We start from the raw sequence: 56,072 nt of genomic DNA on the forward strand, positions 1-56,072 counted from the left end.
CTCCTCGCTGCCGGTGACCGAGACGCACGTGCCGGGGCACCACCACCACGACCACGTGCACGAGGTCAGCAAGGACAATCTGTACTCGTGACGGTCGCGCTGATGTGGGAGGCCCGGGCCGTCGAGGGGCGCGGCGCGGAGCTGCTGGCCTGGGCGAAGGCGCAGGTCCTGGACCGGGAGCCGGTCAGGCGCGAGACGTTCCGCGCGCCGCAGGACCGGGTCCTCGTCATCACCTGGTGGGACGCCGCGTACGACGCCGCCGTCCCCGAACTGCCCGAGCCCGACGCCGCGTTGGTGACCCGGGCCGTGCACCGCTGGCGGTTCGAGGCGGTGTGACGGCCGCCCCGGCGGGCCGTGGGTAGTCTCCGCGGATGGACATCCGCATCGAGCGCGTCAGCGCCGCGAGCCAGGAGATCGTCGACGCCTTCGGACGGCTGCTGCCGCAGCTGTCCTCGACGGCCGTGCCGCTCGACCGCGCGGCGGTCGACCGGCTGGTGACGGGCGACGCCACGGTCCTGCTCGTCGCGCGGGCGCCCGAGGGCATCGTGGGCACGCTCACCCTGGCGCTGCTGCCGCTGCCCTCCGGACTGCGCGGCCGCGTCGAGGACGTGGTGGTCGACGCCGCCGCGCGCGGCCGGGGCGTCGCCGCCCGGCTCATCGAGGAGGCCGGCCGGATCGCCGCGGAGGCCGGCGCGAGGACGGTGGACCTCACCTCGCGGCCGGAGCGCGCGGCGGCCAACCGGCTCTACGAGCGGCTCGGGTTCCGGGCCAGGGAGTCGACCGTCTATCGGCTCATTCCGGGGGAAACCGGGAGCAGCGGCGCCTGAGAACCGGCTGAGATTTCCGGAACTGTGCGCCAAGTGGTTTACCGGCGTACTAATTCGGACTTACGTTCCCTGCGTGAGTGAGAAGAAACGGTTCCGTGCGCGTGCGGTGAAGGTGGTGGCGATCGCCACCGGCTGCGTCCTCGTGCTCGGCGGGGGAGCGGCCGGCTGGGCGTACTGGCACCTCGACCGCAACATACGCAGCGTCGACATCGACAAGGCCCTCGGCGACGACCGCCCGGCCCGCGCCGACCAGGTCGCCGCGTCGCCCTCGGCGTCCCCGGCGCAGGAGCCCGTCGAGAAGGGCGTCCTGAACCTCCTCGTCCTCGGTTCGGACTCCCGCACCGGCAAGGCGAACAAGGCGCTCGGCGGCGGCGCGGAGGGCGGGGCCCGGTCCGACACGGCGATGGTCGTGCACCTGAACGCGGACCGCACCGAGGCGACCGTCGTGAGCATCCCCCGCGACACCCTCGTCGAGCGCCCGTCGTGCCCGACGGAGTCCGGCGGCACGACCGCGGTCGCGTACAACGTCATGTTCAACAGCGCCTACGCGGTGGGCGGTCCGGTCTGCGCCGTGAAGACCGTCGAGAAGCTCACCGGGGTTCGCATGGACCACTATCTGGAGATCGACTTCGCGGGCTTCGCCGACCTCGTCGACGCGCTCGGCGGCGTGGACGTGACGACGGACGAGGACATCGACGACGACCTCAGCCACCTCGACCTGAAGGCCGGACAGCACCACCTCGACGGCGAACAGGCCCTGGCCTTCGCGCGCACCCGGCACGGCATCGGCGACGGCAGCGACCTGGGCCGCATCAAGCTCCAGCAGGAGCTCGTGAAGTCGCTGGCCGCCGAGGCCTCCGACACCGGCCTGCTCACCGACCCGGCCCGCCTCTACAAGGTCGCCGACGCCGCGACCGGCAGCCTCACCGCGGACACCGGCCTCGACTCGCTCTCCGAACTCTCCGGCCTGGCCAGGAGTCTGGGCGAGCTGCCGGCCGAGGCGGTGAAGACGGTGACGATGCCGGTGGTGCGGGCGCCCTCGGACATCAACCGGGTGGTGGCGGACGAGCCGGAGGCTACGGAGCTGTGGGAGTCGCTGCGCTGAGCTCCACCGTCCGCGTGCCCTCCGTGAAGGCGCCGAACGACTGGGACCAGCTCTCCGCCCGCGGCCAGTGGTACGTCACCCGGCCCTCGCCCGGCTCGTAGTGCGCCGTGTACACGGTGCCGAGCCCGTCGTCGTAGGTGTTCTTGTGCAGCGGCGGCCTGAGCAGGGCCGTCACGTCGGGGCCCGCCGCGCGGATCGTGGCGAGCCGCAGGCCGGTGCGGGTGGCCCGCTCCTGCTCGTCGGGGACCGGGAGGTGCTGGTGGTTGGCGGCGCAGGCGTCCGGTGCCACGGTGAGCTCGATGTCCGGGCCGACGTGGACGGTCACGGCGCGCTCGCGGTCGACCAGGGTGACGTTCTGCGGGATGTTCACGGGGATGCCGGCGAGCCGGGCCACGGCCTCGTCGACGGTGTCGCAGGTCTCCAGGAGGTAGCGCAGCACGATGACGACGGCGAAGCCCGGGCCGTGCACCGGGCGGCCGCCGAAGGTGAGGGACACGGCGAGCCCCGCGTCGTTCATCCCGTCGAGCAGGCCCCAGCCGCCGTCCTGCGTACCGATCACCGGCCGCAGGAAGTGCGAGCGGACGATCGCGCCCTCGACGGCGTCGGGCTCGAAGTCGTAGTTGCGCACGAGGGTGCCGGGGACGCCCAGCTGCGTGCAGCCCGCGAAGAACGGGCGGATCGCCGCGAGGGTGAGGAGGGTGTCGGCGCCCGGCCGGTCCACCTGGCCGGACAGCCGGTCGAGCGCCGGCAGCAGCTCGGGCAGGTGCGTCGCGAACAGCTTCCGGGCGCGCTCGGCGCCCTCCGGGGTGCGCCCCTCCTCGGTGAGCCAGGACAGCGCCTGCGGCCACAGCGGGCCGACCTGCTCGGCCCAGCGGCCGTCGGAGCCGTCACCGATGTCGAGGGCACGGAAGGTCTTGCGCAGCGTCGTCATGGCCGCACCGTAGGTAATTTCGCGGTCAAATGTCCACGGTCGGCGGGGAATCGGGCCGCTCGTACGTCAACAGGTAGCGCCAGTAGAGGAGTTGGCGCACCTCGCTGCCCGGGAGCAGCCGGGCCGCCGCCGCCCTGACCTCGGGCAGCGTCATCTCCGGCTCCCGGACCGGCGGTCCGGGCGGGGGAGCGGTCAGGCCGCGGGCGCGGTCGGCGAGGTGGACGGCGACGCGGGCGACGGCGTTCGCCGGGGAGGCCACGACGTCCCACGGGGTGATGCCCGCGTAGCAGCCGAGGACGAGGAGCCGGCCGCCGGGAGCCAGCGCGTCCCGCAGGCGCGTCACCGTCCCGAACGGCATGTGGTGCAGGCTCGCCAGGCAGGTGATCACGTCGTAGCGGGCCGCCGGGAGCGCGACGCGGGCCGCGTCGCCCAGCCGGTAGCGGGGACCGCCGCCGGACGCCTCCGCCACGGCCAGGGCCCCCGGGTCCGGGTCGAGGGCGTCCACCCGGTAGCCGTGGGCCACCAGGCGGCGGGCGAAGCGGCCGGTCCCGCAGCCGACGTCGAGCGCGGTGCGGCCGTGCCGGGGCAGCCGGCGCAGCAGCAGGGCGTGGTAGTGGTCGTTGTGGTCGAACGGCATGGGCCCCGACCCTTCCAGGGCGTGGATCAGGGCACCGTAAAAAAATTCCGAGAAAGTTCGCCGGCCGTGTCGATCCGGCCGGTGCCCGTTCGACGCAGGGGTGAGAGGCCGGAAGGAACGGCCGCCGTACCGAGGAGATCACCATGCCGCGCTACCTGACGATGGTCCGCATCGACGAGACGAACGCCCCCGCCGAGGGCCCCAGCGAAGGGCTGATGCAGCGCATGGGCGCGCTCATCGAGGAGATGACGAAGGCGGGCGTGCTGCTCGACACGGCCGGGCTCACCCCGACCGCGCAGGGCAAGCGCGTGCGCTACGAGAAGGGCGAGATCACCGTCACCGACGGGCCGTTCACCGAGTCCAAGGAGGTCGTCGGCGGCTACGCGATCCTGCAGACCAAGGACGAGGCCGAGTGCCTGGAGTGGACGAAGCGGTTCCTGCGGGTCCACGAGGAGCACTGGACCGTCACGTCCGAGGTCCGGCAGATCATGGAGGGCTGAACGTCCGGGAGGGGCCTTGGCCCGGCGCCTCCGGCGGTGTCTGATGGTGGGTCGTGACAGAGCGACACGACAGCACGGCCCACGCCATCGAGACGGTCTTCCGCATGGAGGCGCCGCGCATCATCGCGGCCGTCACCCGCGTCGTCCGTGACGTCGGCATAGCGGAGGAGCTGGCCCAGGACGCCCTGGTGGCCGCCCTGGAGCAGTGGCCGGCGGCCGGCGTCCCCGACAACCCGGGCGCCTGGCTCACGGCCACCGCCAAGCGCCGCGCCGTCGACCTGGTGCGCCGCAGGGAGAACTACGCGCGCAAGCTCGAAGAGGTCGGCCGGGCCACGGAGTTCGCGTACGAGGAGCCGGGCACGGCCGCGTACGACCCCGACGACATCGACGACGACCTGCTCCGGCTCGTCTTCCTGAGCTGCCACCCGGTGCTGTCCGCCGAGGCCCGCGTCGCGCTCACCCTGCGCCTGCTCGGCGGCCTGACCACGGCCGAGATCGCCCGCGCGGTGCTCGCCCCGGAGACGACGGTCGCCCAGCGGATCGTCCGCGCCAAACGCACCCTCGCCACGAAGAACGTCGCCTTCGAGGTGCCGTACGGACCGGACCGCGAGGCCCGCCTCGGCTCGGTCCTGGAGGTCATCTACCTGATCTTCAACGAGGGGTACGCGGCCACCGCCGGCGACGACTACCTCAGGCCCGGCCTGTGCGAGGACGCGCTGCGACTGGCCCGCGTCCTCCAGGCGCTGATGCCCAAGGAACCGGAAGTTCACGGCCTGGCCGCCCTGTTGGAGATCCAGTCCTCCCGCGCGTCCGCCCGCACGGCACCGGACGGCTCGCCCGTCCTGCTCAAGGACCAGAACCGGATGCGCTGGAACACGCTGCTGATCCGCCGCGGGTTCGCCGCGCTCGGCCGGGCCGACGCGGTGGCCTCCGGCGCCCCCGGCCCGTACGCCCTGCAGGCCGCGATCGCCGCGTGCCACGCCCAGGCGTACGCGTACGAGGAGACCAACTGGGGCCAGATCGCGACGCTGTACGGACTGCTCGCCGCCCGGGCGCCGTCACCGGTGGTCGAACTGAACAGGGCGGTCGCCGTGTCGATGGCCGAGGGACCTGAGGCGGGCCTCGCCCTCGTCGACGCGCTGGTGGACGAACCCGCGCTGCGCGGCTACCACTTGCTGTCGAGCGTGCGCGGCGACCTGCTGGAGCGGCTCGGCCGTACGGAGGAGGCGCGGGCGGAGTTCGAGCGGGCGGCGGCGCTCACGCGCAACGAGCGGGAGCGGGAGTTCCTGCTGGGCAGGTCAAGCCCCTCGGGCGATTGAGGAGCGGGCTCCGCCCCGGGCCCCGCTCCTCAAGCCCCTCCGGCGATTGAGGAGCGGGGCCCGGGGCGGAGCCCCGCGACGTCAGGCCACGGGGGCGCCCACCAGCATCGTGGGCGCCCCCGCGACCCGGGTCAGGAACACCGTCGCCGACGCCTTCCCGTACGGCTTCGGCATCGCCTTGCGGCGCAGCTCCTCCGGCTCCACCGCGGAGCCGCGCTTCTTCACGGTCAGGACGCCGACCCCGCGCTCCCGCAGCAGCGCCTTCAGCTTCTTGACGTTGAAGGGGAGCCGGTCGGTGATCTCGTAGGCGGTGGCGTACGGGCTGGGCCGCAGCTCGTCCGCGGTGACGTACGCGATGGTCTCGTCGATCAGGCCGCCGCCGACCTCGTCGGCCACCTCGGCGACCAGGTGCGCCCGGATGACCGCGCCGTCCGGCTCGTACAGGTACCGCCCCACGGGCCGCACCGGCGGATCCGGCAGTCCCCGCCCGACCAGCGTCCGCGGCCCCGGCAGCAGCGTGGCGCGCACCCGTCCCGGCTCGGTGCCGAACCACAGCACGGCCTCCTTCACGTCACCGCCGTCCGAGATCCACTCGGCGTCGGCCTCGGCCGCGATCGCCTCGTGCGGGATGCCGGGGGCGATCTTCAGCGCGGCCCGCGGCGCCTTGAGCGCGGCGGTCACGGCCCAGGAGAGCGGCGGGGAGTAGGCCTCGGGGTCGAAGACACGGCCCCGGCCGCCGCGGCGCGCCGGGTCGACGAAGACCGCGTCGTAGGCGGCCGTGTCCACCTCCGTGACGTCGGCCTCCCGCACCTCGATCAGCTCGGCGAGGTCCAGCGCCTGCGCGTTGGCCCGTGCCACCGCGCAGGTCAGCGGGTCGCGGTCGACGGCGAGGACGGAGATGCCCGCGCGGGCCAGCGCGATCGCGTCGCCGCCGATGCCGCAGCACAGGTCGGCGACGGAGCGGACGCCGAGCGCCTTGAAGGACGCGGCGCGGTACGTGGCGACGCCGGTCCTGGTCGCCTGCTCGACGCCGTTCGCCGTGAAGTACATGCGGGCCGCGTCCTGCGCCCCGAACTTCGCCACCGCCCGCTGCCGCAGCCGGGCCTGGGCGAGCGCCGCCGAGACGAGCCCGGCCGGGTGCTCGCGGCGCAGCCGGGTGGCGAGCGCGAGTTCCTGCGCGGGGTCGTGGTCGCGCAGCTCGTCGAGCAGGGCGCGGCCCTCGGGGGACAGCAGGGCGGAGAAGCCGGCGGGATCGGCGGGGTCGGCGGGATCGGAGAAGGCGCTCACCCGGACCATTGTGGGCCAGTCGGTGGATGGTGCGCGCCGCGCGGCGGTGTCGGCCCCTGAACAGGGCTGTGAGCTGCGAGGATCCGGCGCCATGCAACTAGTACGACAAAACGAAGAAACCGCTATGAAGGGGACACGGGGACCGGCCGGACGGCAGGCGGCCGTCCGGGTCGCGGCCGCCGCCCTCGTGGCCGCCGCGCTCGCCACCGGCTGTGCCGCCGGCGGCGACGACGCGGTGAAGCCGGCCTCCGGTCAGCAGCAGGGCCTGAACGCCCCGCCCGCCCGCGCCCTCGACGCGTACGCCACGCAGCTCAAGGCGCAGCAGGCCCAGCGGGTCGCCGCGGCCAGGCGCTGGGGCCTGCCGAAGGTGCCGCTGGCCGCGCCGAGGCCGCCCGTGAAGAAGCCCACGATCAGGGCGCGCAAGGGCTTCGAGGTCGACGGCCAGACGGAGCTCGGCCTGCCGCCGGTCTTCACGACGATCCCCACCAAGGACAAGGTCGTCTTCCTCACCATCGACGACGGGGCCGAGAAGGACCCGCGGTTCCTGAGGATGATGAGCGACCTCAGGATCCCGTACACGGCGTTCCTGACCGATGCCGAGGTCAGACCCCAGTACGACTACTTCAAGAAGATGCAGACCCTGGGCGTCACCCTCAACAACCACACGCTGACCCACCCGTACCTGCCGGGGCTGTCCTACGCGCGGCAGAAGCACGAGATCTGCGGCATGCAGGACCTCATCGAGAAGAAGTACGGCAAGCGGCCCACGCTCTTCAGGCCGCCGTTCGGCAACTACAACCAGGACACCCTGAAGGCCGCGAAGGCCTGCGGCATCAAGTACGCGCCGATCTGGAACGCCGAGGCGTTCGTGGGCCGGATGGACTACCGCGAGTGGGACCGGGACATCCATCCGGGCGACATCGTCCTCACGCACTTCCGGGGACGCGAGGACTGGAAGGGCACGATGCCCGACATGATCCGCACGTTCCTGAAGTACGTCACCGACAAGGGGTACGCGGTGGCCCGCCTGGAGGACTACCTGTGACAACTCCCAGGGCGGGGGCGGCCGTTGCGGTGCGGCGGGCCGGGGCGCGGCTGGTCGGCTGCGCGCTGGCCGCCGCGCTGCTCACCGGGTGCGCGCAGTCCGTCGACCCCATCGAACGGATGGGCAGGAAGGCCGCGCAGAAGGTCCGGCACCATCCGCGGCCGGGAGCCGTCGCGGCACAGACGGCGGGCGCGGCGGGCGCGCCCGCCCCGAACGCCCATCGCCGCTGGGGCCTCGCCGCCCCGCTGGCGCCGGCCCCCGAGCCCCCCGCCCGCGGGGTGCTGCCGCCCCGCGCGCCCGGATCGGTGCCGCCGGTGATCGACCGGGTCCCCACCGAGGACAAGGTCGTCTTCCTGACCTTCGACGACGGCGCCGAGAAGGACCCCCGGTTCGTCGACATGGTCCGCGAACTGCGGCTGCCGATCTCGATGTTCCTCGCCGACTCCGCCGCACGCTCGGGCTACGACCACTTCGGTCAACTCCGCAGGCTGGGCGCGGGGGTGCAGAACCACACCCTCACGCACCCCTTCCTGCCCGGTCTCGGCTACGTCGACCAGCACGCCGAGATCTGCGGCCAGCAGGACCGCCTCAAGGGCCGGTTCGGGACGACTCCCCGGCTGTTCCGCCCGCCCTACGGCAACTACGACGGGAACACCCTGCGGGCGGCCGGCGCGTGCGGCATCGACGCGATCGTGCTGTGGCGCGCCTCGATGCAGATCAACGACCTGCGCTACGCGGAGGGCGCCCGGCTGCGCCCCGGTGACATCGTCCTGGCCCACTTCCGCGGCCCGTCCGAGCTGAAGGGCACCACGCTGACCGAGATGACGTCCCGCATGCTGCGCCGCATCCAGGACCAGGGCTTCACGGTGGCGAGGCTGGAGGACTACCTGTAGCTCCCCGCGCCGGTCAGGCGGCGGGGCAGAGCTCCGCCGGACCGGCCGGGGCGGCGGAGCGCACGGGGCGGACGGCGGGCGCGGGGGCCGCGGCCTGCGTGCGGCTGCGCGCGAAGACGACGAGCCGCAGGACCGCGAACCGGGCGATGCCGGTGAGCGCGGAGGCCGACAGGTAGACGACCTGCTCCAGCACGGCACCGGGCGTCGCGACCAGCTGCTGCAGGACGACCATCGCCAGGCAGGTCACCGCGTACGCGGCCGCCGCGGACCCCGCCGACTGGACGTGCTGGCGCCACGTCGCGTGCCGTCCCGCGCCGAAGGTGAAGCGGGCGTGCAGCTCGGTGGCCAGCAGCGTGGAGACCACGGTGACCAGGGCGTTGGCCAGGGCCCAGGGGATCCAGGAGGCGAGCCCCGCGACGGCGAAGCTGGCGGCGACCCCGACCCCGCCCCCGCAGCCGACGAACCGGGCGAAGGCCGCGACGGGGCCGGGTGCGCTCTGCTCGCTCTGCTGCTTCCGCGTTGTCGCCATGACCCGACCCCCGTCTGTCCGTCCTTGAGTGATGCCATCATGGCACACGTATGGCACCATGCGCGAGCCATTTACGGCACCACTCATGGCGCCGCATGGCGTTACGTGGGAAACGGGTGGCTCAGGGGCGCGAGGAACTGCGCGAGCAATCAGGAGAGAGGTGCACCCGGCACCTGGGGGAAACCCCCGCGGCGCAAGGCCGCATCGGGGCGAAGCCCCGCAAGAAACCCCCGCCACGGCCGGAGGCAATTAGCAGTCCGCTTGACCGAGTGCTAATCGCGGTCATAGTCTCGGCTCTGGCACTCCCCACCGGAGAGTGCCAACAGCGACGGGCAGGTCCGGCACCCGCGACGACGGATCCACCTGGTCGCCACCTCAGACAGTTAACCCCGTGAGATCTCCGAAGGGGGAGGTCGGATCGTGACGACCACCAGCTCCAAGGTTGCCATCAAGCCGCTCGAGGACCGCATTGTGGTCCAGCCGCTCGACGCCGAGCAGACCACCGCCTCTGGCCTGGTCATCCCGGACACCGCCAAGGAGAAGCCCCAGGAGGGCGTCGTCCTGGCCGTGGGCCCGGGCCGCTTCGAGAACGGCGAGCGTCTGCCGCTCGACGTCCAGACCGGCGACATCGTGCTGTACAGCAAGTACGGCGGCACCGAGGTGAAGTACAACGGCGAGGAGTACCTCGTCCTCTCGGCTCGCGACGTGCTCGCGATCGTCGAGAAGTAATTCACCCGAGCAGAACGCTTTTGCTCTGAGCTGCGCCCCTGGCACCCGCGACGACTACGTAGCCGGGGTCGGGGGCGCAGTTCGTTAACCCAGCTTCACCCCTAGCTTTCCGAGAGGGCTGAATCGCTCCCATGGCGAAGATCCTGAAGTTCGACGAGGACGCCCGTCGCGCCCTCGAGCGCGGCGTCAACAAGCTTGCCGACACGGTCAAGGTGACGATCGGCCCCAAGGGCCGCAACGTCGTCATCGACAAGAAGTTCGGCGCCCCCACCATCACCAACGACGGTGTGACCATCGCCCGTGAGGTCGAGGTCGAGGACCCGTACGAGAACCTCGGCGCCCAGCTGGTGAAGGAGGTGGCGACCAAGACCAACGACATCGCTGGTGACGGCACCACCACCGCCACGGTTCTCGCCCAGGCCCTGGTCAAGGAAGGCCTGCGCAACGTCGCCGCCGGCGCCTCCCCGGCCGCCCTGAAGAAGGGCATCGACGCCGCCGTCAAGGCCGTCTCCGAGGACCTGCTCGCCACGGCCCGCCCGATCGACGAGAAGTCCGACATCGCGGCCGTCGCCGGTCTGTCCGCCCAGGACAGCCAGGTCGGCGAGCTCATCGCCGAGGCGATGGACAAGGTCGGCAAGGACGGTGTCATCACCGTCGAGGAGTCCAACACCTTCGGCCTGGAGCTCGACTTCACCGAGGGCATGGCCTTCGACAAGGGCTACCTGTCCCCGTACTTCGTCACCGACCAGGAGCGTATGGAGGCCGTCCTCGACGACCCGTACATCCTGATCCACCAGGGCAAGATCGGGTCCATCCAGGACCTGCTCCCGCTCCTGGAGAAGGTCATCCAGGCCGGTGGCTCCAAGCCGCTGCTGATCATCGCCGAGGACGTCGAGGGCGAGGCCCTGTCGACCCTGGTCGTGAACAAGATCCGCGGCACGTTCAACGCCGTCGCCGTGAAGGCCCCCGGCTTCGGTGACCGCCGCAAGGCGATGCTGCAGGACATGGCCACCCTCACCGGTGCCACCGTCATCGCCGAAGAGGTCGGCCTCAAGCTGGACCAGGCCGGTCTCGACGTGCTCGGCACCGCGCGCCGCGTGACCATCACCAAGGACGACACCACGATCGTCGACGGTGGCGGCAACAAGGCCGACGTCGAGGGCCGCGTCAACCAGATCAAGGCCGAGATCGAGAACACGGACTCCGACTGGGACCGCGAGAAGCTCCAGGAGCGCCTCGCGAAGCTCGCCGGCGGCGTCTGCGTCATCAAGGTCGGCGCCGCGACCGAGGTCGAGCTCAAGGAGAAGAAGCACCGTCTGGAGGACGCCATCTCCGCGACCCGCGCCGCGGTCGAGGAGGGCATCGTCTCCGGTGGTGGCTCCGCGCTCGTCCACGCCGTGAAGGTCCTCGAGGGCAACCTCGACAAGACCGGCGACGAGGCCACCGGTGTCGCGGTCGTGCGCCGCGCCGCCGTCGAGCCGCTGCGCTGGATCGCGGAGAACGCGGGCCTCGAGGGCTACGTCATCGTCTCCAAGGTCGCCGAGCTCGAGAAGGGCTCCGGCTACAACGCCGCGACCGGTGAGTACGGCGACCTGGTCAAGGCCGGCGTCATCGACCCGGTCAAGGTCACGCGCTCCGCGCTGGAGAACGCCGCGTCCATCGCCTCCCTGCTCCTCACGACCGAGACCCTGGTCGTCGAGAAGCCGGCGGAGGAGGAGGCCGAGGCCGGTCACGGTCACGGCCACGGTCACTCGCACTGACCCGTCCCGTTCCTGAGGCCCGTCTCCCCTTTCCGGGGAGGCGGGCCTCTGGGCTTTCATGTTCGGGTGCGGGTTCGGTGGGGGCTGGTCGCGCAGTTCCCCGCGCCCCTGGAAGGCATGCGCTTCGCGCAGCCTTCCCCCGGTGGGGAGATGTCGCACCGAAGGTGCGCATCTCAGGGGCGCGGGGAACTGCGCGACCAGCCCCCACCGGCCCGCAGACGAAGGAACCGCCTACTGCGGGCCGTACTTCCGCCCGGTCCGCGACGTGATGCCCCCAAGAAGCGCACGCGGCGTCACCTTCACCACGCCCATCAGCGCCTTGTACCGCGGATCCGGGATCGACAGGGACTTGCCGCGGGCCAGATCGGCGAGCGCCGACGCCGCCAGCTTGTCCGCGTCCAGCCACATCCACTTCGGAATGTTGTCCGTCCCCATCCCGGCCCGCTGGTGGAACTCCGTACGGACGAACCCCGGGCACAGCGCCATCAGCCGCACCCCGCTGCCCGCCAGGTCCTTCGCCGCGCCCTGCGTGAACTGCACGACCCACGCCTTCGACGCCCCGTACGTGCCGCGCGGCACGAACGCCGCCACCGACGCCACGTTGATCACGCCGCCGCGCCCGCGCTCCCGCATCGCCCCGGTCGCCGCCGACGTCAGCCGCAGCACCGCCTCGCAGTGCACCTTCAGCATGGTCAGCTCGTCGGCCATGGAGACTTCGAGGTAGCGGCCCTTGTTGCCGAAACCGGCGTTGTTCACGAGCAGGTCCACCGCGGCCTTGCGGTCGCCCAGCCGCTCCTCGACCGCCGCGATGCCCTCGTCCGTGGCCAGGTCGGCCGTCAGCACCTCGGCCTCGATGCCGTGCCCGTCGTGCAGTTCGGTCGCCTGCTCGCGCAGCCGCTTCGTGTCGCGCGCGACGAGGACGAGGTTGTGGCCGTCGGCGGCCAGGCGCCGGGCGAACGCGGCGCCGATGCCCGCGGTGGATCCCGTGATCAGTGCCGTAGTCATGGAGCAAGGGTAGTGACGCCTAGGAGTGCCGATGATCAGTGGAGCTCCCGACGGAACCGCTGGTGGCCCGCTGTCCCTTGTCGACGACCACGAACTGACCCATCATTCCGCCGTCCTCGTGCGTCAGCAGGTGGCAGTGGTACATGAACGGCACGTCGGGGTCGGCGAATTCGGGCCCGCCGTCGAAGCGCAGCGCCAGCTTCAGCTCCGTCCCGCCGGGCAGGAACACCGTGTCCTTGCGGCCCCGCAGCGCGGGCGGCGGTGTCTTCCCGTTCACCTCCACCACCCGGAACTGCACGTCGTGCACATGGAAGTTGTGCGGCATCCCGTTGTCGTTGCGCACGGTCCACACCTCGGTCGTGCCGCGGGTGACGGTGTCGTCGACCCGGTTCATCTCCATCGGGCGGCCGTTGATCCCGCTCGCCTTGAGGTCGAAGTGCCGGGAGCGCACCGCGTCGGCGGCCTTCGGCAGCTCCAACTCGCCCAGTTCTGAAGGGACTTCGGGCGAGGGCCGCAACCGGTCCGCCGCCCGCAGCTGCAGCACGTCGAACGAGTCGTCCCCGCCCGCGAACCGCTTCTGCCACGCGTCCCCGTAGTCGCCCTGCGCGTGACTGCGCAGCACGGTCCGCTCGCCGGGCACCATCCGCACCACGACCTCGGCCCGCTCCCCGGGGGACAGCTGGATCCGGTCCGTCGTCGCGGGCCGCTCCAGCAGACCGCCGTCCGTCCCGACGAGCGCGAACTCCCGCCCGTCCGAGAAGCCGAAGTCGTACGTCCGTGCCGTCGACGCGTTCAGCAGCCGCAGCCGTACGCGCTCGTCGCGCACGGTCCGGTACGGGTCGAGGGTGCCGTTGACCATGGTGCGGTCGCCGAGGAAGCCGATGGACCGCATCATCCCGTGCCCGTGGTCGAACTTCGCGCCGTCGAACCTCACGTCCTGCACGATCACCGGCAGGTCGTCGACCCCGTACCGCTTCGGCAGCGCGAGCCGCTCGCTCCTCGCGTCGTCGACGAGGAACATCCCGGCGAGCCCGCGCTGCACGTGCTGCTCGGTCGCCCCGTGCGGATGCGGGTGGTACCAGAGGGTGGCGGCGGGCTGGTCGACGGTCCAGCGGGGCGTCCAGTCCCGGCCCGGATCGACCATCTGGTGCGGGCCGCCGTCCATCCGCGCGGGCAGGTGCATGCCGTGCCAGTGCACGGTGGAGGCCTCGGGGAGCCGGTTGCGGACCCGGACCTCGACCTGCTCGCCGCGCCGCGCCCGGAGCGTGGGGCCGAGGTAGTCGCCGTCGAAGCCCCAGGTGGCGGTCTTTCGGCCGGCGGTGAACTCCTTCTCGCCCGTCCGCATCCGCAGGTCGAAGACGCGGGTGCCGTCCTTCCCGAGGCTGGACCGGGCGAGCGGCGGCACCGCCAGTTCGTTGCGGAACTCCGTCGTGCCGACGGTGCTCACCTTCGCGTCGTTCCACAGCCACAGCACACCGCCGCCGATCGCGAGCGCGAGGACGGCGACGAGCGAGCCGAGGACGACGAGGACACGCCGGAGCCGGGTCTTGCCGGGGATTCGGGCCATGGACCGAGCCTCGCGTCACCCGCGGGGCCGCCACATCGGGGACGGCCCCGAACCGCCCCCGACCCCAACCCCCTCGCAGCCCCCGGGTTTTCCCCTACGAGTGCGCCTGCGCCCCGTACTTCTCGACGTACTGCCGGGCCTGCCGGGTGGACTCCGGGTGCAGCGCGTCGCCCGCCGCGAGCAGCTGCGGCAGCAGCTTCCGCTCGGTGGTCACGGCCCGGAACTGGAGGGCGACGGTGACCTCGTGCGCGGGCCGGTGCAGGATCTCGATGGCGTCCCCCGCCCGGATCTCGCCGGGCTCGACGACCCGCAGGTACGCGCCGGACCGGCCGTCCTGCGTGAACCGCCTGACCCAGCCCTTCTCGCCCAGATGCCCTTGGAACGTCCGGCACGGGATCCGGCCCGAGGTCACCTCGAGGACCAGCTCGGAGCCGACCCGCCAGCGCTCGCCGATCTTCGCGCCGGAGACGTCCACGCCCTCGGTCGTGAGGTTCTCGCCGAAGGAGCCGCTGGGCAGCGGCCGGCCCAGCGTGCGCTCCCAGTCGTCCAGGTCCTCGCGCGCGAACGCGTACACCGCCTGGTCGTCGCCGCCGTGGTGCCGGGTGTCGCACACGGCGTCCCCGGCGAGCCCGCTCGCGCCGATCCCCTTCTGCCCGGGCGCCGCCACCCGCACGGGCCCGTCGACCGGCTGCTTGTCGATGCCGGTCAGTCCCTCGGGCTGGTCGGTGTACTCGACGGCCTTCGGGCGGCCCAGGTTGAGAGAGAAGCTTCATGACGTCGACGCTACGGGACCCGCACCAAAGCCGCTACGCATTATTCGCGCCCGACCCCAAGGTCCGCTTATGATTGATGCATGATCGAGGCCCGTCATCTCCGTGTCCTGCGCGCCGTGGCCGCCACCGGCTCCTTCTCGGCGGCCGCCCGCGAGCTGGGCTGCACCCAGCCCGCCGTCAGCCAGCAGATGAAGGCCCTGGAGTCCTCGGCCGGCACCCCGCTGCTCATCCGCACCGGCCGCGAGATGCGGCTGACGCAGGCGGGCGAGGCCCTGGTCCGACACGCGGCCAGCATCCTCGCCGGGCTGACCGCCGCCGAGGAGGAGGTCGCCGCGATCGCGGGCCTGCGCGCGGGCCGGGTCCGTCTCGTCTCCTTCCCGAGCGGCAGCTCGACGCTGGTCCCGACGGCCCTCGCCGCCCTGCGCGCCGAGCACCCCGGCACCCGGGTCTCGCTGGTCGAGGCCGAGCCGCCGCGCTCGGTCGAGATGCTGCGCGAGGGCGACTGCGACGTCGCGCTCGCCTTCCGGTACGAGGGCGCCCACGCGGCGGAGGAGTGGGACGACCTGGTGGTCAGGCCGCTCCTCGCCGACCGGCTCGTGGGTCTGGTCCCCGAGGGGCACCCGCTCGCGGCGGCCGGCTCGGTGACGATCGACGCGTTCGCGGACGACCCGTGGATCGCGGGCTGCCCGCGCTGCCGCCGCCAGCTGGTCGAGGTGTGCCGGGGCGCCGGGTTCGCGCCCCGCATCGACTTCGCGACGGACGACTACCCGGCGGTGGTCGGCCTGGTGGGCGCCGGACTCGGGGTGGCGGTCCTGCCCGAACTGGCCATCGAGTCCGTTCGGCCCAAGGGTGCACGGACAGTGACGGTCGAGCCGGCGGTGCAGCGCGAGATCGTCGCGCTCACCCTGCCCGATCTGGCCCAGGTCCCGGCGGTGGCCGCGACCCTCGACCACCTCGCGAAGGCCGCCACCCGCTGATCCGGGCACGGGCGCACCGGAGTGCGCCCTGCCGTACCCGCGGCGCACCCGTGGTGCAGAAACGTTCCTTCAGTTGTGGGAAGCGCCGCTGGAGAGCCCGGCGGCCGCCGGGCCCCCGCTCGTCGCCGATGCCGCGACGAGCCGGTTGCGGGCCCGCCCCATCAGCTCTTCGCGCTCGTCCTCGGTGAGGCCGCCCCACACGCCGTACGGTTCGCGCACCTGTAGGGCGTGAGCAGCGCACTCCGCCCGTACCGGGCACCTCATGCAGACCTCTTTCGCCGAGTTCTCACGGGCGCTGCGCGCCGCTCCCCGCTCGCCCTCCGGGTGGAAGAAGAGCGAGCTGTCGACCCCGCGGCAGGCCGCGAGGAGCTGCCAGTCCCACAGATCTGCGTTCGGTCCGGGAAGGCGGGAGAAATCTGCCATTGCTGTGTCCCCTTGTAGCCGTTGTGACGCGGATACGGTGCCCATGACCGTACATCTACTGTCTAAGGAGATGAAAATATGACTCATTGAGAATCTAGCTACAGACACCAGCAAAAGGGAAGAAAAGGCGCTAAATGGGGCATAGCTTGTGATGAAACCTTGAGGGTCTGTTGCGCCGTCTCCGCTGTGTCCGGCCCCTCACGTAGAGTGCCGAAGTAGGCCGTCCGACCCGTAACTCTTTCGAGTGACCATCGTTGAGGGTGCAGAGGCGGTTGAAAGAACAAGCGCTCGGGCATCTGTCCGAAACTGCTTGAGAGTGTCGACCGCACAGGTGAAGATTCGTACCAGCCTGGAGGCCCAAGGTGACGCGCATCAGCTGCGGAGGACGGTCATGACATCCGTCCTCGTCTGCGACGACTCCCCGCTTGCCCGAGAGGCGCTCCGCCGCGCGGTCGCGACCGTGCCCGGCGTCGAGCGCGTGACGACCGCGGCCAACGGCGAGGAAGTCCTCCGCCGCTGGGGCGCCGACCGCTCGGACCTGATTCTGATGGACGTACGCATGCCCGGTCTGGGCGGCGTCGAGACGGTCCGGCGGCTGCTGTCCGCCGACCCCGGTGCGCGCATCATCATGCTCACCGTGGCCGAGGACCTGGACGGGGTCGCGCTCGCGGTCGCCGCCGGGGCCCGCGGATATCTGCACAAGGACGCCTCGCGCGCCGAGCTGCGTGCCACGGTGACGCAGGCGCTGGCCGACCCGACGTGGCGGCTCGCCCCGCGCCGGCTGCGGTCCGCCGAGATGGGCGCCGCGCCGACGCTCACCGCGCGTGAGATCCAGGTGCTGGAGGGCATGAGCCACGGCCGGTCCAATGCCGAGATCGGGCGTGAGCTGTTCCTCTCCGAGGACACCGTGAAGACGCACGCACGGCGGCTGTTCAAGAAGCTGGGTGCGTCCGACCGGGCGCACGCGGTGGCTCTGGGCTTCCGCTGGGGTCTGGTGCGGTAGAGCGTCATCGAGGTGCCGCGTCACCGGTCGTCCGCGGGTCCGCGGTGACTGGTCGCGCACACTCGGCGGAGCCGCGTGTCGAGACTGTCCCGCGCCCCTTCGGGGGCGCGGCTCTTCGTTTCTCGCGGGATGCCGCATCCTTGAGGTGTGGAGTTCCTCGGGGACGACGAGTCGGGCGAGCAGGGTCAGCGAGAGGGGAGGGCGCAGGAGATGAGTTCCGGCGCACCTGCTCATAACGCTTCGGTGCACAACCAAGGGCACGGTGCCACGGACCGCGCGGCGGCAAGGCACCATGGACCGATGCGCGACGACGAGACAGTGACCCCACAGGGGGTCATCGGTACGCTCGTCGGCCGCGCCGTGGACGGCGACGAGCAGGCGACCCACGATCTGCTCGCCCGCGTCCACCCCCTCGCGATCCGGTACTGCCGCACGCGGCTGTCCCGGCTCCCGGGCGACGCGCGGCACTTCGTCGAGGACCTCGCCCAGGAAGTCTGTGTCGCGGTGCTGCTCGCGCTGCCGCGCTACAAGGACACCGGGCGGCCCTTCGAGGCGTTCGTCTTCGCCATCGCCGCGCACAAGGTCGCCGACCTGCAGCGCGCCGCCATGCGCGGACCCGGTTCGACGGCGGTGCCGTCCGACGAGATGCCCGAGCGGCCCGACGACTCCCTCGGTCCCGAGGAGCGCGCCCTGCTCAGCAGTGACGCCGAATGGGCCAAGAAGCTGCTCGCCAACCTTCCGGAGAACCAGCGGGAGCTGCTCCTGCTGCGGATCGCCGTGGGGCTCACGGCGGAGGAGACCGGGCAGATGTTGGGCATGTCACCCGGCGCCGTGCGCGTCGCGCAGCACCGGGCGCTGAGCCGTCTGCGGGCGCTCGCCGAGCAGTAGCACACGGTCCCGTTCGCGTACGTGTGAACGTACAAATCAGCCTGATGATCTTGATCGTGGAATGAGACACGTCGTCGGGCCGTTAGCATGGACATCCGCACCGATCAAGGCCATTTGGGGAAGGTGTCATGACTGCAAACGTCGACGGAGTGCCCGAGAAATTCGCGACACTCGGGCTGACCTACGACGACGTGCTGCTGCTGCCCGGCGCGTCGGACATGGCGCCGGACCAGATCGACACCTCCTCGTACGTGTCGAAGAACGTGCGGGTGAACATCCCGCTGCTCTCCGCCGCGATGGACAAGGTCACCGAGTCCCGCATGGCCATCGCCATGGCGCGGCAGGGTGGCGTCGGCGTCCTGCACCGGAACCTGTCGATCGCCGACCAGGCGAACCAGGTCGACCTGGTGAAGCGCTCCGAGTCCGGCATGGTCACCGACCCGATCACGGTGCACCCCGACGCGACGCTCGCCGAGGCCGACGCGATCTGCGCCAAGTTCCGGATCTCCGGCGTCCCGGTGACCGACCCGGCGGGCAAGCTGCTCGGCATCGTCACCAACCGCGACATGGCCTTCGAGTCCGACCGCACCCGTCAGGTGCGCGAGGTCATGACGCCGATGCCGCTGGTCACGGGCAAGGTCGGCATCTCCGGCGTCGACGCCATGGAGCTGCTGCGCCGCCACAAGATCGAGAAGCTTCCGCTGGTCGACGACGCCGGTGTGCTCAAGGGGCTCATCACCGTCAAGGACTTCGTGAAGGCGGAGAAGTACCCGCACGCCGCGAAGGACGCCGGGGGCCGGCTGCTCGTCGGTGCCGCGGTCGGCGTGGCCGGTGACTCCTTCGAGCGCGCCCAGGCGCTGATCGCCGCTGGCGTCGACTTCATCGTCGTCGACACCGCGCACGGCCACTCCCGGCTCGTCGGCGACATGGTCGCCAAGATCAAGTCCAACTCGAGCGGTGTCGACGTCATCGGCGGCAACATCGCCACGCGGGACGGCGCCAAGTCGCTCATCGACGCCGGTGTCGACGGCATCAAGGTCGGTGTCGGACCGGGCTCCATCTGCACCACCCGCGTCGTCGCCGGCATCGGCGTCCCGCAGGTCACGGCCATCTACGAGGCGTCCCTCGCCGCTAAGGAGGCCGGGGTACCGGTCATCGGCGACGGTGGTCTGCAGTACTCCGGCGACATCGCCAAGGCGCTCGTCGCCGGTGCCGACACCGTGATGCTCGGCTCGCTGCTCGCGGGCTGCGAGGAGTCGCCGGGCGAGCTGCTGTTCATCAACGGCAAGCAGTTCAAGTCGTACCGGGGCATGGGCTCGCTCGGTGCCATGCAGACGCGTGGCGACCGCAAGTCCTTCTCCAAGGACCGGTACTTCCAGGAGGGCGTCGCCTCCGACGAGCAGCTGATCCCCGAGGGCATCGAGGGCCAGGTCCCGTACCGCGGTCCGCTCTCCTCGGTCGTGCACCAGCTCACCGGCGGTCTGCGCCAGTCGATGTTCTACGTCGGCGGCCAGACGGTGCCGGAGCTCCAGCAGAACGGCCGCTTCGTGCGCATCACGTCCGCGGGCCTCAAGGAGAGCCACCCGCACGACATCCAGATGACGGTCGAGGCGCCGAACTACAGCCGTAAGTAATCGCAGGTCGTATGGGCTAGGGGCGGTCCCGGGGTCACCGGGGCCGCCCCTCCCGTGTGTGTCGGGGATACTGGACACGCAGGCCCAAGAGGGACCCAATGGAAAGGCGCCCCACAACGTGACTGAGATCGAGATCGGGCGCGGCAAGCGCGGCCGCCGCGCGTACGCCTTCGACGACATCGCCGTCGTACCGAGCCGGCGCACCCGCGACCCGAAGGAGGTCTCGATCGCCTGGCAGATCGACGCCTACCGCTTCGAGCTGCCCTTCCTGGCCGCCCCCATGGACTCCGTCGTCTCGCCGGCGACCGCGATCCGCATCGGTGAGCTCGGTGGCCTCGGCGTGCTCAACCTCGAAGGTCTGTGGACCCGGTACGAGGACCCGCAGCCGCTGCTCGACGAGATCGCCGAGCTGATGCCCGAGGTCGCGACCCGCCGTCTGCAGGAGATCTACTCCGCGCCGATCCAGGCCGACCTGATCAAGCAGCGCATCAAGGAGGTGCGCGACTCCGGCGTCGTCACCGCCGCCGCGCTCTCGCCGCAGCGCACCGCCGAGTTCTCCAAGGCCGTGGTGGACGCGGGCGTCGACATCTTCGTGATCCGCGGGACGACCGTCTCCGCCGAGCACGTGTCGGGCGCCGCCGAGCCGCTCAACCTGAAGCAGTTCATCTACGAGCTCGACGTGCCGGTCATCGTCGGCGGCTGCGCCACGTACACCGCGGCGCTGCACCTCATGCGGACCGGTGCCGCGGGTGTTCTTGTCGGGTTCGGTGGCGGGGCCGCTCACACGACCCGGAACGTCCTGGGCATTCAGGTGCCGATGGCTACTGCCGTGGCCGATGTGGCTGCCGCCCGCCGCGACTACATGGACGAGTCCGGCGGCCGGTACGTGCACGTCATCGCCGACGGTGGCGTGGGCTGGTCCGGCGACCTGCCGAAGGCCATCGCCTGCGGTGCCGACGCCGTGATGATGGGGTCCCCGCTGGCCCGCGCCACGGACGCGCCCGGCCGCGGTCACCACTGGGGCATGGAGGCCGTCCACGAGGACGTGCCGCGCGGCAAGAAGGTCGACCTGGGCACGGTCGGGACGACCGAGGAGGTCCTGACCGGGCCTTCGCACACGCCCGACGGGTCCATGAACTTCTTCGGTTCGCTGAAGCGGGCCATGGCGACGACCGGGTACAGCGAGCTCAAGGAGTTCCAGCGGGTGGAGGTCACTGTGGCCGACTCGCATCACCGTCGCTGACGCCGTGTCGTAGCCGGATATGGGTTGGGCCCCGCCGTTCGGCGGGGCCCAACCCGTTTGTGCGCCTGTTCGTCTGCGGGCCGGTGGGGGCTGGTCGCGCAGTTCCCCGCGCCCCTGAGGGGCGCTCCTTCTGCCCCGAAGCCTCTTAGAGGGAGGCCTTCTTCGTGCTGCCGAAGGCGGCTGCCGCGCCGACCAGGAGGAAGAGGTAGGTCAGGAAGTCGGCTTCGTGCTTCCAGCCCTCGTTGAGGTCGCTGAAGTGATCCGTGAGGATGTCGAGGAACGAGACGTTCCCGAGATCCGCAATGGCCATCGCGTAGCCGGTGAGCTGGCCCAGGTACACCGCGCCCAGCGCCAGCACCGCGCAGACGAACGGCAGCGCCTGGCTGCGGCCGCCTATCTTGCCCGCGGCGAAGCCGATGATGAGGCCGACGCCGACGGCCGCGTAGCCGATCTCCGCCTCGACGGCCTTCATGATGGCGCCGTATATCCAGGCGGTCACGAGGGCCAGGACGACCGCCGCGACGATGCCGAGGGCGACGTTGCCGCTGCGGCCCGCCGGGGGCGGGGGCGGGAAGCCGCCGCCCATCGGGCCGCCCTGCTGCTGCGGGAACGGGGTGTACTGCTGCTGGGGCGGCTGCTGCTGCGGGTAGCCGTAGCCCGGCTGGGGCGGGCCCTGCTGGGCGTACGGATTTCCGTCCTGTGGCTGCGGCGGCTGGGTCATGCGGTCCCCCTGGGGTGTGAATGCTGGCACGGATGTGCGCAGAAGGGCCGCAGAGTAGCAGTCAGAGCCGGTGAGCCGCTCCTGCCGGAGTCGCTCCCCTGGTGTCCAGGAGGAGCTGGGCCTTCACCGCGAGGCCCTGGAGGTCGTACGTGCGGTGGTGCTGGAGCAGGATCGTCAGGTCCGCGTCGGCCGCCGCCTCGTAGAGGGAGTCGGCGCGCGGGACCGGGCGGGACAGGACGTTCCACGACGGGATGTGCGGGTCGTGGTAGCTGACGGCCGCGCCGAGCTGCATGAGGCGGGTCGCGATCTCCTCGGCGGGGGTGGCCTGTTGGTCGGCGAGGTCCGGCTTGTAGGTGACGCCGAGGAGCAGGACGCGGGCGCCGCGGGCCGACTTGCCGTGTTCGTTGAGGAGGGTGGCCGCGCGCTGGACGACGTACCGCGGCATGTGGTTGTTGACCTGGCGGGCCAGTTCCACCATGCGCAGCGGGCGCGTGGGCAGGTGCGGGGACGTCAGGTCCTGGGGGAGGGCGTGGCCGCCGACCCCGGGGCCCGGGCGGAACGCCTGGAAGCCGAAGGGCTTGGTCTCGGCACAGCGGATCACGTCCCACAGGTCGACGCCCAGGTCGTGGCAGAGGACGGCCATCTCGTTGACCAGGGCGATGTTGACGTGGCGGTAGTTGGTCTCCAGGAGGTGGACCGTCTCCGCCTCGCGGGGGCCGCGGGCGCGGACCACCTTGTCGGTCAGGCGGTTGTAGAAGGTGGCCGCGGACTCGGTGCAGGCCGGGGTGAGGCCGCCGATGACCTTGGGGGTCGCCGCGTAGGGGTGGGTGCGGTTGCCGGGGTCGATCCGGCCCGGGGCGTGGGCCAGGTGGAAGTCGCGGCCGGCGCGCAGGCCCGAGCCCTCTTCGAGGAGGGGGAGGAGCGCCGTCTCCGTGGTGCCCGGCGGGACCGGCGACTCGATGATGACGGTGGTGTGCGGGCGCAGGTGGGCGGCCAGGGTGCGGGTCGCCTCGATCACCGGGGTGAGGGACGGGGTGCCGTCCGCTCCGGGTGGTGTGGGGGCGCAGACGACCGCGGTGCGGACGCGGGCGAGTTCGGCCGGGTTCGCGGTGGGGCGGAAGCCGGTGGCCAGCATGCGGCGGACGTCGGCGGCGGTGATGGCCGCGCCGTCCGCGTCGCCGGGCAGCCGGCCCGCCGCGAGGTCCTGGGCACGGGCGGTGTCGTGGCCGACCGTCGCGATCCTGGCGGCGACTGCGGCCTGGGCGAGGGGCAGGCCGAGGTGGCCGAGGCCGATGACGGCGAGGTCTGCGGGCATGGCGGTTGCCGTCCTTCCCGGGAGGCGGACCGGCCTTTAGCCGGAGCGGGACGAGGGTGCAAGCCCGGTGGACAGGACGGGCGAGCGCACTGTCAGACTAGGAGTAAATATGACCGATATGCGGCATTGTCGGGTCGCGGGATTCGGAGTGTTGCTTTAGGGGACACCCCTACGCTTCGGCGTGGCTGGAATCGGGCAGGAGGGTCAGAATCGGGAACATGCCGCATTGCGCGGCGGCGTGCGCCCTGGAACCCCACGACACCGGGAGGCAGCAGTGAAGTCAGCGACACTGGGACCCGAGCAGCGTGCGGAGGCGCTGGCCGCGATGGCCGAGCGCGAACTGGACATCCTGGTCGTGGGCGCGGGCGTGGTCGGCGCGGGCACGGCCCTCGACGCGGTCACCCGGGGCCTGTCCACCGGGATCGTCGAGGCGCGGGACTGGGCGTCCGGCACGTCGAGCCGGTCCAGCAAGCTGATCCACGGGGGCCTGCGGTACCTGGAGATGCTGGACTTCGCGCTCGTGCGGGAGGCGCTGAAGGAGCGGGGGCTGCTGCTCGAACGGCTGGCGCCGCACCTCGTGAAGCCTGTCCCCTTCCTGTATCCGCTCCAGCACAAGGGCTGGGAGCGGCTGTACGCCGGGTCGGGTGTCGCCCTATACGACGCGATGTCGATGGCGCGCGGCCACGGGCGCGGACTCCCCGTGCACCGGCACCTGACCCGCAAGCACGCGCTGCGGGTGGCGCCCTGCCTGAAGAAGGACGCGCTGGTCGGGGCGCTTCAGTACTACGACGCGCAGATGGACGACGCCCGCTACGTGGCGACCCTGGTGCGCACCGCCGCCATGTACGGGGCCAAGGCCGCCAACCGGGCCCGCGTCACCGGGTTCCTGCGCGAGGGCGAGCGGGTCGTCGGGGCCCGGGTGGAGGACGTCGAGGGCGGCGGCGAGTACGAGATCCGGGCCAAGCAGGTCGTGAACGCGACCGGCGTGTGGACCGACGACACCCAGGCCATGGTGGGCGAGCGCGGGCAGTTCCACGTACGGGCCTCCAAGGGCATCCACCTCGTCGTGCCCAAGGACCGGATCAACTCGACGACCGGGCTGATCCTGCGCACCGAGAAGAGCGTGCTGTTCGTGATCCCGTGGGGCCGGCACTGGATCGTGGGCACCACTGACACCAGCTGGGACCTGGACAAGGCGCACCCCGCCGCCTCCAGCGCCGACATCGACTACCTGCTGGAGCACGTGAACTCCGTGCTCGGCGTGCCGCTGTCCCGTGACGACGTGCAGGGCGTCTACGCGGGCCTGCGGCCGCTGCTCGCGGGCGAGTCCGACGCCACCAGCAAGCTGTCCCGCGAGCACACCGTGGCGCATCCGGTGCCGGGGCTCGTCGTGGTGGCCGGCGGCAAGTACACGACGTACCGGGTCATGGCCAAGGATGCCGTCGACGAGGCCGTGCACGGGCTCGACCAGCGCGTCGCCGAGTGCGTCACCGAGGACGTGCCGCTGGTCGGCGCCGAGGGGTACCGGGCGCTGTGGAACGCGCGGGCGCGGATCGCCGCGCGGACCGGGCTGCACGTCGTACGGGTCGAGCACCTGCTGAACCGGTACGGGGCGCTGGCCGAGGAGGTCCTGGAACTGGTCGCGGGCGATCCCGGGCTCGGGGCGCCGCTGGGCGGTGCGGAGGACTACCTGCGGGCCGAGGTCGTGTACGCCGCCTCGCACGAAGGGGCCCGGCACCTCGACGACGTGCTGACCCGGCGGACCCGGATCTCCATCGAGACCTTCGACCGGGGCACGCGGTCCGCCCGGGAGGTGGCCGAGCTGATGGCGCCGGTGCTGGGCTGGGACAAGGACCAGGTCGAGCGGGAGGTCGAGCACTACGAGAAGCGGGTGGAGGCCGAGCGGGAGTCGCAGTTGCAGCCGGACGACCTCACGGCCGACGCGGCCCGGCTGGGCGCGCCCGACATCGTGCCGCTCTGACACCGCTCCCCGGCCCCGCGCGTCAGACGCAGAACTCGGCCGTCAGCAAGCGGCGTTCCACGTCCGGGCCCCTCGCCAGCGTCTGCCGCGTCACCCGGTACGTCATCACCCGGGAGCCGTCCCGGGTCGATGCCGTGCGGACGTAGGTGTCGGCGATGCGGCCGTTGTGGCCCCAGACCGTGATGCCGCAGGGGAGCCTCTCGGGGAACAGGCCCATGCCGTAGTGGCCGTGCGCGGGGCGGGTGTTGAGCATCGCGGACAGGGCGGACGGCGGGAGCAGCCGGCCCCTCAGGAGGGCCCGGTAGAAGCGGTTCAGGTCGGGCAGCGTGGAGATCACCTCGCCGGCCGCGCCCGCCGCGCGCGGATCGAGGCGGATCGCGTCGGGGCCGTGCGGGCGCGGGACGGCGGTGCGCGTGCCGGGGAAGCTGGTGCCGGTGAGGCGCAGCGGGGCGATGATGCGGCGGCGGACCTCGGTGGCGTACGAGTGGCCGGTGACCTGACGGATGATCATGCCGAGGAGTACGTAGTTGGTGTTGGAATAGGCCCAGGCGCCGCCGGGCGCGGTGCGGGCGTGGGCCAGCGCGAGGGCCGCCACGGCCGCCGGGGTGAGCGGCGTCGTCCCGTGGTTCGTGGCCGTGAAGTCGTAGAGGCCGCTGGTGTGGGTGAGCAGGGAGCGCAGGGTGAGGTCGCCGAGGGGGGCGAGGGCGGGGAGGTAGCGGGTGACCGGGGCGGATACGTCCAGGCGCCGCTCGGCCGCGAGTTGGAGGACCACCGTCGCGACGAACGTCTTCGTGATGCTGCCCGCGCGCACGTGATCGGCGGGCGTGAGGGCGGCATTCGTGGTGGTGAAGCGGGTGTCCGCGCCCTCGGTGGTGAGCAGCGCGGCCGCCGGGGCCTTGCCCTGGGTGACCAGCAGCGGAAGAGTGGCCTCCGCAGGGGTTCCCGGGCGCGGTGCGCTGCCCGGATTCAGGCACAGAAGAGCCGCAGTCACGGGTATGGCCAGGAGTGTCCGGAGTGCGGGCATGGCGGTCCCTTCAGAGGCGCGGTCCATCATGCGGGACGTTCCTGAGAACGGTGTCCCAGGGGCGACCCGGGGCGTCGGGTGGTCCTCGCGTGAGGGACAATGAAGGCTCTGTCAGGGCGGGTTGCAGAGGGGACGCATGTCGGAGGCGGAGCGGGCGGGCGAGGCTCGTCAGGACAACAGCGTGCGTCAGGACTCTTCGGTCGAGGACGCCCGGGACGAGCGGGAGTCCGCCGGTCAGGACCCGGAGGGACGGCTGCTCGCCGGGCGCTACCGCCTCGGCGGCGTGCTCGGCCGGGGCGGCATGGGCACCGTGTGGCGCGCCAAGGACGAGACGCTGGGGCGCACCGTCGCGGTCAAGGAGCTGCGCTTCCCGTCGAGCATCGACGACGAGGAGAAGCGCCGCCTCATCACGCGTACGTTGCGCGAGGCGAAGGCGATCGCCCGGATCCGCAACAACGGCGCCGTGACCGTCTTCGACGTCGTGGACGAGGACGACCGCCCGTGGATCGTCATGGAGCTCGTCGAGGGCAAGTCCCTCGCCGAGGCCATCCGTGAGGACGGTCTGCTGGAGGCCAAGCGCGCCGCCGAGGTCGGGCTCGCCGTCCTCGACGTGCTGCGCTCCGCGCACCGCGAAGGCATCCTGCACCGCGACGTGAAGCCGTCGAACGTGCTGATCTCCGAGGACGGCCGGGTCGTGCTCACCGACTTCGGTATCGCGCAGGTCGAGGGCGACCCCTCCATCACGTCCACCGGCATGCTCGTCGGCGCGCCGTCGTACATCTCGCCCGAGCGGGCCCGCGGCCACAAGCCGGGACCCGCCGCCGACCTGTGGTCGCTCGGCGGTCTCCTGTACGCGGCCGTGGAGGGCGTCCCCCCGTACGACAAGGGGTCGGCGATCGCCACGCTGACCGCCGTGATGACCGAACCGGTCGACCCGCCCAAGAACGCCGGACCGCTGGAGCCCGTGATCTACGGGCTGCTCGCCAAGGATCCCGCGCAGCGGCTCGACGACGCGGGCGCCCGCGCGCTGCTCAACGAGGTCATCCACGCGCCCGAGCCGAAGGCGGCCCCCGAGCCGGAGCCGGTCGAGGCCACCAAGGTCGTGCCGCTGCCGCCCGTCCCGCCGACCACGTCCCTGCTCAAGAAGCGCACGCCGAAGGCCGGTTCCGCCGCGGCCGCCGGAGTCGCCGGGGTCGCCGCCAAGGGCGAGGAGGCCGCGGAGAAGCTGCGCGGCGCGCTCAAGTCCGTGCGCAAGGCGGCCGCCGCCGCGACCGCCCCCCGCGAGAAGGACGCCGCCGCCGGGAGCCCGGCGGCCGGGCGGATCCCGGCGCAGCCCGGCGGGCCGCCGCGCACGCCGTCGTCGGGCAGGACGGCGGGCAAGGCGTCGATCACGGACGTCGTGCCGCGCCGCACCCTGGTGATCGCCGCCGTCGTGGCCCTGCTCGTCGTCATCGGCACCGTCCTCGCCCTCACGCTGAACGGTGGCGACGACACCGGCGGCAAGGGCGGCGACAAGGCCGGGTCCGCCGGCACCACCGCGGGCGGCGACGGCCAGGGCAGGAACAAGGAGCAGGGCAAGGGCCAGGAGAAGGGCTCCGGTTCGGGCAAGGGCTCCGGCGAGGACGAGAACGAGCCGGACGAGAACGAGCCCGACGAGGACGAGGGCGGCTCGGCCGCCCCCGGTCAGGGCGCCTCGCCCAGCAGTGACGGCAAGACGCCCGGCGCGAGCACGGCCGAGAAGACGTACCAGCACTCCCAGGGCTTCCGGATCGGGCTGCCCAAGGGCTGGAAGTACGCCTCGACGAGCGCGGCCGGCGCCCGCTTCACCGGCCCGAACGGACAGAAGCTGCTGGTCGGCTGGACCGGCACGCCCAAGTCCGACCCGGTCGCCGACTGGCACAGCCAGGAGCAGTACATGCGCCGCGCCCAGTACGACCGCGTGCGGATAGCGTCGGTGGACTACCGCGGCTGGAACACGGCCGACTGGGAGTTCACCTACGTCGACGGGGGCACCAAGTACCACTCGATAGACCGCGGGTTCGTGGTGAACGGCTCGCTGGGATACGGGCTGATGTACACCGCGAAGGACGCCGCGTGGGACGGGGCGCAGCGCAAGTCGGCCTGGAAGACCTTCACGGAGACGTTCAAGCCCAAGTCCTGAAGTCCTCCGAAGTCCTCAACCCGAGAGCCGTTCGGCACGTATCGTGAGTGCTTGCGGACCGTACGCAGCCGTATCAGGAAGCGTAACGGGCCGCATCGCGAACGGAATTGACCACCGAGCGCACGGATGGACCCGGGGAGGACGTCGTGGACGAGTATGCGGGGCGGGTGCTCGCCGACCGTTACCGCCTGCCGTTGCCGGCCTCCGACCAGTACGGGACCCCGGAGTTCTCCGAGGCCAGGGCCTTCGACACGTACAGCGGGCAGGAAGTCCTGGTCCGCCAGGTGCCGTTGCCCGAGGTCGTCGAGGCCGAGGTGCTCGACGCGGACGGGCTGCCGGCGGGGTTCAGGCCCGGCGCGCCGCCGGTCAGGGCGTCCGCCGAACCCGCCGTGGCCCGCGCCATCGAAGCGGCGCAGGCCGCCGCGCAGATACCCGACCACCCCCGGCTCGACCAGGTCTTCGACGTGTTCGCCGAGGGCGGGTCGCTGTGGATCGTGAGCGAGGTCGTGGCCGCGCGGACCCTCGACTCGCTGCTCGCCGAGGGACCCATCAGCCCCTACCGGGCCGCGGAGCTCGCCTCCGACGTGCTGACGGCGCTGCGGGCGCTGCACGCGCACGGGTGGGTGCACCGGAACATCACCGTGCGCACGGTGCTCGTCTGCGACGACGGCCGGGTGGTGCTCACCGGTCTGGCCGCCGGGGCCGCCGAGGAAGCGCTGTGCGGGTTCGATCCGCGGCCGCAACCTGGCTCCGTGGACCCGGAGTTCGGGGGTGCGGCGCCGGAGGCAGCGCCCGCGCCGCCGTCGGTACCGGCGCCGGCGCCGTCCGTGCCCGCGCCCGCCGTGGCGCCGGATCCCGGGGACTTCCGGGCCGCCCGGGCCGGGGCCATCGCCGCGTACCGGGCCGGGGCCCGGGCCGCGAGTGCGGGGTCCCGGGACCGGGGTGCGGACCGGGAGAGTTGGCACGGGGCCTCGCCCCGTCCCGGGCGGCAGATCGAGGCCCAGGCCGAGGCCGAGGCCGTTGTGCAGCCCACTCGTTGGGACGAGCTCATATCCGGGGGAGACGACTCGGGGCTCCGCCCCGGACCCCGCTCCTCGAACGCCGGCGGGGCTGGAAGCGCCGGGGCCGTCATGGCCGAGCGGGCGCGGCAGGTCAGGATGACCGTCGTCGGGCCCGTCACCGAGCGCTGGGCGCCCGAGCAGGCCTACCCGGTGCAGGAGAGCTGGCAGTTGGCCGCGCCGGTCGGGCCCGCCACCGATCTGTGGGCCCTCGGCGCCCTGCTCTTCCGTGCCGTGCAGGGGCACGCCCCGTACCCGGAGGAGTCCACGCCCGAGCTGGTGCAGATGGTGTGCGCCGAGCCGCCCGCGTTCGCCGAGGAGTGCGGGCCGCTGCGGCCCGTCGTCGAGTCGCTGCTGCGCCAGGACCCCACCGAGCGCCTCGACTTCGAGGAACTGCGCGGCTGGCTGCGGTCGTTGGTGCGGTCCGCGCCGGAGCCGGAGGCCGGGGCGAACGTCGTGCCCGCGCCCGCCTTCGACGCCGCCCGGCTGCCCATCGTCCGCCGGCGCGGCGAGCTCGTCCGCAGGCGCCGCGGCAAGGCGCGTCCCGCCGCGGGACACGCCCGGCACAAGCACAAGAGAGTGCGTGCCGAGCGGGTGCGGGCCGAGCGGATGCCGAGGGAGCGGGCACCCAAGCAGCGGGCCCCCGAGCAGCGGGCGCCGCGGCAGCGCCCGCCCGGGTCGCTCGGCCGGTGGCTGCTCGTGCTCGTCCTGGTCGGGCTGGTGAGCGCGGTCGCGTACGTGATGGTGTTCATGCCGAAGGCCGAACCCAGTACGGGCGGCACGAAGGAGAACGCCAACGCGGTGGGCGGTGCCCCCAGGGCGCCGGAGAGCGACGAGCCCGACGGGAAGCCCTCCGCCCGGCCGTCCACCAAGTCGCCCGGCGGCAGGAGCAGTTCGAAGCCGTCCAGCACACAGCCCCAGTCCGACGTCGCCGCCGGGTTCACGCTGCGCAAGGACGCCGAGGGCTTCGAGGTCGCCGTGGCCAAGGGCTGGCAGCGGCAGGACAAGAACGGCCGGGGCCAGGTCGTGTACGCGCACGGCGACTTCGAGCTGCTCGTCGTCCCCGGCCGGGACTCCACGGCCACGTACGGCAAGGACCCGATGGCGTACCAGCGCGAGCACGAGCGGGAGCTGCAGCCGTTCCGCGACTCGACCTGGGCCACCTCCAGCGGCATGAAGTCGATCGACGTCGGCGGGCGGACCATGGCCGAGGGGCAGTTCACCTGGCAGGGGTCCGACGGCCGGGAGATCTTCGTGCGCAATCTCGCCATGGTCGTCGGCGGCAAGTACCACGTGGTGCAGGTCCGGGGCCCGGAGGCGGAGCGCGACGAGGTGTCGCGGCTGTTCGAGCAGGCGTCGTCGACGTACCAGTACCGGGGCTGAACCCGGCCCCGCCCGGGGCGACAAGCGTCACAGTGCGGTTTCCATGGCACCCCGCCTGTTCCTTGCGTGGCTCCCGCTCCCTAGTGTGACCCTGTCAAGACCTTTGCGGGGGAACGTGAATCAGATGCAGGGCCAACTCCTCGCCGGCCGCTACCGGCTCGGCGAATCGATCGGGCGCGGTGGCATGGGCCGCGTGTGGCGTGCGCACGACGAGGTCCTGCACCGCTCGGTCGCCGTCAAGGAGTTGACCGCCGCCCAGTGGGTGGCCGAGGCCGACCGCGCGGTGCTCCTCGCCCGTACGCAGACGGAGGCGCGGGCCGCCGCCCGCATCAACCACCCCGCCGTCGTGACCGTGCACGACGTCCTCGAACACGACGACCGGCCATGGATCGTCATGGAGCTGGTCGAGGGACCCTCGCTCGCCGACGCCGTCAAGGAGCACGGCCGGATCGTGCCCGCCGAGGCCGCCCGGATCGGCCTGTGGACGCTGCGCGCGCTGCGCGCCGCGCACGCCGCCGGGGTGCTGCACCGCGACGTGAAGCCGGGCAACGTGCTGCTCGCGCGCAACGGGCAGGTCAAGCTGACCGACTTCGGGATCGCGCAGGTCGAGGGCGACTCGACCATCACGCGGACCGGCGAGATCGTCGGCTCCGTGGACTATCTGGCGCCCGAGCGGGTCAGCGGCTCCGAGCCCGGTCCCGCCTCCGACCTGTGGGCGCTGGGCGCGACCCTGTACACCGCCGTCGAGGGGCGCTCCCCGTTCCGCCGGACGTCCCCGCTGAGCACCATGCAGGCCGTCGTCACCGAGGAGCCCGAGGACCCCGAGCACGCCGGGGTGATGGGCCCGGTCATCAGCGCCCTGCTGAGCAAGGACCCGGCCGCCCGGCCCAGCGCCGACGAGGCCGAGGTGATGCTCGCCGAGGCCGCCGAGGGCCGCCGGGCGAGCGCGGCGCAGGCGTACGTGCCGACGCAGGTCCACGTGCCCGCGCCGCCCGAGTCCGCCACCGCCGTGGCCCCGCCGTCCGTCCTCCAGGCGGCCACCACGCCAGTGGCCGCGCGGCGGCGCCGCTGGCCGCGGGTGCTCGCCCTCGCCGTCGCGGCGGTGCTCGTCGCGGGCGGCGGAGCGTTCGGCGCGATGTACTACCTCGACCACCGGGACAGCGGCGGCGACTCGTCGGCACGGCAGAACGTCGGCGGGGACGACGGCGGGTCGCCGAGCGCGACGCCCAAGTCCGGGGCGATCCCCGACGACTGGGTGCGGGTCGACGATGTCGAGGGGTTCAGCCTGATGCTGCCGCCCGGCTGGGAGCGCCAGCAGGACGGCTCGCAGATCGACTACACGCCCGACGGCGGCCAGCGCTTCGTCCGGATCGCCATCGACCGGCAGTCCGACTGGAAGGACTCCTACCAGCACCAGCTCGACCTGGAGAAGGCGGTGCTCAAGCTGCCGGACTACCAGCGGGTGCGGTTGCAGACCAACACGTTCCGGGACCGGCCCGGTTCGCTGTGGGAGTTCACCTGGACGGCCGGGGCGAAGGACACGACGAGCGGGCCGCGGCACGCCATCGAGGAGACGTACCGGGCGGAGGACGGCACCGAGTACGCGATCTACCTGTCCGTTCCGGAGAGCCAGTGGCCGGGTGCGCGCCAGCAGTTCGACGCGATCCTCAAGGGGTGGCAGCCGCCCGGGTCCTGATGCCGTACGGCCCCTGACCGGAAGCGGACAGTCCCCGCGTTCGGGCGTGCGGCATGATGGGGCGCATGGGGACCGAGGGGGGCAACGTCCGGGTGATCGCCGGGCGTTATCGGCTGGAGACCAGAATCGGCCGGGGCGGCATGGGGATCGTCTGGCGGGCCTCCGACACTCTGCTCGGCCGGCAGGTCGCCGTCAAGGAACTCGGCGTCGACGAGACCCTCTCCGAGGACGAGGCGCGCCAGCAGCGGGAGCGGATGCTGCGCGAGGCGCGGGCCGTGGCCCAGCTGCGGCATCCGAACGTGATCGTCGTCCACGACGTCGTGCTGCACGACGGACACCCGTACATCGTCATGGAGTTGATCGACGGCGGCTCGCTCGCCGACCGCGTCGCGCGGGACGGTCCCGTCGACGCCCTGGAGGCCGCGCAGATCGGGCTCGCGCTGCTCGGGGCGCTGCGCGTCGCCCACGCCGCGGGGGTGCTGCACCGCGACCTCAAGCCGGCGAACGTGCTGCTGGAGTCCGGAACCGGGCGGGTCGTGCTCACCGACTTCGGGATCGCCCAGGTCGAGGGGGCGACCACACTCACGGAGACCGGCGGCTTCGTCGGGTCGCCGGAGTACACCGCGCCGGAGCGGATGGCGGGGGAGCGGGCCGGGCCCGGCGCCGACCTGTGGTCGCTCGGGGCGCTGCTCGTCGCCGCGATGACCGGTGAATCGCCGTTCCGGCGCGACTCGTTGGGCGGCATCCTGCACGCCGTCGTGTACGAGGACATACAGCCGCCGCAGCAGACCGCGCCGCTGCTGCCGGTGGTCCGGGGCCTGCTGGAGCGGGAGCCCGCCCGGCGGATGTCCCTCGACGAGGCCGAGCGGCTGCTGCGCGCGTACGTCGCCACGGGCGCCACCCCGCAGCCCGCCGTGCGGTTCGTGCCGTACACGCCGACCCAGCGGAACGTTCCGGTGACGCCGCGGGGCCGCAGGATTCCGCCGCGGGTGCTGCTCGTGGCGGCGGCGCTCGTCGCGGCGGTCGCCGGGGCGGGCATCGCGGCCGCCGCGCTGCTCGCCGGGCGGGACGACGGCTCGCCGCCCGCGCCGACCGGTTCGCCGTCGCACACGGCCAGTTCCCCGGCCATCCCGCGGCCCACGCCGACGGTGACCGTCACCCGGCAGGAGACCCGCACCGAGACGCCGAGCCCGACCGCGCCCGCCGGGTACCGGACCGTCACGGACCGCGGGGGGTTCGAGTTCGCGGTGCCCGACGGCTTCACCCGCACCGTCGAGGGGTCCCGGATCTTCTACGTGTCGCCCGGCAAGACCTACCGGATCGGCGTCAAGGTCGAGCGGGCGCAGAGCGGCGGGCCCGGCGCCGTGCAGCGCAGGGCGCACGCCGACGGGCCGCGGAACAACCCGGGTTACCGGAACGGCCGGGTCACCGACACCTCGCACGACGGGCGGGCGGCCGCGCTGTGGGAGTTCACCTGGGACGGGTTCAGCACGGCCGAGGGCGCCCGGCACACCGTCGATCTGTGCTGGCAGCGGGGCGGCCGGCTGTACGACGTGTGGGTGTCGGCGCCGGTCGGCAGGGCGGGCGAGGCCAGGGCGTACTTCGACGTCGCCGTCGACACGTTCGTGCCTTCCGCGGGGGAATGAGGGGTGACGGCGGTACGGGGGCGGGTCGGGGACGCATCAGCGCGGTCACAAGTCCGTGACCCGAGTGGATCCAGGGGTGTCCCGCACGGTACTCATGGAGGCATGAGTAACCACGGGGGAGCCGGATACGGCCCGAACGAACCGACGAGCTTCGGTCTGCAGCCGCCGCAGCCGCAGCAGCCGTATGCGGGAAACCCGTACGCCCAGCCCACCCCGCCCGCGCAGGCCGCCCCGCAGCCCGCGCAGGCCGTGCCGCCGCAGTCGCCGCCGCAGTCGTCTTCGCCTTCGCCTTCGCAGGACGAGCCGGGCACGGGACGGCTCGTCGCCGGGCGTTACCGGTTGCTGAGCAAGCTCGGGCACGGCGGCATGGGCACCGTATGGCGGGCCAAGGACGAGACGGTGGACCGCGAGGTCGCGGTGAAGGAGCCGCGGCTCCCCGACCACCTGCCGGAGCGCGAGCGGGCGAACGCCTTCGAGCGGATGCGGCGCGAGGCGCGCGCGGCGGCCCGGCTCGACCACCCGGCCGTGGTGAACGTGCACGACGTCGCCGTCGAGGACGGCCGGCCGTGGATCGTCATGGAGTTCGTGCAGGGCCGCTCCCTCGGCGGCGCGCTCCAGGAGGGCACGCTCGGCGTGCGGGACGCCGCCCGGATCGGTCTGGAGGTGCTCGGCGCGCTGGAGGCCGCGCACGCCGCCGGCATCCTGCACCGCGACGTGAAGCCGGACAACGTGCTGCTCGGCCGGCACGACCGGGTGGTCCTCACCGACTTCGGCATCGCCCAGATCGAGGGCGAGACCAATCTGACGGACACCGGCGGCTTCGTCGGCTCGCCCGAATTCATCGCGCCCGAGCGGGTGTTGGGCCAGCGCCCCGGACCGGCCTCGGACCTGTGGTCGCTCGGTGTCGTGCTGTACGCGGCGACCGAGGGCGTCTCGCCGTTCCGCCGCAGCAACACGCCCGCCACGCTCCAGTCCGTCCTGAACGCGACGCCGGCCGCGCCCGCCTCCGCGCAGGGCCCCCTCGCCGACGCCATCAACGGGCTGCTGCAGAAGGACCCGGCCCACCGTCCGAACGCGGCGCAGGTCCGCGCCCTGCTGGAGCGCGCCGCCGAGCCGCCGGCCCCACAGCCCACACAGGTCGTGCGGATCGGCCCGGCGCAGGGCGGTCTCCGGCTCGGCCGCAAGGCGCTCGTCGGGATCGGGGCGGGGGTCGTCGCGGTGGCGGTCGCCGCGTATCTGGTGCTCGCGGACCCGTTCGCGGGGCCGCTGCCGGACGGCTGGAAGCAGCACGCCGAGAAGAACCTCGGGGTCACGGTGGCGGTGCCGGAGGACTATCAGGTCGGCCGGCCCACCGACACCGACACCGACAAGAACTGGGTGAAGTACACCGACTGGAGCGGCAGCGTGTGGGTGGGTGTGAACCTGTCGCGCAAGAAGGACGACACGCTGAACCAGATCAAGGGCTCCGCGCGCGCCCAGATGTACGACGACGACACCAAGTTCAAGAGCGACGGCTCCATCGAGCTCGACATGCCCGACGGCGCGAGGACCAGGCCGGACGACGACGCCAAGTACCAGGACCAGGACGCCGCGCAGAACACCGTCTCGTACGACACGGACGACAGCGACAACCCGCGGCCGCGCGAGATCCGGTTCTTCTACTACAAGAACAAGGACGGCGACATGTACCGCGTCACCATCAGCTATCCGGGCAAGGGTGACTTCACCGAGCGCGGGCGCGAGGTCGCCGACGACGTCATCGCCAACCTGGACATCAAGAACCTCTGAGGTGGACGGCAACGGGGGAACAGGAGTGGGCCGTCTCGTGGGCGGCCGGTACCGGCTCGTCGAGCGGATCGGGTCCGGCGGCATGGGCACCGTGTGGCGTGCCGACGACGAACTCGTCGGCCGGGAGGTCGCGGTCAAGGAACCGCGGCTGCCCGGCGACCCGCACGGCGAGGCGCAGCTGCGCGCCTACGCGAGGCTGCAGCGCGAGGCCAGGGCCGCGGCCCGCGTCGAGCACCCGTCGGCCGTGGCGATCCACGACGTCGTGGTGGAGGACCGGCTGCCGTGGATCGTCATGGAGCTGGTGCGCGGCGAGTCGCTGCACGAGGCGCTGAAGCGCGGGCCGCTGCCGCCGCCTGAGGCGGCCCGGATCGGGCTCGCCGTGCTCGGCGCGCTGCGCGCCGCGCACGCGAAGGGCATCGTGCACCGCGACGTGAAACCGGCGAACGTGCTGCTCGGCCCGCACGGCCGGGTCGTGCTCACCGACTTCGGCATCGCGCACATCCAGGGCGAGGAGTCGCTCACGGTGAGCGGCGAGTTCGTCGGCTCCCTGGAGTGCATCGCGCCGGAGCGGATGTCGGGGGACGGCGCCGGGCCGGCGAGCGATCTGTGGTCGCTGGGTGTGCTGCTGTACGCGGCGGTGGAGGGCTGGTCCCCGTTCCGCCGCACGACGCTGGAGTCGACGCTCGCGGCGATCCTGTCCGTCGATCCGCCGCCGGCCGAACGGGCCGGTGCGCTGGGCCCGTTGGTCGGCCGGCTGCTGGTGAAGGACCCGGCGGGGCGGCCCGATCCGGCGGCGGTCGAGGCGGGGCTCGCGGCGGCTGCCGAGGGGCGTCCGCTGCCGGAGCCGTTCGGCGAGGTCGCGGCCCAGGACCCGGCGGCGCTGCGGGAGCTGGGCGACGACGTGGGCACCGTGCGGCTCGCCGCGCCCGAGCGCGAGGTCCTCGTCGGGGAGGCCGCGGCCACCGGCCGGAGGACCACGCCGGACGCCTCGCGGGAGGCCGCGCCGGACACCACGCCCGGCACCTCGCCGGAGGCCACGCCGGACACCCGGGCGGCCGGTCCCGGCGGGAAGGGGCGCGGGCGCCGCTCCACCGCCACCCTGGTCGTCGCCGCCCTTGTCGGTGCCGTCCTGGTCGGCGGCGGGGTCTGGCTCGGCACGTCGCTCGGCACCGGGGGCGACGACAGCGCGACGTGGTCGGAGGGCACGGGCGGGGAGCTGCAGGAGGCGTCGGTGCTGCCCGAGGAGCCGGAGAACTCCAGCACGCCCGGTAAGGAGAAGGGCTGGACCGTCCGCAAGGAGTCCGCCGTCCGGGCCGTGGTCGCGGTCCCCGACGAGCTCACGGACGTCTACCACGACCCGTCCGACGACGGCGTCCAGTACTCCGACCCCAAGAGCGACGTGACGCTGAGCCTGAAGCGCTGGGCGGCCGTCGACGGCGGGTCGTCGGCGTTCGCGTGGGCCACCGGCGCCGGCGACTCCTATGCGGACAAGGGGTGCAGCGACATCCGCAAGAACGTCACGCGCACCAGCTTCCACGGCAAGGACGCCGCCCAGCTCGACATCACCTATCTGGACGCGGACGGCAGCAGCCGGATGCGCGAGATGCGGCTGTACGTCGTCGACGGGACGGGCCGCTACGACCTCGGGGTGATCATGCCCAAGGGCGTGGCGCGGTACGAGAAGCAGGGCACCGACACCTTCAAGGGCGCCCGCGACCGGCTCGAACTCGAAAAGAGTTGACCGGCCCGACCGGCGCGGGCAAAGCCGCTGATCAGCGGCTTTGCTGCCAGCGATCACTGGCGCGGTGTGTGGACGCGGTGAAAGCCGATTACCGGTGGGTACCGAAAGCGTCGGCTTCGGCATACCCTCCCCCACATGACGGAGTCGCAGGCCATCACCGAGAAGACCGGAACCAACCCGACCGCGGCAGCCCCCGAGGGTGCGCGCACGGCCGCCGACGTGGTCACGCCCGAGCTGGTCGCCCAGCTCACCCGGGGCGTGGTCGGCTCGGGACGGACCGCGAACCACACGCCGTTCACCGGTGAGAAGCTGGCCGATCTGCCCGAGTCGACGCCCGAGGACGTGGCCGTCGCCTTCGAGCGGGCCCGTGCCGCCCAGGAGGTCTGGGCGAAGACGCCGGTGCGCAAGCGTGCCGCGGTGCTGCTGCGCTTCCACGACCTGGTGCTCGCCCGCCAGGCCGAGGTGCTCGACCTGATCCAGCTGGAGACCGGCAAGGCCCGGCTGCACGCGCACGAAGAGGTGCAGGCCGTCGCCGTCGCCGCCCGGCACTACGGCCGCAAGGCCCCGTCGTACCTGAAGCCCAAGCGGCACACCGGCGCGGTCCCGACGCTCACCAAGGTGACCGAGCTGCGCCAGCCGCGCGGCGTGATCGGCCAGATCGCCCCCTGGAACTACCCGTTCGAACTGTCGGTGGGCGACGCGCTCCCGGCCTTCGTCGCGGGCAACGCGGTCGTCATGAAGCCGGACACCGAGACCTGTCTGACGGCGCTGTGGGCGCGCGACCTGCTGATCGAGGCGGGGCTCCCGGCCGAGGTCTTCCAGGTCGTCCTCGGCGAAGGCCCGGTCGTGGGACCTGAGTTGGTCAAGCACGGCGACTACGTGTCGTTCACCGGCTCCACCCGCACCGGCCGCGAGGTCGCGCAGGGCGCGGCGGCCCGCCTCGTCGGCGTCTCCCTCGAACTCGGCGGCAAGAACGCCATGCTGGTCCTCCAGGACGCCGACGTGGAGAAGGCCGCGGCCGGCGCCGTGCGCGCCTGCTTCTCGTCCGCGGGCCAGCTGTGCATCTCCATCGAGCGGCTCTACGTCCACGAGTCCGTCGCCGACGACTTCCTGGAGCGGTTCGCCGCCCGCACCAAGGCGATGCGGCTCGGCAAGTCCCTCGCGTACGGCGCCGACATGGGCTCGCTCGTCGGCGAGCGGCAGCTGGAGACCGTGACGCGGCACGTCGACGAGGCCGTCGCCAAGGGCGCCACGCTCGTCGCGGGCGGCGTCGCGCGCCCCGACATCGGCCCGTACTTCTTCGAGCCGACCATCCTCGACGGCGTCCAGGCGCCGATGTCGGTCTGCGCCGAGGAGACCTTCGGCCCGGTCGTCTCCGTCTACCGCTTCACGGACGAGGACGAGGTGATCTCGCTCGCCAACGCCACGCCGTACGGCCTGAACTCGTCGGTCTGGACGAAGGACGCCAAGCGCGGCCACGAGGTCGCGGCCCGGCTGCGCACCGGCACCGTGAACATCAACGAGGGCTACGCCCCCGCGTACGGCAGCGTCCAGTCGCCGATGGGCGGCATGAAGGACTCGGGCCTCGGCCGCCGGCACGGCTCCGAGGGCATCCTCAAGTACACCGAGGCGCAGACCGTCGCCCACCAGCGGGTGATGCCGATGGCGCCGTCGTTCGGCATGGACGACGAGAAGTACGCCGCGTTCATGACCCGCAGCCTGGGCGTGATGAAGAAGTTCCGGCTGAAGTAGCCGAAGCGGCCGGGGTGGCTGAACCAGCGGTAGGCGTAGGGCTGTTCAAGGGAGAACGCACACGTGACGCAAGACGGCTATGACTACGACGTGGTGGTGGTCGGTTCGGGCTTCGGCGGAGCCGTCTCCGCCCTGCGCCTGACCGAGAAGGGCTACCGCGTAGGGGTGCTGGAGGCGGGCCGCAGGTTCGCGCCCGGCACGCTGCCCAAGAACTCCTGGGACCTGAAGAACTACCTCTGGGCGCCGAAGCTCGGGATGTACGGCATCCAGCGCATCCACCTCCTGGGCAACGTCATGGTCCTGGCGGGAGCCGGTGTCGGCGGCGGTTCGCTGAACTACGCCAACACCCTCTACGTACCGCCGAAGCCGTTCTTCGACGACCCGCAGTGGGCGCACATCACCGACTGGCAGGACGAGCTGCGGCCGTACTACGACCAGGCGCAGCGCATGCTCGGCGTCCGGCTCAACCCGACGATGACCCCGGCCGACGTGCACCTGAAGGCGGCCGCCCAGACCATGGGCATCGGCGACACCTTCCACATGGCGCCGGTCGGGGTGTTCTTCGGCGACGGCGAGGACGCCGACGGCACGGCGAAGGCCGGACCGGGCCAGCAGGTCGACGACCCGTACTTCGGCGGCGCGGGCCCGGCCCGCAAGGCGTGCACCGAGTGCGGCGAGTGCATGACGGGCTGCCGGCACGGCGCGAAGAACACCCTCAACGAGAACTACCTGTACCTCGCCGAGAAGGCGGGCGCCGTCGTCCACCCGATGACGAGCGTGGTCTCCGTGACGGACGACTCGCAGGGCGGCTACGCCGTCGCGACGCTCCCGACCGACGACAGGAAGAAGGGCGCGGGCCGCACCTTCACGGCCCGCAAGGTCGTCATCGCGGCCGGTACGTACGGCACGCAGACCCTGCTGCACAAGATGAAGGCGGGCGGCCAACTCCCGCACCTGTCCGGCAGGTTGGGCGCGCTGACCCGCACCAACTCGGAGGCCCTGGTGGGCGCCCAGACCACCGACCGGCGCTACCGCAAGAAGCACGGCGCGCAGGCCGACTTCACCAAGGGCGTCGCGATCACGTCCTCGATCCACCCGGACGAGAACACCCACATCGAGCCGGTCCGCTACGGCAAGGGCTCGAACGCGATGGGCGGCATGTCGATCCTTCAAGTGCCGTACGCGGAGGGTTCGTCGAGGTTCGCGGGCTGGCTGGCGAACGCGGTCAAGCACCCCACGCAGCTGGCGCGTTCGCTCTCCAACCGCCGCTGGTCGGAGAAGACCATCATCGGTCTCGTCATGCAGTCGCTCGACAACTCGCTGACGACGTACCTGAAGCCGGACGGCGTCGGCAAGGGCCTGCTGACCGCCGAGCAGGGCCACGGCGCGCCCAACCCGAAGCAGATCAAGGCGGCCACCGACGGCGCGTCCGCGATCGCCGCCGAGATCAACGGCTTCGCCGGGTCGAACGTCGGCGAGCTGATGGGCACGCCGCTGACCGCGCACTTCCTCGGCGGCTGCCCGATCGGCGACTCCGCCGAGACCGGCGTCATCGACCCCTACCACCGGGTCCACGGCCACCCCGGCATCTCCGTCGTGGACGGCTCGGCCGTCTCCGCGAACCTCGGCGTGAACCCGTCGCTCACCATCACGGCGCAGGCCGAGCGGGCGATGTCGTACTGGCCGAACAAGGGCGAGGAGGACCCCCGCCCGGAGCCCGGCGCGGCCTACGTGCGGCTCGCCGCGGTCGAACCGAAGAGCCCCGCGGTGCCCGCGGACGCGTTCGGCGCGCTGCGGCTGCCGTTCCTCGGGATGCCTGCGGTGCCGCCCAAGGAGCAGCTCACGTAAGGGAGTTGCCGCCCGGACCGGACACGAAAGGACCCGCACCCCCCTCCGAGTGCGGGTCCTTCCACATGCGTACGGGCGCTGGTTACGCCTCGGTGCTCACCTTGCGGCGACGCACGGAGTAGACGACACCGGCACCGGCGACGACGGCGATGCCGCCGACGAGGCCGACGGTCGGCAGCATCGAGTTGGAACCGGTCGCCGCCAGGCTTCCGTCGACGGTCGGCGTGGTCGCCTTGTCGGCCGGCTTGGTCGTGACCGGGACCTTGCCGCCTTCCTGCGGCTTGGTGCCGTCGGTGTCCGTGCCGGCGCCGACGATCTGGAACTTGTACGCCACCTCGCCGTAGCCGGTGCACTCCGCGTCGGCGTCGCCGTAGATGCTGGCGCCGAGGGAGAAGCCCGCGCCGACCGGGGCGGCGGACGTGACGTTGACGCGCAGCGGGATGTTGACCTCGTAGTCGGGCTCGAGGGTGTCGGTGTAACCGACGTAACCCACGGCGTACCCGTCCTCGCTGACGTCCTGCCAGGTCTTGCTCTCCGGGTCGTACGCCTGGAGGCTGACCTTCTTGCTCGCGAACAGGTCCTCGCCGGCGGCGTCGGACGAGGCGCCCGCGAAGAAGCCCAGGTCGCTCAGGGTGGAGTCGGAGTTGTTGGCGATGTTCAGGGAGAACTTGTGCCAGCCGCTGCCGCGGGCGATCTTGCCGGGCAGACCGGTGATGCTGACGTCGACCTTCGAGTCCTCGCACTCGTCGATCGGGCCGTCCGTCGGCTCGTCGGTGGGCTCGTCCGTCTCGGACGCGCTCGGCGACGCCGGCGTCGACGCGGGCGCGGAGGCGGACGGCGTCGTGGTCACCGAGGCGCTCGCCGACGGCTCGTCGGTCTTCGGCGGGGTCGCGGCGGGCGAGGACTCGCTCGGCGACGTCTCGGGCGTCTCGGCCGGGGACGACGTCTCGGACGCCGACGGGGACGTCTCGACCGTCGTGTTCGTCGTGTCGACGTCCGCGAACGCGGCCGGTGCGGAAAGGAGCGCGATCGGGGCTATGGCGGCCGTCGCGGCCGCCGTCACCAGTGCGCGGCGAAGCTTCATCAAGACCTCGATGGTTACGGAGTTGGAGGCCGCCGCGGTGGCGGTCGCGGGTGTGGCCGTTGGTTCTGCACATGTGACCCGTGATGGCCGGGAATGGTTGTCCCCGTTCTCACACGATCTTTATGTGAACTGGATCACGTGTCCGACCGGGCAACCTTCGCGGAGATGTCCGATCGTTACGCCAAGAACCCCTCATGGAGTGGCAAAACCCGCAGCTCCCGGCTTTGATGGCGCCGCGGCGCCGACGATTGTCGTGGACGCGCCCGGGGACACATGAGGTGGGGAAGAACGTGAAGACAGGTCTGGGGCGTGCGCTGGCCGGAGTCTGCGTGGCGGTGGCGCTCGCCGCGACGGCGGCCTGCGGCGGCGGCGGGGACGCGGCCGACAACACGAGCGACGGGAAGAACGGCGACGCCAAGCCCGCGGCGAAGCCGGCCCTGAAGCCGCTCACCGAAGCGGAGTTGACCGAGGCGGCCGTCACCAAGGCGGACGTGCCGGGCTACCGCGTCGGCAAGACGCCCGACGAGGAGATCCCGGAGGTGAGCGTGGCCGCGAAGCCCGCTTCCTGCCAGGCGATCGCCGACATGTTCCTGCTCGGCACCGAGCCGGACGCCACCGCCCGGGTGTCCCGCTCGCTGGGCAACCTCAAGCAGACGGACGCCACGGTGATCCGTGCGGCGCTCCTCGCGCACCAGGAGGCGGACACCAAGAAGATCTTCGCCGACCTGCGCGAGCAGAGCGAGACCTGCAAGGGCTTCGAGCACACGACCTACCAGTACACGGCCGTGAAGCCGCAGAAGGCGCCCGATCTCGGCGACGAGTCGCTCGCGTACACGATGACCGGCGACATCGACGGCACCAAGATGCCGATGTCGTACACGGTCGTGCGCAGCGGTTCGACGCTGGTCGTCTTCTACGCCGCGAACATGCTGGAGCCGAAGAAGGTCGAGGTGCCGGCCTCGGTCATGGAGGCACAGGTCGCCAAGGTGGAGAAGGTCACGAAGGCGGCGAAGAAGGCGTAACGCACCGCCGTCACCGCACGCGCCGAGGGCCCCGCAGGACGGATCTGCGGGGCCCTCGCCTGTTCGGCTCCGACGTCAGGGCGGTGTCGGGCCGCGGAGCGGCGCCGGGGGGTCGCGCCGCTGGTTTCGTGGTCGGTTGTCAACTCGCTGGGGGAGCAGGGGACTTGAGGCGCAGACGTGGGGGTTTCCTGCGCATCGTGCTCGATGGGGTGGTGCGGGTGGTGCGGGCGGTGCGGGTGGTGCAGGCATTACGGGGGAGGGAGGCCGGCCGGCCCCGGGCGTCCCCGGGACCGACCGTTCTCTTGGGTGACCGGGCTGCTGTCCCCTGCCGTCCGGTCACTTCACTGGAGCGAGGTCCCACGACGTACGGCGTGACCGTGACGTCTCATCGCTCCAGCGGAGCCACGCGTGGTTCGGTTGGCCCGCCCCTGGCTGGCACGGACACCGGGACCAACGAAGCCCGCGCCGACCGGTCACGCGCCGTACGGGTGAGGACGGATCCGAACTGGGATACGGGCGTCAGATCCGGCCCCGGCACAGTTCGAGCAGCGTCATGGCCAGCGAGGTCCCCGGCTTGCCCAGCGCGTCCCTGAAGTGTCCGAGGACCTCCATCTCGCGCGACAGGTTCACCCGCCGCCCGCCCGACGCGATCCGCGCCTCCTGGATGACGGCGGACACGGCCATTCGTTCCTGTACGAGGCCGATGATCCGGTCGTCGAGTGCGTCGATGCGGTCGCGGGCGCCGGAGATCAGGTCGGCGGCCTCGGTGGTGCGGGCGCCGGTCTTCTCGGTGGGCGTGGTGGCGGTGGTGGCGGTGGTGGTCATGAGGGGCTCCTCGGGTGGGGTGCGGAGCCCTGGGCCGGCCCGGTCCGGGAAACGCAAGACGCCCCGGGCCTTGTCGGCCCGGGGCGCCTCGGAAGTCGCTTGTCAGTGGCTCAAGCAGCACGACCATGGCATCCGGCGGGCCGGCTGCCATAGGTAAAGACGAAGGTCGTCTGCGAGAACATGCCCCGGAGTCTACGCCTTGCCGCCGGGGGCTGTCCGGGGGGTGGGCGTCTGCGTCTGCCCGGCGGGGCTCTCGTCGCGGGGTGCGGGTGCGTGGGGCTTCTCGCGCAGTTCCCCGCGCCCCTGAGAGGCACGCCCTTCGGGCGGCCTCTCTCCTGGGGGGGAAGGCTGCGCGAAGCGCATGCCTTCTAGGGGCGCGGGGAACTGCGCGACCAGCCCCCACCGGCGCGCGGGTACCCACGGGCACGGGCCGGAGGAACGTACGACCGACCCGGTAGAATCGGCCAGACGACCCCACCGCTCAGCCGCCGGAAGGCAACCCGTGTCATCAGCGACTTCCGCTGCCGCCGCCCCCGACACCGTCCTGGTCGTCGACTTCGGTGCGCAGTACGCCCAGCTCATCGCCCGCCGCGTCCGTGAGGCCCGGGTCTACAGCGAGATCGTCCCGTCGACCATGCCGGTCGAGGAGATGCTCGCCAAGAACCCGGCGGCGATCATCCTCTCCGGCGGCCCGTCGTCGGTCTACGCGGAGGGCGCCCCGCGCCTGGACCGCGCGATCTTCGACGCCGGCGTCCCCGTCTTCGGCATGTGCTACGGCTTCCAGCTGATGGCGACGGCCCTCGGCGGCACCGTCGACGACAACGGTGCCCGCGAGTACGGCCGCACCCCGCTCGCCGTCTCCAAGGCCGACTCGACCCTCTTCGAGGGCACCCCGGCCGAGCAGTCGGTGTGGATGTCGCACGGCGACGCCTGCTCCGCCGCTCCCGAGGGCTTCACCGTCACCGCGTCCACGGACGTCGTACCGGTCGCCGCCTTCGAGAACGACGCGAAGAAGCTGTACGGCGTCCAGTACCACCCCGAGGTCATGCACTCCACGCACGGCCAGCAGGTCCTGGAGCACTTCCTGTACCGGGGCGCGGGCCTCAAGCCCGACTGGACGACCGGCAACGTGATCGAGGAGCAGGTCGCCCTCATCCGCGAGCAGGTCGGCGACAAGCGCGCCATCTGCGGCCTGTCCGGCGGCGTGGACAGCGCCGTCGCCGCCGCGCTCGTGCAGAAGGCCATCGGCTCGCAGCTGACCTGCGTGTACGTCGACCACGGTCTGATGCGCAAGGGCGAGACCGAGCAGGTCGAGAAGGACTTCGTCGCGGCCACCGGGGCGAACCTGAAGGTCGTCGACGCGAGCGAGCGGTTCCTGAAGGCGCTCGCCGGGGTCTCCGACCCGGAGACCAAGCGCAAGATCATCGGCCGCGAGTTCATCCGCGTCTTCGAGCAGGCCCAGCTGGAGATCCTCCAGGAGGACGGCCCCGAGGTCGCCTTCCTGGTCCAGGGCACGCTCTACCCGGACGTCGTCGAGTCCGGCGGCGGCACCGGCACGGCGAACATCAAGTCCCACCACAACGTGGGCGGCCTGCCCGACGACATCGAGTTCGAGCTCGTCGAGCCGCTGCGCAAGCTGTTCAAGGACGAGGTCCGGATGGTCGGCGCCGAGCTGGGCCTGCCCGACGAGATCGTCCAGCGCCAGCCGTTCCCCGGCCCGGGTCTCGGCATCCGGATCGTCGGCGAGGTCACGCGCGAGCGCCTCGACCTGCTGCGCGAGGCCGACGCCATCGCCCGCGAGGAGCTCACCGCGGCCGGCCTCGACCGCGAGATCTGGCAGTGCCCGGTCGTCCTGCTCGCGGACGTCCGCAGCGTCGGCGTCCAGGGCGACGGCCGCACGTACGGCCACCCGATCGTGCTGCGCCCCGTCTCCTCCGAGGACGCCATGACGGCGGACTGGACGCGGATGCCGTACGAGGTGCTCGCGAAGATCTCGACCCGCATCACGAACGAGGTCGCCGACGTCAACCGCGTCGTCCTCGACGTGACGAGCAAGCCGCCGGGCACCATCGAGTGGGAGTAGTCCCCACCCGCAGCCGTGTGTGAGAGTGCCGTCCGCCGTCCGGCGGGCGGCACTCGCGCGTGTGTGCCCCGGTTACGTGCGCTTCATCGTGCGCACCGCCCCGCCCGGCTTCCACACCTGCACCACCAGATACCGGTCGTCCTCGACGTACGTCCGGGTGACCTCGGTCAGCTCGGTGCGGAACAGGTGGAACGCGCCGGGGTCGGGGACCTCGACCCGCTCGGTGTAGCGGGCGATCGTCGCCGCGTCCTCGACGAGCAGCGCGCGGCCGCTGATCCGCACGTCGCCGCCGCCCATCGTCCGGCCCTCGCCCGGGTTCGCCTGGACCGCGAAGCGTGGGTCGCGGACCAGGTCCCGTGCCTTGAGCGAGTCCGGCATCATGCCGAGCCAGAACTCTCCGTCCAGGAAGCGGACCTCCAGGCCGCTGGTGCGCGGCGAACCGTCCTTGCGGAGGGTCGCCAGCACGTGGTGCGTGTGCTGCGCGAAACGGTCCTCGACCGTCTTGGCCAGGTCCGGTTCGGCGGCGGTGAAGGATGCCCAGGAAGTCCCGTTCGACGTCATGGGCCGAGTCTCGCGCGCATACCCGACATCTTCTGTCGGTTTTGCGCGGGCGATTCGCCGCCTTCTGTGCACACTCTCCACGGTCCGGATCTGTCGTCTTCGAGGCCGCGGAGGTACCTTCCGCTCCATGTCGACGCCGCCCCAGCGCCCCGCGCCCGCCCCGATACCCACCGACCAGCTGCACTTCGCGATGCCGCCGGTGCACGACTCCTTCGCCGACGAGCGGCGGCACCGCAAGGAGCGGCTCGCGGCGGCCCTGCGGATCTTCGGGCGGTTCGGGTACGAGGACGGGGTGTCCGGGCACATCACCGCCCGCGACCCGGAGTTCGAGGACTGCTACTGGGTCAATCCGTTCGGGATGCCCTTCCGGCACATCACCGTCGGCGACCTGGTCCTCGCCAACGGGGACGGGCAGGTCGTCGAGGGCCGCCACCACGTGAACCAGGCCGCGTTCACCGTGCACGCCGAGGTGCACCGGGCCCGCCCCGACCTCGTCGCCGTCGCGCACTGCCACTCCACGTACGGGCGCGCGCTGTCCGCGCTCGGGGAGCTGATCGAGCCGATCACCCAGGAGTCGTGCGCCTTCTACGAGGACCACGCGCTGCTCGACGAGTACACCGGCGTCTCCGTCGACTCCGGCGAGGGCAAGCGGATCGCCGTCGCGCTCGGCTCGTACAAGGCGCTCGTGCTGCGCAACCACGGGCTGCTGACCGTCGCGGACTCGGTGGACGCGGCGGCGTGGTGGTTCATCGCGCTGGAGCGGTGCTGTCAGGTGCAGCTCGCTGCGCGCGGGGCGGGGCGGCCCGTGCTGATCGATCGGCGGCAGGCCGTGGCCACGCGGGATCAGACCGGTGGGGATCTCGTGGCGTGGATCAACTACCAGAGCCTGTGGCAGGACATCACGCGCAGCGAGCCGGGTCTGTTGGCGTAGCGCTCCGCGTCTGCCGGGTTCGGGTGCGTCGGCGTCCGCGGGTGCGTCGTGGTTGCTCGCGCAGTTCCCCGCGCCCCTGAGATGCGCACTGCGTGCGCCATCTCCAGGGGCGCGGGGAACTGCGCGACCAGCCCCCACCGGCCCGCAGACGAGGAAGCGTCAGCGGAAGTCGCGGAGCACCACTCGCTTCGTCATGGTGAACTCCTCGTCCGTCAGTACCCCGTCACGGTGCAGCTCGCCCAGATCCCGCAGCCTGCGCAGGAGCACGTCGTGGTCGGCCCGGGACGGCCCCCCGGGGACCGGCAGCGCGTCGCGCGGCAGCGACGGGTGCGGGAGGCGGGCCGTGACCGCGGCCGCGACGAGGGCGGTGAGCAGGTCCTTGCGGGCGTTGCCCCACAGGTCGAGGGCGTACGAGTCCTTCTCCGGCGGCAGCTTGGCCAGCGGCGTCGAGCCCTTGGTGACGAAGCGCAGGAACCCGTCCTCGTAACCGGAGTTGGGCACCCAGTCGACCCCGTCGAGGTCGCCGAGCGCGATGACCCGCGGCCCCGTCGCCCGCTTCACCCGGTCCGAGGTGTCCGACCAGTCGATCCGTATCCGGCTCCCGTCGAACGACACCGTGCCGTCGCTGGAGCGCACGGAGACCGGGACCGCGGGGCCCGAGACGAGGTACGACTCGGCGGGCCCGTCCGGGAGTTGCTCCAGGAGGAGGGCCTGGCGGATCTCCTCGGCGACGTACTCGGCGACGCCCGAGCGGTCCGCGTCCACCGCGAGGCGGTAGGGGTCGGCCGTGTCCGGGAGGCGGCCGCCGGTGGCCTGGAGGAGCGGGTCGGCGGCCTCGCGCAGGGTGAGCCGGAGCCGGCCGCGCTTGCGCTCCGGTTCGTAGGCGACCCCGGCCAGGGCCGTGAGCGGCACGCTGATCTCGCCGTACGTCTGCCGCAGCAGGGCCACACTGCGGTGCAGACCGGGGGTGATACGGACCGTCGTTCCGTCGAAGGCCCAGGTTCCGTCACGCTGGATGATCTCGGCCATACGGAAATTCTCGCAGCAGGGTCAACAGTCCGGTCAATGCGGACGAAAGCCGTTCACCCTCCAGGGGTGGGCCTGTGCGCCGGAGTGTGCGCCGCGTACGGCACAATTCCCTCTCATCACACGGAAGTTGACGTCAAGAACACGATCTTGAGGGTGGGGGCCACGCGGTGGCGGTGCAGGAAGCGCGACAGGGGCAGGGCACGCACGGGGGCGGCTGCACGTGCGGCGACTGTCCGCACGGGGCGCGCCAGGGGCACCGCAGGGCGGTGGCCGAATTCCTCGCCAAACGCGACGAGTTGGCGTCCGGCGGCGGACTCCCGGCCGCCGTCGCGCACTCGGCCGGGGCGTCCCGGCAGTGGATCTCCGACGAACTCACCCAGTCCGCCCGGGCCGTCGCGGACCGGGGCCGCGAGGAGGGCGAGGCGTGGCTGGCCGGGCTGTGGCCCCGCACCCTGTACGTGGTCTGGGGCGCGACCGGCGTCCTGCTCCTCGTGCAGACGCTGACGGCGATCGGGGCGGGCTGGAGCGCCGCGCGCACCGCCGGGCTGGTCGCCGCGGTCCTGGTCGGCGGGGTGCTGACCGGCGCCGCGTATCTGCACCGGGCGCGCGGCGGCGTCCTCGCGCCGGTGATCGGCGAGGACAACCGGCTCTCGACGTCCCGCGCGGTCGCGGGCGGCGTGGTGCTGCTGACCGTGTACGCGGTCCTGGTCCTGGCCGGGGAACTCGCCGTCGCCTCCGGCCCGGCCGACCGCGACGCGCTCATCGACGCCCTCGAACTCGACCGGGGCGCGGGCCTGTTGACGGTACTCGCCGTCGTCTGCGCAGTGGCCGTCCTGGTGCGGCGCGTCGTCGCGGTCCGGGTCGTCGGGCAGCGCCTGCAGAAGGTGCGGGCGGCCCGTCCGCGCGCCGCCGACCTGCTCACCGACGACTCCGGGCGCGGCGCCTTCACCGACATCCAGTACGTCGCCGTGTGCGCGGCCGCCCTCGTGTGGGCGGCGGCCCGCCTCGCCCGCCGCCCCGACCAGCTGCCCGACCTGCCGTGGGGCCTCGCGGTCCTGGTGGCCGTGTCCGCGGCGACGTACCTCACCGGGAAGTACGCGGAGGGCGGCCGCGTCGTGATCCTCTCCGTCGTACGGGCCAGGGAGGCGGGCGACCTCGACGCGCCCATCCGCACCGGCGACGACATCGAGATCCGCGGCACCGGGTTCGTGCCGCCCGGCGCGGGCACCGCCGACCAGCTCGCCCGGGTCGCCGTGCGGATCGGCGCCGTCCACGTGCACGTGCCGCTGGTGCCGGTCCCCGGCGGCTTCACCAACCCCTCCGACACCCTGCTGACCGTGCCGGTCCCGGTCGACGTGGAGCCCGGCCGGGTCGAGGTGCAGGTGATCACGGCGACCGGCGTCGAGACGAACCGGTGCGCCGTCGACGTCGTCGACTGAACGGCTGCACGGCTGAGCCGTACGGCCCTCTCGTACGTATGGTCAGGTAAAGGGACCAGGCGCGAGAGGCGGCGGACGGCGATGGCGCACGGCATGCGGACCGACACGCACATGAGTTATGTCGACCGGGGAGGCGACTGGCGCGACACCGCCCAGCGGTTCGCGCTGCTGCCGCTGCGCGTCTTCCTCGGCGTGACCTTCATCTACGCGTCCTTCGACAAACTGACGGACAGCGCGTTCTTCAAGTCGAGCGGGGCCGGGTCGATCGGGGACCAGATGCGCGGGGTGCGCGACATCTCCGCGATCCCGGAACTCGTCGACCTGGCGCTCAAGTCTCCGACGGGGTTCGGGTACGCGATCGCCCTCGGTGAGCTGGTGGTCGGGATCGGGACGCTGCTGGGGGTGCTGGCGCGGGTCGCCGCGGTGGGTGGGGCGTTGATCTCGTTGAGTCTGTGGTTGACGGTGAGCTGGGCTACGGAGCCGTATTACCTCGGGAACGATCTGGCGTATCTGATGGCTTGGCTGCCGTTGGTGTTGGCGGGGGCGGCGGTGTGGTCGGTCGATGCGTGGTGGCGGGATCGGCGTCGTAGGTCGTCCGGCCTGATGTAGCCCACCCACACCAACGCCACGGGGCTCCGCCCCGGCCCCCGCGCCTCAAACGCCGGCGGGGCTGTCTTTCGTTCGTCTGCGGGCCGGTGGGGCTTCTCGCGCAGTTCCCCGCGCCCCTTGAGATGCGCACTGCGTGCGCCATCTCAAGGGGCGCCCCTGGAGCTGCGGCGCAGCCGCATGCTCCAGGGGCGCGGGGAACTGCGCGAGCAACCACGACGCACCCGCAGACAGCAACGCAAGACCGGCGCCCCCAGGGGCGCGGGGAACTGCGCGAGAAGCTCCCACCGGACCGCAGACGAGAACGGTCACACGGAATCGCGGCGGCGGGTGCGGAGGGAGTGGGTCACCGTGCCTACCGCCCCGGCCAGCCCCAGCCCCCCGCACACCAGCGGAATCACCACGAACCACGGCGTATCCCACGCCCCGCCCGCGTCACCGAAGTACACGACCGCCGTCACCATCAGCACGAGCCCCGCGAGCAACCGCCCGGGAGAGAAGTCATGACGCACGGGACACCTCCACCTGTCCGATACCGACCTCGACGTCCAGCTCGATCACGCCGGAGGCCTTGCTCCCGGCCGGCGCCGCGAGCGTGACCTCCTTGTTGAGGCCGGGCTGGACGTCCACGTCGTGCGACGTGTCGTCGGGCAGCCGGACGTCCCCGACGCCGACCTCCGCGTTGAGCCGCACCGTCACGTCGGCGGGCAGCACGATCTTCGCCTGACCGGCGCCCACGTCCACGGTCGTGACCACGGTCGTCCCCTCGGGCACGGTCACCCGGGAGAGGTCGAGGGTGCCGACGCCCGTGCCCAGTTCGTACTGCGGCCGCACGGCGGAGGCGCTCGCCGGGTTCCAGTCCGTGCGGGACCAGGTCGTGGTGATGTCCGCGGGCAGCGCCGCGGACCCGGCGAGCAGGCCCGCCGTGATCACCGCGAGGAAGATCGAGCCCGCGCCGGTCCGCCCGCGGAAGGCGCTGATCGCGATGCCCAGGCCGAACACCCCGAGCGCGCACGCGAGCCCGGTCTGCAGGCTGTCGCCGAGGGTGCGGTCGTCCCAGGTGAGCCCGGCGCCGAGGGTGCCCGCGACGAGCGCGCCGAGGAAGACCAGGGCGCCGATGCCGCGCGGCCTGCGCGGCTGCTCCGGCGCCGGGCCCCGCCGGCCGGCGGCGCCGTGCGCGGCGGCGTACCGCGGGGAGAGTTCCTCGCTGCCCGCCGGGCCCCAGAAGTAGCCGGTGCCGCCGACGTGCGTGCCGTCCTTCACGATCGGGTCGCGCCACCACGACCTGGCCCCGGCCACCGGCGGCGCCTGCGCCTCCGGCGGGGCGTCGGCGACGGCCTGCGCGGCGACCGGGTCGGGGTCGGCGGTGCGGCGCTGCTGCGACCAGTAGCCGGCGCCCGCGAGCAGCAGGGCGAGGACGACGGCGAAGGTGAGCGCCCCGCCGTTGTTCAGCATGGAGAGGAAGACGCCGCAGCCGACCAGGGCGGTGACGATCGCCGCGAGCCCCGGGCCGTCGACCCGGCCCGTCAGGAGCTTGCGGAACTCGTTCTCGTCCTCGTCGTCGTACGGCACGAAGAGCCACGCGAAGCCGTAGAAGATGAGTCCGACGCCGCCGGTCACGGCGAGCACCGCGAGCCCGATCCGGAAGATCACCGGGTCCATGTCGCAGTGCCGGCCGAGGCCCGCGCACACGCCGCCCAGCGTCTTGTGCCGCCGGTCCCGGCGGAAGCGGCGCAGCGGGGCGGGCGGTTCCTTGTCGGGCGCGGTGACCACCGTGTCCGCCCTGTTCGAGGGATCCTCCGTCATACGTCCATGGTGACGGGCCCGCGCCGCCCGCGGCAGCCGGGACAACCCTGGCCGAACCCTGAGATCGCCCCTGAGCCGTCGGCGGCCGGGGAGCCGGGGGACACCGGGGACCAGAAGATCAGGGGAGTATCGGGGGGCGACCCTGATGCCACGGCGTGGGCCGGCGTGTGACGATCGGTGGCATGCCGGAAGCCGCGACCGCCCCGCTCAGCGAAGACACCCGAGACCCGCGGCCGCCGCGCAAGCTCTACCGCAGCAGCGACGGACGCTGGCTGGGCGGGGTCGCGCGGGGGCTCGCCGGGCACCTCGGGCTGCCGGTGATCTGGGTGCGGCTCGTCTTCGTGGGCCTGTTCATGGCGGACGGTCTGGGGGCGCTGCTGTACGCGGCGTTCTGGTTCTTCGTGCCGCTGGGCATCGGCGGCGTCGGCACGGACCGGCCGTCGCCCGTGCTGACCACGGAGACCGCGCCCGACGGCCGGCGCCGGCTGGTCGCGCGCCGCCCCGACAAGGGGCAGATCCTCGCGCTCGTCCTGATGGTCATCGTCGCGATGATCTTCGTTCAGAACGTGAACCTCACCGGCAACACCAAGGCGTACCTGGTCCCCACCGTCCTGGTCGGCGCGGGCGTCGCCCTGGTGTGGCGGCAGGCCGACAACGCGCGGCGGGCCCGCTGGGCCGAGGTCGGCCGCCGCCGGCGCACCCTGAACCTGGCGCGGGCCGCCGCCGGCGTGCTGCTCGTCGGCGCCGGCGTCACCGGCATCTTCGTCACGCAGGGCGCCACCGAACACCTCGGCTCGATCCTCCAGGCGGCGCTCGCCGTGCTGGTCGGCATCGCGCTGCTCGCGGGCCCGTACCTGATCCGGATGACGCAGGACCTCTCCGAGGAGCGGCTGATGCGGATCCGCGCCCAGGAGCGGGCGGAGGTGGCCGCCCACGTCCACGACTCGGTGCTGCACACCCTGACCCTGATCCAGCGCAACGCGGACAACGCGGCGGAGGTGCGCCGCCTCGCCCGCGCCCAGGAGCGGGACCTGCGGGCCTGGCTCTACAAGCCGGCCGCCGCCGAGGACCCGCAGGAGCCGGAGACCGTGGCCGAGGCCGTCAAGGCCAACGCGGCGGAGGTCGAGGACAAGCACGGCGTCCCGCTGGAGGTCGTGGTCGTCGGCGACTGCCCGCTCGACGAGAAGCTGACCGCGCAGATGCAGGCCGCGAGGGAAGCGATGGTGAACGCCGCCAAGTACGGTGGCGAGGGCGGCGCGGTGCAGGTCTATGCCGAGGTGGAGGGCGACGAGGTGTTCGTGTCCGTACGGGACCGGGGCCCCGGCTTCGACCTGGACTCCATCCCCGCCGACCGGATGGGCGTAAGAGAATCGATCATCGGCCGGATGGAACGCAACGGTGGGACCGCCCGTCTCCGGGCGGTGCCCGACGGCGGCACGGAGGTCGAACTGACCATGAAGAGGGCGGAGAGGACGACGTCATGACGGAAGCCACCGAGGCGACCCAGGAGAGCGGTCCGGGGCGGCACGTGCGCGTGGTCCTGGTCGACGACCACCGCATGTTCCGTACGGGCGTCCAGGCGGAGATCGGCCGCACGGAGACCACGGGCGTCGAGGTCGTCGGGGAGGCGGCCGACGTCGACCAGGCGGTCACGGTGATCACGGCGACGCGCCCCGAGGTTGTGCTGCTCGACGTGCACCTGCCGGGCGGCGGCGGGGTCGAAGTGCTGCGGCGCAGCGCGCCGTTGATGGCGGACGCCGAGAACCCGGTCCGCTTCCTGGCCCTGTCCGTGTCGGACGCGGCGGAGGACGTCATCGGGGTCATTCGCGGGGGCGCGCGCGGCTACGTCACGAAGACGATCACCGGCACCGACCTCGTCGACTCCATCTTCCGCGTGCAGGAGGGCGACGCCGTGTTCTCGCCGCGTCTCGCGGGCTTCGTGCTCGACGCGTTCGCGTCGACGGACGCGCCGCCGGTGGACGAGGACCTGGACCGCCTCACGCAGCGCGAGCGCGAGGTGCTGCGGCTGATCGCGCGCGGGTACGCGTACAAGGAGATCGCGAAGCAGCTGTTCATCTCCGTCAAGACGGTCGAGTCGCATGTCTCGGCGGTGCTGAGGAAGCTCCAGCTGTCGAACCGGCACGAGCTGACGCGCTGGGCGACGGCCCGCCGCCTGGTGTGAGGCGCGGCGAAGTGGGGTGAGGCGAGGGGGAGTCGGGCAACCGCGTGCGCTGCCGGCCGTGGTTGTGGCTCCATGGACCCCATGATGTCCACCGATCGCCTCCTCGCCTTCGCGGCGATGTCCTTCCTCCCCATCGTCGTCCCCGGCCCCAGCGTCCTGTTCGTCGTCGGCCGCGCCCTCGCCCAGGGGCGCCGCGCCGCGCTGACGACGGTCGCGGGCAACACGCTCGGCGCCTACGTCCTGGTGGTCGCGGTCGCCCTCGGGGTCGGCTCCGTCGTGGAGCGCTCGATCGTCGTCTTCACGACCCTGAAGCTGCTCGGTGCCGCGTATCTGATCTACCTCGGAGTCAAGGCGATCCGTCAACGGGGCGCGCTCCGGGCGGCGTTCCGCGACGAGGACGCCGAAGTCGCCGACGGCGCCGGGACGTTGCGCACGCTCTGGGACGGGTTCGCGGTCGGGGTCGCGAACCCCAAGACGATCGTCTTCTTCGCGGCGGTGCTGCCCCAGTTCGTCGACCGCGGGGCGGGGCACGCCGCGCTGCAGATGCTGCTGCTCGGCCTGGTGTTCAACGCCATCGCGATCGCCTCGGACAGCGTCTGGGGCCTCGCCGCGGCCACGGCCCGCGGCTGGTTCGCCCGCTCGCCCCGGCGGCTCGCGGCGATCGGCGGGGCCGGCGGGCTCGCCATGGTCGGCCTCGGCGTGACGGTCGCCGTCACGGGGCGCAAGGAATGACCGAGGAGGTGCTGGCCGGGGGCCTGGCCAACGCCGGGGCGGTGGTGCGCAGGGGCGACGTGGTCGACCGTCCCGCCCCCGCCCCCGCGGCGGCCCTCCACGCCCACTTCAGGGCGCTGCGCGAGCGCGGCTTCGACGGGGCGCCGACCCCGCTGGGTCGCAGCGCCGACGGGAGCCGCGAGCAGCTGTCGTACGTCCCCGGCGACGTGCCCCTGCCGCCGTTCCCGGCCTGGTCGATGACGGACGAGGCGCTGCGCTCGGTCGGGCGGCTGCTGCGCCGGCTGCACGACGCGGCGCCCGACGTCCCCCAAGACGCGGACTGGTCGCGGGAGTTCGCCGATCCGGAGGGCGGCCCCGTCCTCTGCCACAACGACGTGTGCCCGGAGAACGTGGTCTTCCGCGCCGGCCGCGCCGCCGCCCTGATCGACTTCGACATGGCGGCGCCGGGACGGCCGGTCTGGGACGTGGCGATCACGGCCCGCTACTGGGCGCCGATGCTGGACCCCGCTTCCGCGGCCGCCCGCCGCTTCCCACCGGACCTGGACCCGGCCCACCGCCTGAAGGTGCTCGCCGACGCGTACGA

General features: G+C 72.4%; 50 protein-coding genes (2 of these 50 running past the window's edge). 33 read left to right on the forward strand and 17 right to left on the reverse strand.

Annotation, left to right across the window (positions count from 1 at the left end; all coding sequences use genetic code 11):
- The 4 genes from tsaD to RBJ77_RS12460 all read left to right on the forward strand — a co-directional run.
- On the forward strand, positions 1–91 hold the 3' end of the coding sequence (gene tsaD, locus RBJ77_RS12445) for a tRNA (adenosine(37)-N6)-threonylcarbamoyltransferase complex transferase subunit TsaD (protein ID WP_372345038.1). Its footprint begins 1,004 nt before the window's first position; 91 of the gene's 1,095 nt are visible here — the last part of the coding sequence; the start codon falls outside the window, past its left edge; its stop codon occupies positions 89–91.
- Positions 88–336 carry a hypothetical protein gene (locus tag RBJ77_RS12450; protein ID WP_372345039.1) on the forward strand — a complete coding sequence of 83 codons (249 nt, stop codon included), beginning with the start codon at positions 88–90 and terminating at the stop codon, positions 334–336. Before tsaD ends, RBJ77_RS12450 begins: the two co-directional genes overlap by 4 nt.
- A gap of 35 nt (positions 337–371) precedes the next feature.
- Positions 372–827 carry a GNAT family N-acetyltransferase gene (locus RBJ77_RS12455; protein ID WP_372345040.1) on the forward strand — a complete coding sequence of 152 codons (456 nt, stop codon included), beginning with the start codon at positions 372–374 and terminating at the stop codon, positions 825–827.
- A 106-nt stretch (positions 828–933) separates the two neighbouring features.
- A complete protein-coding gene (locus RBJ77_RS12460) occupies positions 934–1,932 on the forward strand; it encodes an LCP family protein (protein ID WP_372345113.1) in 999 nt (332 codons plus the stop codon).
- Here the strand turns inward: RBJ77_RS12460 and RBJ77_RS12465 are convergent.
- Together RBJ77_RS12465 and RBJ77_RS12470 are read right to left on the reverse strand one after the other, a co-directional pair.
- Entirely contained in the window at positions 1,904–2,863 is a 960-nt protein-coding gene (locus tag RBJ77_RS12465) for a C45 family autoproteolytic acyltransferase/hydolase (RefSeq protein ID WP_372345041.1), read from the reverse strand. The genes RBJ77_RS12460 and RBJ77_RS12465 overlap by 29 nt on opposite strands.
- A gap of 25 nt (positions 2,864–2,888) precedes the next feature.
- A complete protein-coding gene (locus RBJ77_RS12470) occupies positions 2,889–3,500 on the reverse strand; it encodes a class I SAM-dependent methyltransferase (protein ID WP_372345042.1) in 612 nt (203 codons plus the stop codon).
- 143 nt (positions 3,501–3,643) lie between these two features.
- On the opposite strand from RBJ77_RS12470, the gene RBJ77_RS12475 reads away from it, so the two are divergent.
- Positions 3,644–4,000 carry a YciI family protein gene (locus tag RBJ77_RS12475; protein WP_372345043.1) on the forward strand — a complete coding sequence of 119 codons (357 nt, stop codon included), beginning with the start codon at positions 3,644–3,646 and terminating at the stop codon, positions 3,998–4,000.
- Positions 4,001–4,053: 53 nt separating this feature from the next.
- Positions 4,054–5,319, forward strand: a complete 1,266-nt coding sequence (locus RBJ77_RS12480; RefSeq protein WP_372345044.1) for an RNA polymerase sigma factor — start codon at positions 4,054–4,056, stop codon at positions 5,317–5,319.
- A gap of 81 nt (positions 5,320–5,400) precedes the next feature.
- Here the strand turns inward: RBJ77_RS12480 and RBJ77_RS12485 are convergent, their stop codons facing one another.
- Positions 5,401–6,615, reverse strand: a complete 1,215-nt coding sequence (locus RBJ77_RS12485) for a methyltransferase domain-containing protein (RefSeq protein WP_372345045.1) — start codon at positions 6,613–6,615, stop codon at positions 5,401–5,403.
- A 115-nt stretch (positions 6,616–6,730) separates the two neighbouring features.
- Between RBJ77_RS12485 and RBJ77_RS12490 the strand changes: the two genes are divergently transcribed.
- Entirely contained in the window at positions 6,731–7,651 is a 921-nt protein-coding gene (locus RBJ77_RS12490; RefSeq protein ID WP_372345046.1) for a polysaccharide deacetylase family protein, read from the forward strand.
- Positions 7,648–8,544 carry a polysaccharide deacetylase family protein gene (locus tag RBJ77_RS12495; RefSeq protein ID WP_372345047.1) on the forward strand — a complete coding sequence of 299 codons (897 nt, stop codon included), beginning with the start codon at positions 7,648–7,650 and terminating at the stop codon, positions 8,542–8,544. Before RBJ77_RS12490 ends, RBJ77_RS12495 begins: the two co-directional genes overlap by 4 nt.
- Positions 8,545–8,557: 13 nt before the next feature.
- Here the strand turns inward: RBJ77_RS12495 and RBJ77_RS12500 are convergent, their stop codons facing one another.
- Positions 8,558–9,073: a GtrA family protein gene (locus RBJ77_RS12500; protein WP_372345048.1), complete on the reverse strand. Its 516-nt coding sequence runs from the start codon at positions 9,071–9,073 to the stop codon at positions 8,558–8,560.
- A 420-nt stretch (positions 9,074–9,493) separates the two neighbouring features.
- Here RBJ77_RS12500 and groES point away from each other — a divergent pair, with 420 nt between their 5' ends.
- Positions 9,494–9,802: a co-chaperone GroES gene (gene groES, locus RBJ77_RS12505; protein WP_073810087.1), complete on the forward strand. Its 309-nt coding sequence runs from the start codon at positions 9,494–9,496 to the stop codon at positions 9,800–9,802.
- 131 nt (positions 9,803–9,933) lie between these two features.
- On the forward strand, positions 9,934–11,562 hold the full coding sequence (gene groL / locus RBJ77_RS12510; protein ID WP_372345049.1) for a chaperonin GroEL: 1,629 nt from the start codon (positions 9,934–9,936) through the stop codon (positions 11,560–11,562).
- 231 nt (positions 11,563–11,793) lie between these two features.
- Here the strand turns inward: groL and RBJ77_RS12515 are convergent, their stop codons facing one another.
- The 3 genes from RBJ77_RS12515 to RBJ77_RS12525 form a co-directional block, all read right to left on the reverse strand.
- Complete coding sequence (locus RBJ77_RS12515; RefSeq protein ID WP_372345050.1) at positions 11,794–12,567, reverse strand: SDR family NAD(P)-dependent oxidoreductase; 774 nt, start codon at positions 12,565–12,567, stop codon at positions 11,794–11,796.
- Positions 12,568–12,586: 19 nt separating this feature from the next.
- On the reverse strand, positions 12,587–14,134 hold the full coding sequence (locus tag RBJ77_RS12520; RefSeq protein WP_372345051.1) for a multicopper oxidase family protein: 1,548 nt from the start codon (positions 14,132–14,134) through the stop codon (positions 12,587–12,589).
- Positions 14,135–14,228: 94 nt separating this feature from the next.
- Entirely contained in the window at positions 14,229–14,888 is a 660-nt protein-coding gene (locus RBJ77_RS12525) for an MOSC domain-containing protein (RefSeq protein ID WP_372345114.1), read from the reverse strand.
- 99 nt (positions 14,889–14,987) lie between these two features.
- Between RBJ77_RS12525 and RBJ77_RS12530 the strand changes: the two genes are divergently transcribed.
- Complete coding sequence (locus RBJ77_RS12530) at positions 14,988–15,884, forward strand: LysR family transcriptional regulator (RefSeq protein ID WP_372345052.1); 897 nt, start codon at positions 14,988–14,990, stop codon at positions 15,882–15,884.
- Positions 15,885–15,953: 69 nt separating this feature from the next.
- Here RBJ77_RS12530 and RBJ77_RS12535 read toward each other — a convergent pair whose 3' ends face one another.
- Positions 15,954–16,307 carry a WhiB family transcriptional regulator gene (locus tag RBJ77_RS12535; RefSeq protein WP_372345053.1) on the reverse strand — a complete coding sequence of 118 codons (354 nt, stop codon included), beginning with the start codon at positions 16,305–16,307 and terminating at the stop codon, positions 15,954–15,956.
- A gap of 391 nt (positions 16,308–16,698) precedes the next feature.
- On the opposite strand from RBJ77_RS12535, the gene RBJ77_RS12540 reads away from it, so the two are divergent.
- The 4 genes from RBJ77_RS12540 to RBJ77_RS12555 all read left to right on the forward strand — a co-directional run bounded on the left by RBJ77_RS12540 (position 16,699) and on the right by RBJ77_RS12555 (position 21,075).
- Positions 16,699–17,310: a response regulator transcription factor gene (locus tag RBJ77_RS12540; protein ID WP_003948568.1), complete on the forward strand. Its 612-nt coding sequence runs from the start codon at positions 16,699–16,701 to the stop codon at positions 17,308–17,310.
- A 300-nt stretch (positions 17,311–17,610) separates the two neighbouring features.
- Positions 17,611–18,198: a sigma-70 family RNA polymerase sigma factor gene (locus RBJ77_RS12545; protein WP_305128166.1), complete on the forward strand. Its 588-nt coding sequence runs from the start codon at positions 17,611–17,613 to the stop codon at positions 18,196–18,198.
- A gap of 128 nt (positions 18,199–18,326) precedes the next feature.
- Entirely contained in the window at positions 18,327–19,832 is a 1,506-nt protein-coding gene (guaB, locus tag RBJ77_RS12550; RefSeq protein ID WP_255975369.1) for an IMP dehydrogenase, read from the forward strand.
- 118 nt (positions 19,833–19,950) lie between these two features.
- Positions 19,951–21,075, forward strand: coding sequence for a GuaB3 family IMP dehydrogenase-related protein (locus RBJ77_RS12555; RefSeq protein ID WP_372345054.1), 1,125 nt, complete (start codon positions 19,951–19,953; stop codon positions 21,073–21,075).
- A gap of 145 nt (positions 21,076–21,220) precedes the next feature.
- Here the strand turns inward: RBJ77_RS12555 and RBJ77_RS12560 are convergent, their stop codons facing one another.
- Together RBJ77_RS12560 and RBJ77_RS12565 are read right to left on the reverse strand one after the other, a co-directional pair.
- Positions 21,221–21,796 (reverse strand): hypothetical protein, encoded by a 576-nt coding sequence (locus RBJ77_RS12560; protein ID WP_372345055.1) that lies wholly within the window; start codon positions 21,794–21,796, stop codon positions 21,221–21,223.
- Between the two features lie 61 nt (positions 21,797–21,857).
- Positions 21,858–23,111, reverse strand: a complete 1,254-nt coding sequence (locus tag RBJ77_RS12565; protein WP_372345056.1) for a nucleotide sugar dehydrogenase — start codon at positions 23,109–23,111, stop codon at positions 21,858–21,860.
- A gap of 274 nt (positions 23,112–23,385) precedes the next feature.
- Between RBJ77_RS12565 and RBJ77_RS12570 the strand changes: the two genes are divergently transcribed.
- The gene (locus RBJ77_RS12570; RefSeq protein ID WP_372345057.1) at positions 23,386–25,092 is read left to right on the forward strand and encodes a glycerol-3-phosphate dehydrogenase/oxidase; all 1,707 of its coding nucleotides are present in this window, start codon (positions 23,386–23,388) and stop codon (positions 25,090–25,092) included.
- 22 nt (positions 25,093–25,114) lie between these two features.
- On the opposite strand, the gene RBJ77_RS12575 is transcribed toward RBJ77_RS12570, so the two are convergent.
- Entirely contained in the window at positions 25,115–26,116 is a 1,002-nt protein-coding gene (locus RBJ77_RS12575; protein ID WP_372345058.1) for a serine hydrolase domain-containing protein, read from the reverse strand.
- A gap of 136 nt (positions 26,117–26,252) precedes the next feature.
- Here RBJ77_RS12575 and RBJ77_RS12580 point away from each other — a divergent pair, with 136 nt between their 5' ends.
- From RBJ77_RS12580 to RBJ77_RS12615, 8 genes are all read left to right on the forward strand, one after another.
- Positions 26,253–28,277, forward strand: a complete 2,025-nt coding sequence (locus RBJ77_RS12580; protein WP_372345059.1) for a serine/threonine-protein kinase — start codon at positions 26,253–26,255, stop codon at positions 28,275–28,277.
- 146 nt (positions 28,278–28,423) lie between these two features.
- Positions 28,424–30,718: a protein kinase gene (locus RBJ77_RS12585; RefSeq protein ID WP_372345060.1), complete on the forward strand. Its 2,295-nt coding sequence runs from the start codon at positions 28,424–28,426 to the stop codon at positions 30,716–30,718.
- Positions 30,719–30,842: 124 nt separating this feature from the next.
- Positions 30,843–32,414, forward strand: coding sequence for a protein kinase (locus RBJ77_RS12590; RefSeq protein ID WP_372345061.1), 1,572 nt, complete (start codon positions 30,843–30,845; stop codon positions 32,412–32,414).
- Between the two features lie 65 nt (positions 32,415–32,479).
- Positions 32,480–34,060 (forward strand): serine/threonine-protein kinase, encoded by a 1,581-nt coding sequence (locus RBJ77_RS12595; protein ID WP_372345062.1) that lies wholly within the window; start codon positions 32,480–32,482, stop codon positions 34,058–34,060.
- Between the two features lie 102 nt (positions 34,061–34,162).
- Complete coding sequence (locus RBJ77_RS12600; RefSeq protein ID WP_372345063.1) at positions 34,163–35,848, forward strand: serine/threonine-protein kinase; 1,686 nt, start codon at positions 34,163–34,165, stop codon at positions 35,846–35,848.
- An 82-nt stretch (positions 35,849–35,930) separates the two neighbouring features.
- Positions 35,931–37,589, forward strand: a complete 1,659-nt coding sequence (locus RBJ77_RS12605) for a serine/threonine-protein kinase (RefSeq protein WP_372345115.1) — start codon at positions 35,931–35,933, stop codon at positions 37,587–37,589.
- Between the two features lie 135 nt (positions 37,590–37,724).
- Positions 37,725–39,341, forward strand: coding sequence for a succinic semialdehyde dehydrogenase (locus RBJ77_RS12610; protein WP_372345064.1), 1,617 nt, complete (start codon positions 37,725–37,727; stop codon positions 39,339–39,341).
- Between the two features lie 63 nt (positions 39,342–39,404).
- Positions 39,405–41,189: a GMC oxidoreductase gene (locus tag RBJ77_RS12615; protein WP_372345065.1), complete on the forward strand. Its 1,785-nt coding sequence runs from the start codon at positions 39,405–39,407 to the stop codon at positions 41,187–41,189.
- 82 nt (positions 41,190–41,271) lie between these two features.
- On the opposite strand, the gene RBJ77_RS12620 is transcribed toward RBJ77_RS12615, so the two are convergent.
- Positions 41,272–42,273, reverse strand: coding sequence for a hypothetical protein (locus RBJ77_RS12620; protein WP_372345066.1), 1,002 nt, complete (start codon positions 42,271–42,273; stop codon positions 41,272–41,274).
- A gap of 290 nt (positions 42,274–42,563) precedes the next feature.
- Between RBJ77_RS12620 and RBJ77_RS12625 the strand changes: the two genes are divergently transcribed.
- Positions 42,564–43,295 carry a hypothetical protein gene (locus RBJ77_RS12625; protein ID WP_372345067.1) on the forward strand — a complete coding sequence of 244 codons (732 nt, stop codon included), beginning with the start codon at positions 42,564–42,566 and terminating at the stop codon, positions 43,293–43,295.
- A gap of 519 nt (positions 43,296–43,814) precedes the next feature.
- On the opposite strand, the gene RBJ77_RS12630 is transcribed toward RBJ77_RS12625, so the two are convergent.
- Complete coding sequence (locus tag RBJ77_RS12630) at positions 43,815–44,120, reverse strand: chorismate mutase (RefSeq protein WP_372345068.1); 306 nt, start codon at positions 44,118–44,120, stop codon at positions 43,815–43,817.
- Between the two features lie 502 nt (positions 44,121–44,622).
- Between RBJ77_RS12630 and guaA the strand changes: the two genes are divergently transcribed.
- Entirely contained in the window at positions 44,623–46,203 is a 1,581-nt protein-coding gene (guaA, locus tag RBJ77_RS12635; RefSeq protein WP_255975352.1) for a glutamine-hydrolyzing GMP synthase, read from the forward strand.
- 72 nt (positions 46,204–46,275) lie between these two features.
- On the opposite strand, the gene RBJ77_RS12640 is transcribed toward guaA, so the two are convergent.
- Positions 46,276–46,764 (reverse strand): pyridoxamine 5'-phosphate oxidase family protein, encoded by a 489-nt coding sequence (locus tag RBJ77_RS12640; RefSeq protein ID WP_372345069.1) that lies wholly within the window; start codon positions 46,762–46,764, stop codon positions 46,276–46,278.
- A 127-nt stretch (positions 46,765–46,891) separates the two neighbouring features.
- Here RBJ77_RS12640 and RBJ77_RS12645 point away from each other — a divergent pair, with 127 nt between their 5' ends.
- Positions 46,892–47,695: a class II aldolase/adducin family protein gene (locus RBJ77_RS12645; protein WP_372345070.1), complete on the forward strand. Its 804-nt coding sequence runs from the start codon at positions 46,892–46,894 to the stop codon at positions 47,693–47,695.
- A gap of 159 nt (positions 47,696–47,854) precedes the next feature.
- On the opposite strand, the gene RBJ77_RS12650 is transcribed toward RBJ77_RS12645, so the two are convergent.
- Entirely contained in the window at positions 47,855–48,724 is an 870-nt protein-coding gene (locus tag RBJ77_RS12650; RefSeq protein WP_372345071.1) for a DUF4429 domain-containing protein, read from the reverse strand.
- 167 nt (positions 48,725–48,891) lie between these two features.
- Here RBJ77_RS12650 and RBJ77_RS12655 point away from each other — a divergent pair, with 167 nt between their 5' ends.
- Positions 48,892–50,163 (forward strand): hypothetical protein, encoded by a 1,272-nt coding sequence (locus RBJ77_RS12655; protein ID WP_372345072.1) that lies wholly within the window; start codon positions 48,892–48,894, stop codon positions 50,161–50,163.
- A gap of 81 nt (positions 50,164–50,244) precedes the next feature.
- Positions 50,245–50,772: a DoxX family protein gene (locus RBJ77_RS12660; protein WP_372345073.1), complete on the forward strand. Its 528-nt coding sequence runs from the start codon at positions 50,245–50,247 to the stop codon at positions 50,770–50,772.
- A gap of 305 nt (positions 50,773–51,077) precedes the next feature.
- On the opposite strand, the gene RBJ77_RS12665 is transcribed toward RBJ77_RS12660, so the two are convergent.
- Complete coding sequence (locus RBJ77_RS12665; RefSeq protein ID WP_372345074.1) at positions 51,078–51,281, reverse strand: hypothetical protein; 204 nt, start codon at positions 51,279–51,281, stop codon at positions 51,078–51,080.
- Positions 51,271–52,575, reverse strand: a complete 1,305-nt coding sequence (locus RBJ77_RS12670) for a PspC domain-containing protein (protein WP_372345075.1) — start codon at positions 52,573–52,575, stop codon at positions 51,271–51,273. The genes RBJ77_RS12665 and RBJ77_RS12670 overlap by 11 nt, the downstream gene beginning before the upstream one ends.
- 182 nt (positions 52,576–52,757) lie before the next feature.
- On the opposite strand from RBJ77_RS12670, the gene RBJ77_RS12675 reads away from it, so the two are divergent.
- From RBJ77_RS12675 to RBJ77_RS12690, 4 genes are all read left to right on the forward strand, one after another.
- Positions 52,758–54,059 carry a PspC domain-containing protein gene (locus tag RBJ77_RS12675; protein WP_372345076.1) on the forward strand — a complete coding sequence of 434 codons (1,302 nt, stop codon included), beginning with the start codon at positions 52,758–52,760 and terminating at the stop codon, positions 54,057–54,059.
- Positions 54,056–54,757 (forward strand): LuxR C-terminal-related transcriptional regulator, encoded by a 702-nt coding sequence (locus RBJ77_RS12680; protein WP_372345077.1) that lies wholly within the window; start codon positions 54,056–54,058, stop codon positions 54,755–54,757. Before RBJ77_RS12675 ends, RBJ77_RS12680 begins: the two co-directional genes overlap by 4 nt.
- Before the next feature lie 81 nt (positions 54,758–54,838).
- On the forward strand, positions 54,839–55,489 hold the full coding sequence (locus tag RBJ77_RS12685; protein ID WP_372345078.1) for a LysE family translocator: 651 nt from the start codon (positions 54,839–54,841) through the stop codon (positions 55,487–55,489).
- Positions 55,486–56,072, forward strand: partial view of a phosphotransferase gene (locus RBJ77_RS12690; protein WP_372345079.1) — the 5' portion only. Its footprint extends 208 nt past the window's final position; 587 of the gene's 795 nt are visible here — the first part of the coding sequence; it begins with the start codon at positions 55,486–55,488; the stop codon falls past the right edge of the window. The genes RBJ77_RS12685 and RBJ77_RS12690 overlap by 4 nt, the downstream gene beginning before the upstream one ends.

This window comes from Streptomyces sp. KL116D, assembly GCF_030766975.1.
Taxonomy (GTDB): domain Bacteria; phylum Actinomycetota; class Actinomycetes; order Streptomycetales; family Streptomycetaceae; genus Streptomyces; species Streptomyces longispororuber_A.

What these genes read in the sequence shown, in the direction of transcription:
- RBJ77_RS12530 (WP_372345052.1), top strand. Translation starts at nt 14,988, where the DNA reads ATGATCGAGGCCCGTCATCTCCGTGTCCTGCGCGCCGTGGCCGCCACC.
- RBJ77_RS12620 (WP_372345066.1), bottom strand. Translation starts at nt 42,273, where the DNA reads ATGAAGCTTCGCCGCGCACTGGTGACGGCGGCCGCGACGGCCGCCATA.
- RBJ77_RS12475 (WP_372345043.1), top strand. Translation starts at nt 3,644, where the DNA reads ATGCCGCGCTACCTGACGATGGTCCGCATCGACGAGACGAACGCCCCC.
- RBJ77_RS12660 (WP_372345073.1), top strand. Translation starts at nt 50,245, where the DNA reads ATGGCGCACGGCATGCGGACCGACACGCACATGAGTTATGTCGACCGG.
- RBJ77_RS12575 (WP_372345058.1), bottom strand. Translation starts at nt 26,116, where the DNA reads ATGCCCGCACTCCGGACACTCCTGGCCATACCCGTGACTGCGGCTCTT.
- RBJ77_RS12560 (WP_372345055.1), bottom strand. Translation starts at nt 21,796, where the DNA reads ATGACCCAGCCGCCGCAGCCACAGGACGGAAATCCGTACGCCCAGCAG.
- RBJ77_RS12520 (WP_372345051.1), bottom strand. Translation starts at nt 14,134, where the DNA reads ATGGCCCGAATCCCCGGCAAGACCCGGCTCCGGCGTGTCCTCGTCGTC.
- RBJ77_RS12630 (WP_372345068.1), bottom strand. Translation starts at nt 44,120, where the DNA reads ATGACCACCACCGCCACCACCGCCACCACGCCCACCGAGAAGACCGGC.
- RBJ77_RS12680 (WP_372345077.1), top strand. Translation starts at nt 54,056, where the DNA reads ATGACGGAAGCCACCGAGGCGACCCAGGAGAGCGGTCCGGGGCGGCAC.
- RBJ77_RS12670 (WP_372345075.1), bottom strand. Translation starts at nt 52,575, where the DNA reads ATGACGGAGGATCCCTCGAACAGGGCGGACACGGTGGTCACCGCGCCC.
- RBJ77_RS12490 (WP_372345046.1), top strand. Translation starts at nt 6,731, where the DNA reads ATGAAGGGGACACGGGGACCGGCCGGACGGCAGGCGGCCGTCCGGGTC.
- RBJ77_RS12500 (WP_372345048.1), bottom strand. Translation starts at nt 9,073, where the DNA reads ATGGCGACAACGCGGAAGCAGCAGAGCGAGCAGAGCGCACCCGGCCCC.
- RBJ77_RS12545 (WP_305128166.1), top strand. Translation starts at nt 17,611, where the DNA reads ATGCGCGACGACGAGACAGTGACCCCACAGGGGGTCATCGGTACGCTC.
- RBJ77_RS12600 (WP_372345063.1), top strand. Translation starts at nt 34,163, where the DNA reads ATGAGTAACCACGGGGGAGCCGGATACGGCCCGAACGAACCGACGAGC.
- RBJ77_RS12485 (WP_372345045.1), bottom strand. Translation starts at nt 6,615, where the DNA reads ATGGTCCGGGTGAGCGCCTTCTCCGATCCCGCCGACCCCGCCGATCCC.
- RBJ77_RS12470 (WP_372345042.1), bottom strand. Translation starts at nt 3,500, where the DNA reads ATGCCGTTCGACCACAACGACCACTACCACGCCCTGCTGCTGCGCCGG.
- RBJ77_RS12580 (WP_372345059.1), top strand. Translation starts at nt 26,253, where the DNA reads ATGTCGGAGGCGGAGCGGGCGGGCGAGGCTCGTCAGGACAACAGCGTG.
- RBJ77_RS12540 (WP_003948568.1), top strand. Translation starts at nt 16,699, where the DNA reads ATGACATCCGTCCTCGTCTGCGACGACTCCCCGCTTGCCCGAGAGGCG.
- RBJ77_RS12465 (WP_372345041.1), bottom strand. Translation starts at nt 2,863, where the DNA reads ATGACGACGCTGCGCAAGACCTTCCGTGCCCTCGACATCGGTGACGGC.
- RBJ77_RS12455 (WP_372345040.1), top strand. Translation starts at nt 372, where the DNA reads ATGGACATCCGCATCGAGCGCGTCAGCGCCGCGAGCCAGGAGATCGTC.
- RBJ77_RS12595 (WP_372345062.1), top strand. Translation starts at nt 32,480, where the DNA reads ATGGGGACCGAGGGGGGCAACGTCCGGGTGATCGCCGGGCGTTATCGG.
- RBJ77_RS12610 (WP_372345064.1), top strand. Translation starts at nt 37,725, where the DNA reads ATGACGGAGTCGCAGGCCATCACCGAGAAGACCGGAACCAACCCGACC.
- RBJ77_RS12650 (WP_372345071.1), bottom strand. Translation starts at nt 48,724, where the DNA reads ATGGCCGAGATCATCCAGCGTGACGGAACCTGGGCCTTCGACGGAACG.
- guaB (WP_255975369.1), top strand. Translation starts at nt 18,327, where the DNA reads ATGACTGCAAACGTCGACGGAGTGCCCGAGAAATTCGCGACACTCGGG.
- groL (WP_372345049.1), top strand. Translation starts at nt 9,934, where the DNA reads ATGGCGAAGATCCTGAAGTTCGACGAGGACGCCCGTCGCGCCCTCGAG.
- RBJ77_RS12515 (WP_372345050.1), bottom strand. Translation starts at nt 12,567, where the DNA reads ATGACTACGGCACTGATCACGGGATCCACCGCGGGCATCGGCGCCGCG.
- RBJ77_RS12640 (WP_372345069.1), bottom strand. Translation starts at nt 46,764, where the DNA reads ATGACGTCGAACGGGACTTCCTGGGCATCCTTCACCGCCGCCGAACCG.
- RBJ77_RS12590 (WP_372345061.1), top strand. Translation starts at nt 30,843, where the DNA reads ATGCAGGGCCAACTCCTCGCCGGCCGCTACCGGCTCGGCGAATCGATC.
- RBJ77_RS12605 (WP_372345115.1), top strand. Translation starts at nt 35,931, where the DNA reads ATGGGCACCGTGTGGCGTGCCGACGACGAACTCGTCGGCCGGGAGGTC.
- RBJ77_RS12565 (WP_372345056.1), bottom strand. Translation starts at nt 23,111, where the DNA reads ATGCCCGCAGACCTCGCCGTCATCGGCCTCGGCCACCTCGGCCTGCCC.
- RBJ77_RS12645 (WP_372345070.1), top strand. Translation starts at nt 46,892, where the DNA reads ATGTCGACGCCGCCCCAGCGCCCCGCGCCCGCCCCGATACCCACCGAC.
- RBJ77_RS12675 (WP_372345076.1), top strand. Translation starts at nt 52,758, where the DNA reads ATGCCGGAAGCCGCGACCGCCCCGCTCAGCGAAGACACCCGAGACCCG.
- RBJ77_RS12535 (WP_372345053.1), bottom strand. Translation starts at nt 16,307, where the DNA reads ATGGCAGATTTCTCCCGCCTTCCCGGACCGAACGCAGATCTGTGGGAC.
- RBJ77_RS12685 (WP_372345078.1), top strand. Translation starts at nt 54,839, where the DNA reads ATGATGTCCACCGATCGCCTCCTCGCCTTCGCGGCGATGTCCTTCCTC.